The 57,671-nt window shown below is 41.5% G+C and carries 57 protein-coding genes, 3 tRNA genes and 2 pseudogenes (1 of these 62 running past the window's edge); 27 read left to right on the forward strand and 35 right to left on the reverse strand.

Features of this window, described 5'->3' with window-relative positions:
• The 8 genes and pseudogenes from DWW91_RS18950 to DWW91_RS18985 form a co-directional block, all read left to right on the forward strand.
• Window positions 1–216 (forward strand): annotated as a pseudogene (locus DWW91_RS18950) (hypothetical protein); the annotation flags it as partial.
• Window positions 217–236: 20 nt separating this feature from the next.
• Window positions 237–860: a conjugative transposon protein TraK gene (gene traK, locus DWW91_RS18955; protein WP_004309966.1), complete on the forward strand. Its 624-nt coding sequence runs from the start codon at window positions 237–239 to the stop codon at window positions 858–860.
• 4 nt (window positions 861–864) lie between these two features.
• Window positions 865–1,161: a TraL conjugative transposon family protein gene (locus tag DWW91_RS18960; protein ID WP_016276711.1), complete on the forward strand. Its 297-nt coding sequence runs from the start codon at window positions 865–867 to the stop codon at window positions 1,159–1,161.
• Entirely contained in the window at window positions 1,139–2,455 is a 1,317-nt protein-coding gene (gene traM, locus DWW91_RS18965) for a conjugative transposon protein TraM (RefSeq protein WP_120489919.1), read from the forward strand. Before DWW91_RS18960 ends, traM begins: the two co-directional genes overlap by 23 nt.
• A 33-nt stretch (window positions 2,456–2,488) precedes the next feature.
• Window positions 2,489–3,424, forward strand: a complete 936-nt coding sequence (gene traN / locus DWW91_RS18970) for a conjugative transposon protein TraN (protein ID WP_053398660.1) — start codon at window positions 2,489–2,491, stop codon at window positions 3,422–3,424.
• Window positions 3,425–3,427: 3 nt separating this feature from the next.
• A complete protein-coding gene (locus DWW91_RS18975; RefSeq protein WP_007845747.1) occupies window positions 3,428–4,009 on the forward strand; it encodes a conjugal transfer protein TraO in 582 nt (193 codons plus the stop codon).
• Between the two features lie 13 nt (window positions 4,010–4,022).
• Window positions 4,023–4,481: a DUF3872 domain-containing protein gene (locus tag DWW91_RS18980; protein ID WP_004329653.1), complete on the forward strand. Its 459-nt coding sequence runs from the start codon at window positions 4,023–4,025 to the stop codon at window positions 4,479–4,481.
• Window positions 4,482–4,493: 12 nt separating this feature from the next.
• Entirely contained in the window at window positions 4,494–4,814 is a 321-nt protein-coding gene (locus DWW91_RS18985; RefSeq protein ID WP_004308767.1) for a hypothetical protein, read from the forward strand.
• 203 nt (window positions 4,815–5,017) lie between these two features.
• On the opposite strand, the gene DWW91_RS18990 is transcribed toward DWW91_RS18985, so the two are convergent.
• From DWW91_RS18990 to DWW91_RS19005, 4 genes are read right to left on the reverse strand one after another with little or no spacing between them, the layout of a single operon-like run.
• Window positions 5,018–5,500 (reverse strand): hypothetical protein, encoded by a 483-nt coding sequence (locus DWW91_RS18990; RefSeq protein WP_016276717.1) that lies wholly within the window; start codon window positions 5,498–5,500, stop codon window positions 5,018–5,020.
• A gap of 11 nt (window positions 5,501–5,511) precedes the next feature.
• The gene (locus tag DWW91_RS18995; RefSeq protein ID WP_004329651.1) at window positions 5,512–5,733 is read right to left on the reverse strand and encodes a DUF3873 domain-containing protein; all 222 of its coding nucleotides are present in this window, start codon (window positions 5,731–5,733) and stop codon (window positions 5,512–5,514) included.
• Between the two features lie 24 nt (window positions 5,734–5,757).
• Window positions 5,758–5,970: a hypothetical protein gene (locus DWW91_RS19000; protein ID WP_016276718.1), complete on the reverse strand. Its 213-nt coding sequence runs from the start codon at window positions 5,968–5,970 to the stop codon at window positions 5,758–5,760.
• 52 nt (window positions 5,971–6,022) lie between these two features.
• Window positions 6,023–6,556: an antirestriction protein ArdA gene (locus tag DWW91_RS19005; RefSeq protein ID WP_016276719.1), complete on the reverse strand. Its 534-nt coding sequence runs from the start codon at window positions 6,554–6,556 to the stop codon at window positions 6,023–6,025.
• Between the two features lie 286 nt (window positions 6,557–6,842).
• On the opposite strand from DWW91_RS19005, the gene DWW91_RS27875 reads away from it, so the two are divergent.
• On the forward strand, window positions 6,843–7,220 hold the full coding sequence (locus DWW91_RS27875) for a hypothetical protein (protein WP_032941882.1): 378 nt from the start codon (window positions 6,843–6,845) through the stop codon (window positions 7,218–7,220).
• 8 nt (window positions 7,221–7,228) lie between these two features.
• Here the strand turns inward: DWW91_RS27875 and DWW91_RS19020 are convergent, their stop codons facing one another.
• The 3 genes from DWW91_RS19020 to DWW91_RS19030 all read right to left on the reverse strand — a co-directional run bounded on the left by DWW91_RS19020 (window position 7,229) and on the right by DWW91_RS19030 (window position 9,586).
• On the reverse strand, window positions 7,229–8,458 hold the full coding sequence (locus tag DWW91_RS19020; RefSeq protein WP_016276720.1) for a site-specific integrase: 1,230 nt from the start codon (window positions 8,456–8,458) through the stop codon (window positions 7,229–7,231).
• A 273-nt stretch (window positions 8,459–8,731) separates the two neighbouring features.
• Window positions 8,732–8,818, reverse strand: a tRNA-Ser gene (locus DWW91_RS19025).
• Window positions 8,819–9,034: 216 nt separating this feature from the next.
• The gene (locus DWW91_RS19030) at window positions 9,035–9,586 is read right to left on the reverse strand and encodes an NADH peroxidase (protein ID WP_007652517.1); all 552 of its coding nucleotides are present in this window, start codon (window positions 9,584–9,586) and stop codon (window positions 9,035–9,037) included.
• Window positions 9,587–9,771: 185 nt separating this feature from the next.
• On the opposite strand from DWW91_RS19030, the gene DWW91_RS19035 reads away from it, so the two are divergent.
• Both DWW91_RS19035 and DWW91_RS19040 read left to right on the forward strand, forming a co-directional pair.
• Window positions 9,772–10,830 (forward strand): class I fructose-bisphosphate aldolase, encoded by a 1,059-nt coding sequence (locus DWW91_RS19035; RefSeq protein WP_122328627.1) that lies wholly within the window; start codon window positions 9,772–9,774, stop codon window positions 10,828–10,830.
• Window positions 10,831–10,836: 6 nt separating this feature from the next.
• A pseudogene (locus tag DWW91_RS19040) lies at window positions 10,837–10,995 on the forward strand (EamA/RhaT family transporter); the annotation flags it as partial.
• On the opposite strand, the gene DWW91_RS19045 reads toward DWW91_RS19040, so the two are convergent.
• From DWW91_RS19045 to DWW91_RS19060, 4 genes are read right to left on the reverse strand one after another with little or no spacing between them, the layout of a single operon-like run.
• Complete coding sequence (locus DWW91_RS19045; protein ID WP_007652514.1) at window positions 10,981–11,655, reverse strand: RluA family pseudouridine synthase; 675 nt, start codon at window positions 11,653–11,655, stop codon at window positions 10,981–10,983. The pseudogene DWW91_RS19040 and the gene DWW91_RS19045 overlap by 15 nt on opposite strands.
• A gap of 1 nt (window position 11,656) precedes the next feature.
• Window positions 11,657–12,403, reverse strand: a complete 747-nt coding sequence (fabG, locus tag DWW91_RS19050; protein WP_007652512.1) for a 3-oxoacyl-[acyl-carrier-protein] reductase — start codon at window positions 12,401–12,403, stop codon at window positions 11,657–11,659.
• 22 nt (window positions 12,404–12,425) lie between these two features.
• Entirely contained in the window at window positions 12,426–13,370 is a 945-nt protein-coding gene (locus tag DWW91_RS19055; protein ID WP_007652511.1) for a 3-oxoacyl-ACP synthase III family protein, read from the reverse strand.
• A 7-nt stretch (window positions 13,371–13,377) separates the two neighbouring features.
• A complete protein-coding gene (locus tag DWW91_RS19060) occupies window positions 13,378–13,971 on the reverse strand; it encodes a TetR/AcrR family transcriptional regulator (protein ID WP_007652508.1) in 594 nt (197 codons plus the stop codon).
• Between the two features lie 151 nt (window positions 13,972–14,122).
• Between DWW91_RS19060 and DWW91_RS19065 the strand changes: the two genes are divergently transcribed.
• The 4 genes from DWW91_RS19065 (at window position 14,123) to DWW91_RS19080 (ending at window position 15,852) form a co-directional block, all read left to right on the forward strand.
• Window positions 14,123–14,194 (forward strand) — tRNA-Met (locus tag DWW91_RS19065).
• 159 nt (window positions 14,195–14,353) lie between these two features.
• Window positions 14,354–15,277: a DnaJ C-terminal domain-containing protein gene (locus tag DWW91_RS19070; protein ID WP_122328628.1), complete on the forward strand. Its 924-nt coding sequence runs from the start codon at window positions 14,354–14,356 to the stop codon at window positions 15,275–15,277.
• Between the two features lie 12 nt (window positions 15,278–15,289).
• A complete protein-coding gene (locus DWW91_RS19075; RefSeq protein WP_122328629.1) occupies window positions 15,290–15,604 on the forward strand; it encodes a chaperone modulator CbpM in 315 nt (104 codons plus the stop codon).
• A gap of 176 nt (window positions 15,605–15,780) precedes the next feature.
• Window positions 15,781–15,852 (forward strand) — tRNA-Met (locus tag DWW91_RS19080).
• A 193-nt stretch (window positions 15,853–16,045) separates the two neighbouring features.
• On the opposite strand, the gene DWW91_RS19085 is transcribed toward DWW91_RS19080, so the two are convergent.
• The 8 genes from DWW91_RS19085 to DWW91_RS19120 all read right to left on the reverse strand — a co-directional run bounded on the left by DWW91_RS19085 (window position 16,046) and on the right by DWW91_RS19120 (window position 25,743).
• Window positions 16,046–17,161 (reverse strand): GNVR domain-containing protein, encoded by a 1,116-nt coding sequence (locus tag DWW91_RS19085; protein ID WP_122328735.1) that lies wholly within the window; start codon window positions 17,159–17,161, stop codon window positions 16,046–16,048.
• A 42-nt stretch (window positions 17,162–17,203) separates the two neighbouring features.
• Window positions 17,204–19,600, reverse strand: a complete 2,397-nt coding sequence (locus DWW91_RS19090) for an SLBB domain-containing protein (protein WP_122328630.1) — start codon at window positions 19,598–19,600, stop codon at window positions 17,204–17,206.
• Window positions 19,601–20,031: 431 nt separating this feature from the next.
• On the reverse strand, window positions 20,032–20,421 hold the full coding sequence (locus DWW91_RS19095) for a lipocalin-like domain-containing protein (protein ID WP_122328631.1): 390 nt from the start codon (window positions 20,419–20,421) through the stop codon (window positions 20,032–20,034).
• Window positions 20,409–21,872 carry a capsule assembly Wzi family protein gene (locus tag DWW91_RS19100; protein ID WP_122328632.1) on the reverse strand — a complete coding sequence of 488 codons (1,464 nt, stop codon included), beginning with the start codon at window positions 21,870–21,872 and terminating at the stop codon, window positions 20,409–20,411. The genes DWW91_RS19095 and DWW91_RS19100 overlap by 13 nt, the downstream gene beginning before the upstream one ends.
• Window positions 21,873–21,900: 28 nt before the next feature.
• The gene (locus DWW91_RS19105) at window positions 21,901–23,376 is read right to left on the reverse strand and encodes a CHC2 zinc finger domain-containing protein (protein WP_122328633.1); all 1,476 of its coding nucleotides are present in this window, start codon (window positions 23,374–23,376) and stop codon (window positions 21,901–21,903) included.
• The gene (locus DWW91_RS19110; RefSeq protein ID WP_122328634.1) at window positions 23,376–24,722 is read right to left on the reverse strand and encodes a replicative DNA helicase; all 1,347 of its coding nucleotides are present in this window, start codon (window positions 24,720–24,722) and stop codon (window positions 23,376–23,378) included. Before DWW91_RS19110 ends, DWW91_RS19105 begins: the two co-directional genes overlap by 1 nt.
• Window positions 24,703–25,266, reverse strand: coding sequence for a hypothetical protein (locus DWW91_RS28145; RefSeq protein ID WP_233584530.1), 564 nt, complete (start codon window positions 25,264–25,266; stop codon window positions 24,703–24,705). The genes DWW91_RS19110 and DWW91_RS28145 overlap by 20 nt, the downstream gene beginning before the upstream one ends.
• Before the next feature lie 255 nt (window positions 25,267–25,521).
• Window positions 25,522–25,743: a DUF4248 domain-containing protein gene (locus DWW91_RS19120; RefSeq protein WP_122328635.1), complete on the reverse strand. Its 222-nt coding sequence runs from the start codon at window positions 25,741–25,743 to the stop codon at window positions 25,522–25,524.
• Between the two features lie 238 nt (window positions 25,744–25,981).
• Here DWW91_RS19120 and DWW91_RS19125 point away from each other — a divergent pair, with 238 nt between their 5' ends.
• The 3 genes from DWW91_RS19125 to DWW91_RS19135 all read left to right on the forward strand — a co-directional run bounded on the left by DWW91_RS19125 (window position 25,982) and on the right by DWW91_RS19135 (window position 27,335).
• A complete protein-coding gene (locus tag DWW91_RS19125) occupies window positions 25,982–26,431 on the forward strand; it encodes an HU family DNA-binding protein (RefSeq protein WP_122328636.1) in 450 nt (149 codons plus the stop codon).
• Window positions 26,432–26,447: 16 nt separating this feature from the next.
• Window positions 26,448–26,897: a glucosaminidase domain-containing protein gene (locus tag DWW91_RS19130; protein ID WP_122328637.1), complete on the forward strand. Its 450-nt coding sequence runs from the start codon at window positions 26,448–26,450 to the stop codon at window positions 26,895–26,897.
• Between the two features lie 135 nt (window positions 26,898–27,032).
• On the forward strand, window positions 27,033–27,335 hold the full coding sequence (locus DWW91_RS19135; RefSeq protein WP_122328638.1) for a hypothetical protein: 303 nt from the start codon (window positions 27,033–27,035) through the stop codon (window positions 27,333–27,335).
• 72 nt (window positions 27,336–27,407) lie between these two features.
• Here DWW91_RS19135 and DWW91_RS19140 read toward each other — a convergent pair whose 3' ends face one another.
• The 16 genes from DWW91_RS19140 to DWW91_RS19215 form a co-directional block, all read right to left on the reverse strand.
• Complete coding sequence (locus DWW91_RS19140; RefSeq protein WP_122328639.1) at window positions 27,408–28,544, reverse strand: DegT/DnrJ/EryC1/StrS aminotransferase family protein; 1,137 nt, start codon at window positions 28,542–28,544, stop codon at window positions 27,408–27,410.
• 17 nt (window positions 28,545–28,561) lie between these two features.
• Complete coding sequence (locus DWW91_RS19145; RefSeq protein WP_122328640.1) at window positions 28,562–29,146, reverse strand: acetyltransferase; 585 nt, start codon at window positions 29,144–29,146, stop codon at window positions 28,562–28,564.
• A gap of 10 nt (window positions 29,147–29,156) precedes the next feature.
• Complete coding sequence (locus tag DWW91_RS19150) at window positions 29,157–29,765, reverse strand: sugar transferase (RefSeq protein ID WP_122328641.1); 609 nt, start codon at window positions 29,763–29,765, stop codon at window positions 29,157–29,159.
• A gap of 261 nt (window positions 29,766–30,026) precedes the next feature.
• Complete coding sequence (locus tag DWW91_RS19155) at window positions 30,027–31,169, reverse strand: glycosyltransferase family 4 protein (RefSeq protein WP_122328642.1); 1,143 nt, start codon at window positions 31,167–31,169, stop codon at window positions 30,027–30,029.
• A gap of 2 nt (window positions 31,170–31,171) precedes the next feature.
• Window positions 31,172–32,437 carry a nucleotide sugar dehydrogenase gene (locus DWW91_RS19160; RefSeq protein WP_122328643.1) on the reverse strand — a complete coding sequence of 422 codons (1,266 nt, stop codon included), beginning with the start codon at window positions 32,435–32,437 and terminating at the stop codon, window positions 31,172–31,174.
• Window positions 32,438–32,485: 48 nt separating this feature from the next.
• Window positions 32,486–33,454, reverse strand: coding sequence for an SDR family oxidoreductase (locus DWW91_RS19165; protein WP_122328644.1), 969 nt, complete (start codon window positions 33,452–33,454; stop codon window positions 32,486–32,488).
• Window positions 33,451–34,377, reverse strand: a complete 927-nt coding sequence (locus DWW91_RS19170; protein WP_158599470.1) for a glycosyltransferase — start codon at window positions 34,375–34,377, stop codon at window positions 33,451–33,453. The genes DWW91_RS19165 and DWW91_RS19170 overlap by 4 nt, the downstream gene beginning before the upstream one ends.
• A gap of 133 nt (window positions 34,378–34,510) precedes the next feature.
• Entirely contained in the window at window positions 34,511–35,362 is an 852-nt protein-coding gene (locus DWW91_RS19175) for a glycosyltransferase family 2 protein (protein ID WP_122328646.1), read from the reverse strand.
• Between the two features lie 62 nt (window positions 35,363–35,424).
• A complete protein-coding gene (locus DWW91_RS19180) occupies window positions 35,425–36,672 on the reverse strand; it encodes an O-antigen polymerase (RefSeq protein ID WP_122328647.1) in 1,248 nt (415 codons plus the stop codon).
• A 274-nt stretch (window positions 36,673–36,946) separates the two neighbouring features.
• Complete coding sequence (locus DWW91_RS19185; protein ID WP_122328648.1) at window positions 36,947–37,981, reverse strand: glycosyltransferase family 2 protein; 1,035 nt, start codon at window positions 37,979–37,981, stop codon at window positions 36,947–36,949.
• A 4-nt stretch (window positions 37,982–37,985) separates the two neighbouring features.
• The gene (locus DWW91_RS19190) at window positions 37,986–39,005 is read right to left on the reverse strand and encodes a glycosyltransferase family 8 protein (RefSeq protein WP_147426557.1); all 1,020 of its coding nucleotides are present in this window, start codon (window positions 39,003–39,005) and stop codon (window positions 37,986–37,988) included.
• 13 nt (window positions 39,006–39,018) lie between these two features.
• Entirely contained in the window at window positions 39,019–40,260 is a 1,242-nt protein-coding gene (locus DWW91_RS19195) for an NAD(P)/FAD-dependent oxidoreductase (RefSeq protein WP_122328650.1), read from the reverse strand.
• A gap of 25 nt (window positions 40,261–40,285) precedes the next feature.
• Window positions 40,286–41,734, reverse strand: coding sequence for a lipopolysaccharide biosynthesis protein (locus DWW91_RS19200; protein WP_122328651.1), 1,449 nt, complete (start codon window positions 41,732–41,734; stop codon window positions 40,286–40,288).
• Window positions 41,735–41,978: 244 nt separating this feature from the next.
• The gene (locus DWW91_RS19205) at window positions 41,979–42,917 is read right to left on the reverse strand and encodes a UDP-glucuronic acid decarboxylase family protein (RefSeq protein WP_122328652.1); all 939 of its coding nucleotides are present in this window, start codon (window positions 42,915–42,917) and stop codon (window positions 41,979–41,981) included.
• A complete protein-coding gene (locus tag DWW91_RS19210; protein ID WP_122328653.1) occupies window positions 42,914–44,230 on the reverse strand; it encodes a UDP-glucose/GDP-mannose dehydrogenase family protein in 1,317 nt (438 codons plus the stop codon). Before DWW91_RS19210 ends, DWW91_RS19205 begins: the two co-directional genes overlap by 4 nt.
• A 9-nt stretch (window positions 44,231–44,239) precedes the next feature.
• Complete coding sequence (locus DWW91_RS19215; protein WP_122328654.1) at window positions 44,240–46,180, reverse strand: nucleoside-diphosphate sugar epimerase/dehydratase; 1,941 nt, start codon at window positions 46,178–46,180, stop codon at window positions 44,240–44,242.
• Between the two features lie 931 nt (window positions 46,181–47,111).
• On the opposite strand from DWW91_RS19215, the gene DWW91_RS19220 reads away from it, so the two are divergent.
• The 9 genes in view from DWW91_RS19220 to DWW91_RS19260 are tightly spaced (at most 45 nt apart) and all read left to right on the forward strand, a layout consistent with a single transcriptional unit that may run on beyond the window.
• The gene (locus DWW91_RS19220; RefSeq protein WP_122328655.1) at window positions 47,112–48,209 is read left to right on the forward strand and encodes an MraY family glycosyltransferase; all 1,098 of its coding nucleotides are present in this window, start codon (window positions 47,112–47,114) and stop codon (window positions 48,207–48,209) included.
• A 45-nt stretch (window positions 48,210–48,254) separates the two neighbouring features.
• On the forward strand, window positions 48,255–49,460 hold the full coding sequence (gene wecC, locus DWW91_RS19225; RefSeq protein WP_122328656.1) for a UDP-N-acetyl-D-mannosamine dehydrogenase: 1,206 nt from the start codon (window positions 48,255–48,257) through the stop codon (window positions 49,458–49,460).
• Window positions 49,460–51,013: a lipopolysaccharide biosynthesis protein gene (locus DWW91_RS19230; protein WP_122328657.1), complete on the forward strand. Its 1,554-nt coding sequence runs from the start codon at window positions 49,460–49,462 to the stop codon at window positions 51,011–51,013. The genes wecC and DWW91_RS19230 overlap by 1 nt, the downstream gene beginning before the upstream one ends.
• A 2-nt stretch (window positions 51,014–51,015) precedes the next feature.
• Entirely contained in the window at window positions 51,016–52,122 is a 1,107-nt protein-coding gene (locus DWW91_RS19235; protein WP_010800081.1) for an EpsG family protein, read from the forward strand.
• 11 nt (window positions 52,123–52,133) lie between these two features.
• A complete protein-coding gene (locus tag DWW91_RS19240) occupies window positions 52,134–53,297 on the forward strand; it encodes a glycosyltransferase (protein ID WP_122328658.1) in 1,164 nt (387 codons plus the stop codon).
• The gene (locus DWW91_RS19245) at window positions 53,272–54,432 is read left to right on the forward strand and encodes a glycosyltransferase family 4 protein (RefSeq protein WP_122328659.1); all 1,161 of its coding nucleotides are present in this window, start codon (window positions 53,272–53,274) and stop codon (window positions 54,430–54,432) included. The genes DWW91_RS19240 and DWW91_RS19245 overlap by 26 nt, the downstream gene beginning before the upstream one ends.
• The gene (locus DWW91_RS19250) at window positions 54,410–54,898 is read left to right on the forward strand and encodes a serine O-acetyltransferase (RefSeq protein ID WP_122328660.1); all 489 of its coding nucleotides are present in this window, start codon (window positions 54,410–54,412) and stop codon (window positions 54,896–54,898) included. The genes DWW91_RS19245 and DWW91_RS19250 overlap by 23 nt, the downstream gene beginning before the upstream one ends.
• Window positions 54,899–56,497: an alginate lyase family protein gene (locus DWW91_RS19255; protein WP_122328661.1), complete on the forward strand. Its 1,599-nt coding sequence runs from the start codon at window positions 54,899–54,901 to the stop codon at window positions 56,495–56,497.
• 13 nt (window positions 56,498–56,510) lie between these two features.
• A protein-coding gene (locus DWW91_RS19260; RefSeq protein WP_122328662.1) for a glycosyltransferase family 4 protein crosses the window boundary here: on the forward strand, window positions 56,511–57,671 show its 5' portion. The gene runs 51 nt beyond the window's last position; 1,161 of the gene's 1,212 nt are visible here — the first part of the coding sequence; the start codon lies at window positions 56,511–56,513; its stop codon lies beyond the right edge, outside the window.

Genomic DNA, 57,671 nt, shown 5'->3' on the forward strand with positions numbered 1-57,671 from the left:
AAAACCTACCATAGAAATATGGCAAGGCGTTGGGTGCTTAGCCTACTTATGATTATAGGTATCGTGGGCTACTTCACCATTCCTACGGTGGCAAGCTGGATAGTGTCGGCTGGCGGAATGTCTGCCTATAACCGTAACGTGGCACGGGCTGGGTCAGTCGCCGGGGCTGCGGCAGGGGCAATCGGTGGAAAGGTATCGGGGAAACTACTCAAATAAACAACATCAATTTATAAAATATGGAATTTAAGTCATTAACGAACATCGAAACGAGTTTCCGGCAAATCCGGCTCTTCGCACTGGTATTCATCTGCCTGTGCGCACTGGTGACGGGCTTCGCCGTGTGGAACTCGTACAGCTTCGCCGAAAAGCAGCGGCAGAAGATATACGTCCTCGACAACGGGAAAAGCCTGATGCTGGCACTCTCGCAGGACATGGCACAGAACAGACCCGTGGAAGCCAAGTCGCACGTGCGGCGTTTCCACGAACTTTTCTTCACACTCTCACCCGACAAGGGGGCTATCGAAAGCAACATCAAACGCTCGCTGTTCCTTGCCGACAAGACCGCTTTCAACTATTACAAGGACTTGGCGGAAAAAGGGTATTATAACCGGGTGATTTCCGGAAACGTCACGCAGACGGTGGAGATTGACAGCGTGAAGTGCGACTTCGACCAGTACCCCTACAAGGTGAACACGTATGCCCGCCAGTTGATTGTCCGGGAAAGCAGCCTGACGGTGCGAAGCCTTGTGACCTCGTGCCGGTTGCTCAACGCCACACGGAGCGACAACAACCCGCACGGCTTCATCATCGAAGCGTTCACCATTACCGAGAACAAGGATTTGCAAACCGTTAAGAGGTAGCCTTATGGAGAGAAAACGAAACTACATCGAAAAGGTGCGGGACTGGGCGGACGACTGCCTGCGCCGAATGTGCGGACGGATTACGCCGGGCAAAAGGCTGGCGGTTATCCTCGTGATGTTCTTCTTTTTCGGCGGCTTGTCTATCTATATCACCGTTTCATCAATCTACAACATCGGGAAACGGGACGGCAGGCGGCTGCAAATAGAACATATCAAACAACTGCCATTGCAAGGCAATGACACAATCAACAGTATCAACCCCTTAAACAGACCGGAATATGGAAGAAGTACAGAAGAATGAGAACGGCACGACCGTACCGCAGGCGGACGGGAAGCCGAAAAAGGAAGATAAACCCAAACGGGAACTTACCCCGCAGCAGGTGCAGCAGCGCAGGAAAATGATAGTCTTCCCGCTGATGTTCCTTGCCTTTGCCGGGTGCATGTACCTGATATTCGCCCCCTCCGGCAAAGAGGACGTGAACGTGGAGAGCGTGGGCGGCTTCAACGCCGACATACCCCTGCCCGCAGAGGACGGGATTATAGCCGACAAGCAAAAGGCTTACGAGCAGGCGATGATAAGCCGCAAACAGCAGGACAAGATACAATCCTTGCAGGACTTCGGTTTCACGGGGGACGATGAAACGGAAGAACCGCAAGCGGAAATCGACCTGATGCCGGAAGAAGATGCGCAGCCACAAAGGGGCGGCGGTGCTTCTTCGGCATACGCTTACCGGGACATCAACCGCCAGTTAAGCACGTTCTACGAAACGCCCCCTGTGGACGAGGAAAAAGAGGACTTGAAGCGGCAGGTGGCGGAACTGACCGACCGACTGCAACAGCAGCAGAACGCCACACCCACCGCTGACGACCAAATGGCACTCTTGGAAAAGTCCTACGAGCTGGCGGCAAAGTACATGAACGGCGGGCAGGGACAAGTCGCACAAGTCCCGGTAACGGGCGGCATTGACCGCAAGCCGGATGCGGTGGCGGTGCAGGCTATCCGGGAAACGACCGTATCGGGATTGCAGCAGCCCATGAGCGATGCCGACTTCATCCGGGCTTACAGCCAGCCACGAAACTACGGCTTCAACACGGCGGTAGGCACGGGCTACGCTATGGGAAAGAACACGGTAGCCGCCTGCATACACCAAGACCAAACGCTGGTGGACGGGCAGGCGGTGAAACTGCGGCTGCTCGAACCCATGCAGGCGGGAAATATCGTTGTGCCGAAGAATACCCTTGTGGCGGGGACGGCAAAGGTGCAGGGCGAACGGCTCGACATACTGGTGTCCTCGATTGAGTACGCTGGCAACATCATCCCGGTGGAACTCGCCGTGTTCGACACGGACGGGCAAAAGGGGCTTTCCGTCCCGTCCTCTATGGAGCAGGAAGCGTTCAACGAAGCTATGGCGAATATCGGAAGCGGGCTGGGTACAAGCATTTCCTTTGCCCAAAGTGCCGGGCAGCAGGTGGCTATGGACGTGACAAGGGGATTGCTGCAAGGAACGTCCGGCTACCTCGCCAAGAAGTTCCGAACCGTGAAAGTGAAGCTGAAAGCAGGCTATAAAGTCATGCTGTATGCCAAACAACAATAACCATTTTATCAACCGTTAAAATTTCAATTAGCAATGAAACAGATTTTTGGATTGTTCGCCCTCTTGCTGGGCGTGTGTGCGGCAAACGCACAAACCGCTGACACCGTGAAGTATGCGGCTGGCAACGACTTGTACCGGGGGATTACCCGGAAACTCCCGTACCGCCAAATGGTTACGCCCTACGGCGTGGAAGTGACCTTTGCCAAGACGGTGCATATCATCTTCCCCGCCGCCGTCCGCTATGTCGATTTGGGAAGCAACCACATCATAGCGGGCAAGGCGGACGGTGCGGAGAACGTAATCAGGGTGAAAGCCACGACAGAGGGCTTTCCGGGAGAAACGAACTTCTCCGTTATCTGCGAGGACGGCAGTTTCTTTTCGTTCAACGCCAAGTACGCCCGTGAACCGGAAATGCTCAACATCGAAATGAAGGACTTCTTGGAGAATGAAGATACGTCCGACTTCTCGCATACCCGGATGAACATCCATTTCCGGGAACTGGGGAATGAAAGCCCGCTATTAGTGAAGCTGATAATGCAGAGCATCTACAAGAACAATGACCGGAAAGTGCGCCACTTGGGTAGCAAGCGTTTCGGCATACAGTTCTTAATCAAGGGGATTTACACCTATAACGGGATGCTCTACGTGCACACGCAGACAAAGAACAGTTCCAACGTGCCTTTCGACACGGACTTCATCAGGTTTAAGATAACCGATAAGAAAGTGCCCAAACGCACGGCTATTCAGGAAACGGTACTGGATGCGGTACGCAGCTACAACGAGGTGATAGAGATTGCCGGGAAATCGACCGTGCGCACGGTGTACGCCCTGCCGAAGTTCACCATTCCTGACGACAAGCTGCTGGTCGTGGAACTCTACGAGAAGAACGGCGGGCGGCATCAGACCATACGGGTGGAAAACGCCGACATCGTGAACGCAGAAGTGATTGACGAACTAAAAATCAAATAGGGAATGAAAAGACACATCTTTATAATGATGCTCTTTGCGCTGTGCCTGACCTCGTTTCAGGCACACGCACAAAGATACCTGCCGGGCATGAAAGGCTTGCAGGTCACGGCGGGCATGACGGACGGGGTGCATTGGAACGCTGGCAGTGATTTCGCCTACCACATCGGGGCGGCGTACAGCGTTTACACCAAGAACGCCAACCGCTGGGTGATTGGCGGCGAATACCTGCACAAGAAGTATGACTACAAGGATATGCAGATACCCGTAGAACAGTTCACCGCAGAGGGCGGCTATTACCTGAAATTCCTATCGGACAGACGAAAGACCTTTTTCCTTTCATTGGGCTTGTCGGCTCTCGCCGGGTACGAAACAAGCAACCGAAGCGAAAAGCTGCTGCCGGACGGCTCTACCTTGCTGGATAAGGACTGCTTCATTTACGGCGGTGCGCTGACGCTGGAACTGGAAACCTACCTGACCGACCGGGTGGCTCTGCTGTTGAACGCAAGGGAACGGGCGTTGTTCGGCTCGGACATAGGCAAGTTCCACACGCAGGTATCTTTGGGACTGAAATTCATTATCAACTGACCGCTATATAATAATGTATATGAAGAATGTAATGTATAAAATCATCATGGGCTGCTACATCGTGGCCGCCCTCGTGCTTGTCACCGCCTGTAATGACAACTTGGATATTCAGCAGGCGTACCCGTTCAGCATCGAAACACTGCCAGTACCCAAAAGGCTGAAAGTCGGGGAAACCGCCGAAATACGCTGCCGACTGGTGCGTGGCGGCTATTACCAGCCGACTACCTATCAGATACGGTATTTCCAGCCGGACGGCAAAGGAAAGCTGGAAATGGATAACGGCACGGTGTTCCTGCCCAACGACCTTTACCCGCTGGAGAAAGAAACGTTCAGGCTCTACTACACCTCGGCATCGACCGACCAGCAGACGATTGACATTTATATCATCGACAGCTTCGGGCAGATGCAGCAACTTACACTATCATTCAATAATGACAACAGCGAAGAAGGAACGGAAACAATAACCCCCTAATAACAAAACGACATGGTAAAAATAGAATTGGATATAGAAGGCATCTCGTGGTACATAGAAACCACGTTGGAAACAGATACAGTTCCGGCAGTAGGTGACATCATCATTGTGGACAAGGACTGTATTTCCGAACGTGACAGTGCTGAATTATGGAAAACGCCGTCCAATCAGGTTTTCAAATGGGCGGACGAAGAAGATGATGCGCCCGTAATGGTATGGTTCGATTGCGAAACGGAAATGCTTGTCAATAAACGGACATGGAAATATGACATCGAGGAAGAAGAAACCGTGTGCATACTTGGTGTAAAATTTATTCACTATGAGGATTTATAGTTGCGACATCCGTTTTTATCATCCTCTTGGGAAACCGGGTATGGAATGATACGCAAAGCGTAAATATCGGGCAGACAGCCCGCCGGGAAGCATCGGCGGGCTGTTTCCATGATAGGGAAAACGAAAGGCTTCTTTGTTACTTTCTTCACCCGCTGGCAGGCTCACGGAAGAAAGTAACGGCGGCAAGCAGCCGCCGTTTTCTATCAACTGGTTTTAAGGCTCTTTATGGACGTGTATTTCTCTAACCACACCTTTACCTGTTCCATGTTATATTCGCCCGTGATGATTGCCGTATGGTCGTTTATGGCAACAAACCGGACACTCTCGTAGCTGTTTACCCAGCCTTGCAGGGAACAGACACCCCACGTTGCAACATCTTCAAAAACACTGCGGTCTATCCGGCTGATTGGCTCGCCGAAAACTACCGTCATTATCTGAAAGTCCGGTTTGTCCTCTAACAGTTGCAAATGGTGCAGCGTGCCGAACTCGTCAGTTTTGCGCCCCCACGCCCACACATCATTATACAAATCATCGCCCCACTGGTGCGGGTGGTCGAAACGGACTTTGACCGCTATGGAATGCTGGTCGTCTTGGATGCCCTCGATAACGCCCGTTACCATTAAGCCCGTAAAAATGCACTCGCAACGCCTGCCGATAAGCTCCTTGTTTACTTCTGTTGTTTTCATGTCCCTAAAATTTACTTGTTTATTACTCCGTTCTTCTTCGCTACCCATTCGTCACGCCTGCGGCGGCACTCGTCCAGCGTTTTGGCTACCGTGCTGAAAAGTTCGCCGTCCGTGTGGCGGTAGTCATATTGATAATAAATTTGTCCCCTGAAAGCCCCTAAACAGCATTTCACGAACTTTTCTTCTCCCGGTGTTTGGGTTATGCTTACCCCGTTTTTGTTAAGTGACTGCATGATGTTCTATTTTTTTAATGGTCGTTATAATATCAGTAAAGAAAGCAACAGCAGGAAAAGCAGAGCCATGCCCAGCGCATAAAGGGCTGAAAGGCAGACACGGAGCAGGAAACAGGCGGCACGAAATACGATATATGCCGTTATCGCCGTGCCTGCTCCGGCTACGCTGGTGAACCGCCATGCAAGGCAGAGCAGGAACGCCCGCCAAAGGATTTTATAAATGCTTTTCCGTTTCATCGCTTGGTTGTTTTTAGCGGGCAGGGCTTTGACACCCCGCCCGGATTGGTTGTTATGCCGCCCGGAACACAAAGCCGTCATCAAACCAGTAATCGCACATGAACAGGTCACGGGCAAACTTTTCATAATCGAAATAGGTCTTTGCGAACTCCGGCAGGTCGTAACATTCTTCTATAATTTCATAGGCGAAATCTTCTTCATCGTCATATTCCCCCTGATACTCGTCCCGGAAATCACGTACAAGGTCGTCCGCATCTTCCTCGCTCAAATCATGGCTTTTGTAGTTGCACCACACGAAAAAGGCTTCCTGCTCGGTGTCGCTCAAATCCTCCACCGCATCACGCAGGGTGAAGAAGTTTTCAGAAATCCAGCTTTCGCCGATTAAGCCCTCCGGCACGTTCTCCCAGTCCTGAAACATGTATTCCGCATCTTCCTCGTCCTTGTGCAGTTCCCGGCAGGCTTCGTAAAATTCCTCCTTGTCCGAGTAGTCCGAAAGGTCGAGCCATGCCCCAAACAAAGAACCGTTGTTGTACTTGGCATAAGTGCCTACATAAACGCTTGCTGCTGATAATTTCGTTGCTTCCATATTGCTGTAATTTTTAAGTTTTTAATTTTATGCGGATTTGAGAGGTGAGGGAGTTGAAGTTTCACTGAACTTTTTTCCTGTTTCCCGTAAATCCGACTTTTTTTTTATGCGTCTTCCGGTCGGGTCGGTCGTTTTCGTTTCACATAGGCTGGTTTGTGAAGGGGTCTTGCTATGCAAATTTTTCCGACAAAAATTTTTTCCGACCAACGGGAAGCTGTAACAATTTTTTTCGATGAAACCCAATTTGCAGAGCCAAAAGCCCCCGTAGCTACCTTTGCCTATTGAAATGATAAAAACGACTGTCCCGGCTGGGGGACTGCATAATGAGGAAGATTTACAGATAGGGAAACAGGGGAAAAGTGCCTGTTCCCTTTCGTCTTTTAGGGAACACTCCATGCGGGCGGGAAAGGCAAGGGTATGGCAAGTTTATCTTGCGGTACGCTTGTGCGGGTTTCCAACGGCTCTTTTCACGGAATACAGTCAGCCATGCCACGCACGGCTGGCGTTTCGGGGAATGTGCCAGTTGGAAAAGGATATAAAAAATGCGGGTAGTCGGTGGACTGCCCGCAAGGTGAAAGAATGTACTTTATTGGGATATAGGTTGTTAGGTGGAATTTCGTTACCGAAATCGTTACCTGTTTTGTTACCAACGGTATATAGGTAACTGAAAATTTACATGGCGACTTCCTTGTAAATTTTCTCGATGCCGACAAACTTCTTGTCAAGCCCTTGCATATCGCTGCCTATCTTGCTGTTGGTGATGCGGGCGTAAATTTGGGTCGTTTCGATATTGGTGTGTCCCAGCATCTTGGACACTGTTTCAATGGGTACGCCCTTTGACAGCGTGGTGGTCGTTGCGAACGTGTGCCTCGCAAGGTGAAATGTCAAATTCTTTTTAATACCGCATATATCGGCAATCTCTTTCAGGTAGGCGTTTAGTTTCTGATTGCTGATTACGGGAAGTATCTTGCCGTCCGGCAACTTGCCCTTGTACTTCTTCAAAATCATCTTGGGAATATCCAGCAGGGGGACATTCACGTCCGTATTCGTCTTTTGCCGCTTGGTGATTATCCAAAGGTTGCCGTCAAATGACTTTTGGATATTCTCCTGCCGCAAGTTGGCGACATCGCTGTAAGCCAGACCGCAGAAACAGGAAAAGACGAACAAGTCCCTGACGTGTTCCAGCCGCTCGGAAACCATTTTCTTTTTAAGGATGATTTTTATCTCGTCCTCTGTCAGATAACCCCTGTCCACTTTTTCCAGCCGGATTTTGTAGCTGGCGAACGGGTCGCCCACCAGTATGCCGTTGTTGCGGGCGATGATGATGATACGCTTGAAGAACTGCATGAACTTGGCGGTGGTGTTGTAGCCGCACTTGCAGGCGGTACGCAAATACAACTCAAAATCGGTAATGAACATCGGGGTAATCTCCTTTATGGATATGTCCGATACGTTGTACTTGCTTTGGATAAATTCGGCGAGGTGGCGGCGGGTCACTTCATACTTGCGGTAGGTCGCTATCGTCTTGGATATGCCCACAAGCTGCTTCACATCGTCATTGTGCTTTTGGAACAACGAAAGGATTGTTTCGTGGCTCTCGCTATGACCTAAAAACTCGTTCTTCACTTTCTCGGCGGTCACGTAATTGTCACGCCGCTGCATTTCGTGGTAAATGGTGTTCAGGGAAGAACGTATGTCGTCCAAAAGGGCGTTTATCCTCCCGGCATCCCTGCCTTTGGCTTTGCCCGCAGCCGTGTTCCAGTTGTCGGGCTGGATGCTCTGTTTCGTACTGAACTGGCAAAGTTTGCCGTCTATGGTGATGCGTGCCATAATCATAACCTCGCCGTTTTTCTTTTCAGAACCTTTCTTCAAATAAAAAAGAACCTTGAATGTCGATTTCATAACTCACTTTTTTTAGTTGCAAAATTAATTTTCACCTCTCGTTTTCGAGTTATGCAGACTATGGACTAATCAAGTCATTATCAGGTCATTTGTGGACAAATCGTTACCGTTTTTGTCCGGCAGGGAATAGGTAACGATTTAGTAACGAAACTTTGTCTTTTACCGTACTTTTGAAGTCTTGGAAGCAGGACTTTTGGGCAATAAAAAAAGCCACAAATCATTGATTTGTAGCTTTTTGTCCGTTTGCTGACCATTTCTGTCCAGCACGTTCAGCGGAGAGCGAGGGATTCGAACCCCCGGAACAGTTACCCGTTCACCGCATTTCGAGTGCGGCCCATTCGACCACTCTGGCAGCTTTCCTGATCGTTGACGCGACAAATGTATAAAAAATTTGATACCGTTATCCTCCAAAGGTCCTTTTTTTCTGCACACAGCACTACTATGTCAGTCCCAACAACACTATTATGCTAATACCCATAGCACTATAGTATCATACAACACAGCACTATAGTGCTAAAAAAAAGGGAGTAACCTCTCGGCACTCCCAATCCTATCGTGTTAACGAATTGAACGTTATTATTTGAAATAACGGTTATATAATCCTTCGAAACCTTTACCATGGCGGGCTTCGTCTTTACACATTTCGTGTACTGTATCGTGGATAGCATCCAGATTCTGCTGTTTTGCCAATGTAGCGATACGTTTTTTATCTTCGCAGGCACCGGCTTCTGCTTCCATACGTTTTTTCAGGTTAGTCTTTGTATCCCAAACAACATCACCTAACAGCTCTGCAAACTTGGCAGCATGTTCAGCTTCTTCCCATGCGTAACGTTTGAATGCTTCTGCTACTTCAGGATAACCTTCGCGGTCTGCCTGGCGACTCATTGCCAGATACATACCTACCTCAGTACATTCACCCATAAAGTGAGCGTTCAACCCCTCAAGAATAACAGGGTCAACACCTTTTGCAACACCTAATACGTGTTCGTCTACAAACTGCAGAGCGCCTGTTGTTTCTACCAGTTCTTTGAACTTGCTTTTCGGTTGTTTACATTGCGGACAGAATTCAGGAGCTTCGTCACCTTCATGAACATAACCACATACTGTGCAGATCCATTTCTTTTTCATCTTCGTAAAATTTTATTGGTTGTATAACTATTAGTATAATCTTTTGTTATTCGCTGTGACAAAATTAACCAAACAAATCTAAACAGCAAGAGATAAGCCGATAGAAATATTCTATCTGTTAATTGATAAAAACTATGGAACTTATTCAAAGCGGCAAATGTTAGATTATAAAACTTACATATAGTATGGATACATTAAAGATTACAAGCCTCTTAGGCGACAAAGCAGAATATTTACTGGGTCACACCTGTAAAACGATCGACAAATCACTGATTCACATACCATCTCCTTCAACAGTCGATGATATCTGGATCAATACGGACAGAAACATTCAGACATTAAATAATTTACAACGAATGTTGGGAAGCGGACGCCTGGCTAACACCGGTTATCTGTCTATCCTCCCGGTCGACCAGGACATAGAACATACGGCCGGAGCATCATTCGCCCCGAATCCCATTTATTTCGATCCGGAAAATATCGTGAAGCTGGCAATCGAAGGCGGTTGCAACGCTGTCGCTTCCACATTCGGAAACCTGGGAGCTGTGGCACGTAAATATGCACATAAAATACCGTTCCTCGTAAAACTCAATCACAATGAATTGCTTACTTATCCGAACAGCTACAATCAGGTGATGTTTGGCACAGTCAAGGAAGCCTGGAACATGGGGGTCGCAGCAGTCGGTGCCACCATCTATTTCGGTTCTGCGGAAAGCCGTGAGCAACTGGTCGAGATTGCGGATGCATTCGAGTATGCACACGAACTAGGTATGGCAACCGTCCTCTGGTGCTATCTGAGGAACAATGATTTCAAGAAAGATGGCGTAGACTATCATGCAGCAGCCGACCTGACCGGTCAGGCCAACCATCTGGGTGTAACAATCAAAGCAGATATCGTTAAACAAAAACTGCCGTCCAACAACGGTGGCTTCACAGCCATCAACTTCGGTAAGGTAGATAAAAAGATGTACACCGAACTGACGACCGAACATCCGATCGACCTTTGTCGTTACCAGGTAGCCAACGGTTATATGGGCCGTGTCGGCCTAATAAATTCCGGAGGAGAATCACACGGTGCCTCCGACCTGAAAGAAGCCGTCATCACTGCTGTCATCAACAAACGTGCCGGCGGCATGGGCCTGATCAGCGGACGTAAAGCATTCCAGCGTTCCATGAAAGATGGCGTCGAACTGCTTCACACCATCCAGGACGTTTACCTGGATCCGGAGATCACGATTGCATAAACATGTATGTATAATTACGTACAACCAATCGTTGCGTCACTGATTGCCGTACTTTGGGGGATGGATACTTTTGGAGTGATGAAAGGGATTGCCGTAGCATTGGTATTTACCGGCGTTTATATCGTAACACAAAGTAAATCGAGGGCCCAGTTAGAGGCCCTCTGAAATACCTTTCCATAAATTATCGTCAGGGACAGGGGCTACAATCTTTATCAATTCTTTGGATACCGGATGGATAAACTCGGCACTCCGGGAATGGAGACTGATACCACCATCTTTATTCGAACGCTCGGCACCATATTTCAGGTCTCCTTTAATCGGACACCCCATCTTTGCCAACTGGCAGCGTATCTGATGATGCCGGCCGGTTTTCAGGTCTATTTCCAATAAGAAATAATTATCCGAATGCGCAATCACCTTATAATGAAGAATCGCTTTCTTTGAATCCGGACGTTCGGTATCGTAAGCGTAACTCTTGTTTTGTTTCTCGTTACGGACCAGCCAGTTCACCAGTTCGCCTTCTTCAGCCGGCGGACAGTTCTTGACAATGGCCCAATAGGTTTTCTTCACCTCTCCTACCCGGAACATCTCGTTCAGGCGGGGCAAAGCTTTACTGGTCTTGGCAAACAGGACTACACCACTCACCGGACGGTCCAGCCGGTGGGTAACACCGACATACACATTTCCCGGCTTGCAATACTTCTCTTTCAGCCACGCCTTGAGCATTTCCGAAAGAGGAGTATCACCGGTTTTATCTCCTTGTACAATCTCACGGCATGTTTTGTTTACCGCGATGATATGATTGTCTTCGTAGATAACTTCCATATTACATATTCATACCGCCGTCTACCTGAATCACCTGTCCGGATACATAAGCAGACAAATCAGATGCCAGGAATGTAGCTACATTTGCCACATCTTCAGTAGTACCGCCGCGGCGCAAAGGAATCTTCTTGTTCCATTCTTCTCTTACTTCTTCCGGCAATTTCGCAGTCATATCGGTAATGATAAAACCAGGAGCGATTGCATTAGCACGGATACCGCGTGAACCCAGTTCCTGAGCCACCGATTTAGCCAAACCGATCATACCGGCTTTTGAAGCCGAATAGTTGCTCTGACCGGCATTCCCGTGAACACCTACGACAGAAGACATATTGATAATGTTACCTGCACGCTGTTTCATCATGACCGGAGTACAAGCATGAATGAAGTTGAAAGCCGATTTCAGGTTCACATTCAGGACAGCATCCCACTGACCTTCGCTCATACGCATCATCAGGCCGTCTTTCGTGATACCGGCATTGTTAACCAGAATATCGATACGACCGAAGTCTTTCACGATTTCCGCCACTACATTATGAGTCTCTTCAAAGTTGGCTGCATTAGAAGCATATCCTTTTGCTTTAACGCCTAAAGCTTCGATTTCTTTCTGTGTAGCTTCACCGTTCTCGTCGATAACCAGGTCTGTAAATGCGATATTTGCACCTTCAGCGGCAAACTTTAAAGCGATAGCCTTACCGATACCGCGTGCAGCACCGGTTACAATGGCAACTTTTCCTTCTAATAATTTCATAATATTTCTATTTACGTTTATATTAACACTGTATCAGACAAGCACCCGCCGAATATCCGCCGCCGAAGACGGTCAGACAAACCAGGTCGCCTTTCTTGAATGTATGGTCATTCTGCGCATACACCAAAGCCGAACTAACCGAACCGGTATTACCCAGTTCTTCGATATTATGCAGGAACTTTTCTTCCGGCAAATTCAGCTGCTTGGCAATATTCGACATGATACGCATATTTGCCTGGTGACCGATGAAATAAGTCAGGTCATCCAACGCAAATCCGTTCTTCTCCAACAGATAAACTGCATTTTTAGGCATGTAGGTACAAGCCTGGATAAACACGTCGCGACCTTCCGGCATCTGGATACCACCGTCACGAGGACGCAACTGCACACCTTCAGGCCCTTTCCCCAGATGACCCAACCCCTGTGTAAACACTTCAATGATATGCGGATCTTTCTCTGTCACACGTTCCTTTGAAATAAAGAACGCAGCAGCGGCATCTCCCCAGAGGTGACCGGCTTTCGGATCTGTTTCATTATAATAAGCAGAATTTTTATCTGCTGAAAGGATTAAAGCCTTTGTAGCCTTTCCCATGGCAAAATAACCTTCCACAACTTCCAGCGCATTTAAAAAAGAGGAACAGGCAGATGATAAATACAACGCTTTCGCATTTGTAATATTAAACTCACGCTGCGTATAATGGGCTGCGGTAGCAACTGTATCGTACGGAGAATAGGATGCTGAGATAATCAAATCAACTTCCGTAATGTCATACGGCAATTTTGGCAGTGCGTTACGTACGGCGTCCATTCCCATGGTACAAATTGTCTCTTCCGGTTTGGCTTTGGACCGGGTTTTAATACCCGTACGCTGTTCAATCCATTCACTTGTCAACCCGTTTAATTCCAAAAAATGTTGGTTGTGCACCCGCTCTTCAGGCACATAAAACCCTGTTGCATTAATAAACATCTCTGGTTTACTTTATCTTTATTCCGTTGAATATTAAATTCATTACATTATCTCTCCGCTTAATCCGCTGGCTGATATTATCTCCCATAATACCCCTTATATAAGGAACTTCCAATCCCTTTAAGGCATGATGTAGCACCACTGCTGTTATTTCTGTATCAGGCATTGCAAAGATTCCTTCCTTCACTCCGGCATCCAATATTCCCTTCAATAATTCTGTCTCACGTATGTCAAAGTTCTTACGAACCTTCTCCACGCGCCATATATCACGGAAAAAGTTAGCTTTCAGCGTACCATTACGAAATACGAGCGCTTTGATAGCATCCAATCTGGCATAGATGAATGTCATCAACTTCTCATCAGCTGGCAAATCCTTTCCGGCAACATCAAGCAGCATCTTGTATAACTGGTCCAGCTCCGATTCCACCACAGCCAGATAAATCTCATTTTTGCTCTTGAAATACGTATATAACGTACGTCTGCCTTTCCGGGAAGCCTGTGCAATATCGTTCATTGTCGTATTATCAACCCCCATGCGGGCAAACAATTGCCTGGCCACATCCACCAACATTTCGCGTGTTTTAGAAACTGTCATCGGCATTGTATTGCACATTTTGATTAAAACTGTGCGCAAAGTACCTAAAAAAGATTGGTTCTACCAAGTATATTAAAAAAAACTTGCAATAAATTTGTTTTATAAGAGAAAATCCCTACCTTTGCACTCGCAATCACGAAATGATTGTAAACTATATCGCGGAGTGGAGCAGTGGTAGCTCGTTGGGCTCATAACCCAAAGGTCGTAAGTTCGAGTCTTGCCTCCGCAACTATCTAAAGGCTTTCAGTATTCACTGGAGGCCTTTTTCTTTTTTATCTTTCCTAAGCTTTATTAGCCAAATTTAAGCCGTCAATTTCCGCCCCGGCATGTTTATTGTAATGTAGATGTATGGATATCAACCGACAAAAAGACTTAACAATATAATAATATGGCTTATATAGACTATTACAACATTCTAGGGGTGAACAAAGGCGCTTCACAGGACGACATTAAAAAAGCGTACAAGAAGCTGGCCCGTAAATATCATCCGGACCTGAATCCGAACGACCCGGATGCTCACCGGAAATTCCAGGAGATCAACGAAGCCAATGAAGTACTGAGCGACCCGGAAAAACGGAAGAAATACGACCAATACGGTGAAAACTGGAAACATGCCGACCAGTTCGAAGCTCAGCAGAACCAATACGGACAGTATCAGGGCGGCTTCGGTGGTTTTAGCGGCTTTGGAGGCAGCAACGGCGGGGGTGCCCAATGGAGTGCCTCAGACGACGGCAGCGGCTTCTCCGACTTCTTCGAATCCATGTTCGGAGGCGGCGGTCGTGGCAGAGGCAACCATGCTTTCCGCGGCCAGGACTATAATGCAGAACTGCATGTCTCTTTGGCAGATGCAGCCCAAACACACAAACAGGTTATTACCGTCAACGGTAAGAATCTGCGCATAACCGTACCAGCCGGTATCGCAGACGGACAGACCATCAAGCTGAAAGGCCAGGGCGGTCCGGGTGTAAACGGCGGACCTGCCGGCGATCTGTACATCACATTCAGCATAGCAGAAGACAGCCGTTTCAAACGGGTTGGCGACGATTTATATATAACCGCCCCGTTAAACCTCTACACCGCCATACTGGGTGGCGAACAGATAATAGAAACAATGGACGGCAAGGTAAAACTGAAAGTGGCTGCCGGAACGCAGAACAACAGCAAAGTCCGCCTGAAAGGCAAAGGTTTCCCTGTCTATAAAAAAGACGGGCAGTTTGGTGACCTGATCGTCACCTACTCCATCGAGATACCGACTAATCTGACGGATAAACAGAAAGAGTTGTTCCGCGAAATACAGAGTCTTAATCAATAAAACACGAGTACTATGCAAACAGATTTAATTATAGTCAACGAATATTGCCGGATATGTCATATAGAACCTTCTTTCATCTTCAGGCTGGAAGAAGGCGGACTCATTGAAATCCGTATCATCGAAGGCGAAAAGTATTTACAGGCGGAGCAATTACACGATATCGAAAGATATACACGTATGTATTACGACCTCTCAATCAATTTCGAAGGAATCGATGCCATCCACCATCTGCTGAATCGTGTCAAATCCATGCAACAGCAAATCGGACATCTGAAAAAGATGTTGCGGGTATATGAAGCAAAAGATTTTGAAGAAAATGAATTATAAAATCCAATTGACACATCTACCTTACATTCAACCCGGTAGATGTGTCATTTTGTTACTAAAAGAAGCCTTACTCCCCGGCTTTCAACAGAAAAGCAAAAACTTTTTGTAAAATAATTTGGATTGTAAGAAATAATTCATACCTTTGCACTCGCAATCAGGAATGATAGCAACTATATCGCGGAGTGGAGCAGTGGTAGCTCGTTGGGCTCATAACCCAAAGGTCGTAAGTTCGAGTCTTGCCTCCGCAACAATTTGAAGAAGCGACACGAAAAGCGATGTACATTAATTGTGCATCGCTTTTTTATTGAATACCTACTTCGCTAAATATTTCAAATCACACAATAAACGGCAAAAACAAGGGCTTGAACGTAAAAAAGCCAGCAAGGATTACCCTTACCGGCTTATATTTTATACAATTTGAATTATAAGAAATATTCTATTTCATTCCACTGAGAAGCAATCTTCCTCCGCCTGTTTGTTATTCACAAACATATCCTTCACAAATAAATATCCGATACCACCGAACAGAGCTAGAAAAACAAAGCCGATAAGTATCAGTGGCTTTTTAGGTGAAGCTGGCTTTAATGGCACCGTTGCCGGACTGATCACCGTATAGACCGGGGTTTGTTCCTGGACACGGAGTTTGTCCTGCTCCAGTTTCTGGGCCAACGTATTGTAAACATTGAAAGTCAGTGTCATTTCATTTTTCAGACGCTCCTGCTCGGTGCGGTAACTGGCAGAGATGATGTTCTTGTTCGCATCCTCAAAGGCGGCATACGCACGTTGGGCCTTGTAATAAGACTCACGAGCTTCTCCAAACACCTTTTCTGTAAACTCAAGATCCTGCTTGGCCTTCTGTGTACGGTAATTGGTGATGTATCCCTGAAGCTTTTCCACGACTATCTGAGTAAGGCTTGCAGAGATCAAAGGGTCCTGCATCTGGACAGAGACTGTTATTACCAATGTCTTTTTATCCACGGAGGCAGAGATACGTTTCTGCAATCCTTGTATCACGCCATCCTGTTCTCTGGTTAACCGGAAAGATGTTAATTCTCCCTTACCGGAAAGTTCTTCTTCTGAGAATAATCCCCTCACCCAACCAAGTAATTTGAAAGGAGCCTTTATCACATAACTCCACCACGCACTTTTCTGATGATCATCCATATATTCGTACAATGTCGATGAGTAATCACCTTTTTCACTCTCTACCTGTACAGGAAACAACTCCAACAGAAAAGGAATACTTTGTACCACATCCGGATACAAGTCCGGGGAGATGGCGTCCGAACCAGCCGAAGAACCCAGGTTTATACCAGCCATAGCAGCCAGACCACCCAGATTTCCCATCTTTTTGGACGGATCAGACGTTTCAGGTGCCAGCTTTACTGTCGTACTGTATTCTTTCGGTATGCTGAAAGCGACCACCAATCCTACAACTATCGCGACTCCACAGCATTTGAACAAGAACTTGCGTTCCCCCCATAGCCGTTTAGCTAACTCTATTAAATCTATCTCCTGTTCGTTTGTATCCATATCAGGAGCGTTCATTTGAATCATATCCATCTTTTTAATTGAAAATTAAAGATTGAAAATTGATAATTATTTCAGCGTGTTGATGATAGAGGTCACCATGGCTGCCATCGAAGTGGTTGAACTGGCTATGCTCAGAACTTCTGCCAGACTGGTCTTACGATCACGCTGTGTCTTGGTCGGAACGACAATTTCACATCCGGGTTCAACCTTCGGATAACGTTTGAAGAAGATAAAGCTTTTCTTTGTCGTTGCCACCTTTCCGTTCATATAGATCACGATCGGATATTTACGGGCAATATCGTTATAGCCGCCGGCCTGCGACAGGCAATCTCCCACAGACATACCATTAGTATAAGTCACACTGTTCGGATAAGTTACAGCTCCACTTATCTTCACTGTGCTCTGGAATTGTGGAATATAAAGTTCATCCCCGTCACGTAGCACCACATCATGCGCACTTCCCGGATTTGCCAGGGCTTTTTCCAAATCGATACCCACAGAGTAGTCTTTAATGTTTTCCAGTGATAAGGCAACCGAATCACGGCTTTGCTTATTTGCACTCAGTTGCAACAGAGTTTCCAGGCGGCGCATCTCATCTTCTGTCAACTGGCGTTTCAGGCTTGCCCCTTTTACATAGGCATCGGGAGTTATTCCTCCGGCTTTGGCGATAATATCACTCAGACGGGAGTTCTTTTCGGCCAGAACATAATCGCCGGCAAAAGTAATTTCACCATTTACCTTTACCACCTGTTGTTCCTGATAACCCGGTGAAAAACGCACATACACTTCATCGAACGGTTCCAACGTAAAGACCGTATCGCTATTTTTTCCATTAACCGGTATCAGCCCTAAATTGTCATTCAATTCAAAATTGAATACTTCGGCCGTACGGTTAGTATTTTCGTACGTTTTTGTATCCTTAATACGACGGGCTACTTCCACATTCACCGTTGCAGCCGATTCCTTCAAACCGCCAGCCATCATAATGGCATCTTCCACTGTCAGATTGTTCCGGTAAGGAAGAACTGTGTCTATAAAATTCACAGCCCCGCTTACTTTGATCGTATAAGGTTCTCTCAAATCAAAGAAAGAAGGGATATAGAGTTGATCTTCCGGCTTTAGTTCCATATCGGGAGCAGTACCGTTCAGGATACCACGGATATCTACGGCTATGACAGTCGTTGTAAAATCCGGATTCAAACGGGTGATCTGGGCACGACCGGCAAACTCATCTCCTTTCAAACCGGCTGCCTGATCAACCAGTTGACGGACCGTATGAACCGTACCATTCAACTCATATTCTCCCGGACGCCAGACTGCACCTGTCACTGTCAGACGGTTTTCATAGAAGGGGATCACTGAATCCACCAACAAGGAATCGCCGTCCATCATCGCAAAAGTAGGATATTTATCTTCCGTAACAGTAGCGATCTGGTAGCGGCTACCGGCTTTTCGCTTGACACGGACATCTTTCTTGTAGGCATCTCCGGTAAAGCCTCCGGCCATATTCAATAACTGTGAGAGCGTTTCCCCCTTTTTCAACTCAAAAATACGGTTACGTTTTACTTTTCCTTGTACTACAGCCAGCTGGTCATAAGGAGAAACGATCACCATATCATTCTCTTCCAGACGGATATTCGTATTGTATTTGCCATTCAGGAGATAATCATATACATCCAGTTTAGCGACTTCCTTACTGTTACGATAGACTTTTATTCCACGAAGCGAACCGATCTCATTTACACCGCCTGCTGCATACAATGCATTAAACAAAGTGGCAAAGGAGGGTAATGTATAGGTTCCCGGAGCAACAACTTCACCTACAATATTGACTTTGATACTACGTATCTGGCTTAGACTAACGGATACGAACGTATTAGCCCCATCCGTATCTCCCGACAAAGTAGACATGATCCGTCCTAATTCCTGTCGGATACGGTTTTCAGCAGTTTCGATAGTCAGTCCGCTGACAGATACCGGACCCAGGTTAGGGATAAGAATTGTTCCTTCGGGAGAAACCTTCAGTTTCAGATTCAGTTCAGAATCTCCCCATACATTGATCAACAATTCATCTCCGGCAGATAAAACATATCCTTTGGGAGTCGGTACATTCAGATCCGGCTCAAAGGACAGATTCTTATTTGAAAATATTTCGCGACCGAACACGGTTCCGCTTAGATCTCCTGCCGGACGATTGGCTTCCCGCTGGGCATCCAAAGGAGGTATCACCTTTCCATCCGGAATGGCAACCGTACGATCTGTAACCACAGCATCCGATGCTGTACGCGTAGCCTGTTCCGTCCCGGACTGTCCCATCCGTTTATTTATCTCCTGGCGAATCTGGTCATCCGTCATACCCGCGGCTTTCGCCTTATCAATCAAATCCTGGGGCACCTGTGCCGACAATGGAACCGCCAACCACAGTAATCCCCCCAATAATACATTTCTGATTACGATATTCATATTATTATTTGTTTTTGTTGTTATTTCGATTTTAGAAATAATTGAATCATCTGTTTATTGACTGGTTGTAACTGGCTCCCCTCTTGAGAGGGGGTAGGGGGTGTGTTAAAGCCAGTCAATAAAACAAGCCTTGTTACAGGTTTATTTGCCGTCTGCTTCAGCTGACGGATTAGTCAAGGGGTTATCTCATTGGACTTTAGTCCCATTTCTTACAGGTTTCTATCTAGGAGAAATGTGGCTGAAGCCAAAAGAGAGAAACAACTTGTAAACCGTCAGCTGAAGCAAACGGCAAATGAACCTGTAATAGTCAAGTGACTCTGATTATGGTGGTTGTATAGCGGGGATATGACACACCCCCTTCCCCCTCTCCAGAGGGGAGCCAGGTACAACCAGTTGCTATAAAAGATAGCTCAAACCTGATAATTTCTGAATCAAAACTTCCTGAACTCCAATCGGGCATAATCCGATTGCAGAACCAGATGCTTCGATGTTAATTCTTTGACGCCAAAGCGTTGCTCCGTTCCGTTCATGCCAAATGGTAATAAGTCTTCAACTTTGCTGATTGGCATGACTACAAACAAGGAATCTCCGGTATATTCCATATTACCGGTCTGACTGGTTACATCAACCTTCATCAAATTGATCGTATGCAAAGCCACGCTGTAATAAGCACGTTCCGGAACTTCTTCCTCTCCCGATGCATATTCTATCTTCATAATCTGCCAGCGACCATCCAGGTCGCCATTAATCGGCATTTTTCCACAAGCGCCAGCCATCAACAGTAGCAACGCACCTATTATATATCTTTTCATCGTATCCATCCTGTTTTTCTGATTGTTAACATGCCACCGGCACTTTTACCCAACATCGCTCCCCGGTCTATACCCAACGATGCTGTAAAATCCCATCCTTTCAATTGGTGGGGAGTATATTTCAATTCAGCTAAAGCATTTCCGTTCTTTTTGATCTCATAAAATGGTACGCCATAAGTACCCCAATTACGTGTAACGGATAAAAGGACACGATATTGCAAATCGGCACAAGGATTTCCCATAATCCCGAAATGATGTCCCTGTATACGATTACTTTTAAACATTATTTCTCCATCATCATTATAAATAGGAGACATAACCAGCGGATTGCCGATCCCCATCCCCCAATGTTGCCAACCGGTATAAATGCTATGATTATAATAATTATCCGCACCACTCACCTGCTCCGGTATTTCCGGTGTATGATCCCAATAAACAGGACCGGTCTGATCCTTTGTTGAAATATATTCGTAAACAAAACTACTAACGACAGGATTTTTGGGAAGTGTTATTTCTATCCCTGCCAGACAATCTTTCCAGCCATATTCCCCGAACATCTGCGAATGGTCTTCGAAATAATGCTCATAATAAGGACGAACCATCCAATCATTCGGAGCATACCAGGTCAATGAGAAATTCCAGCTGCCTAAATGATTCCCATAAATATTTGTTTGTTCACCCATCGGCGTATCACTACTCCCTCCGCTTGGAATAAACACTTTAAAGAAATCCTTGATTCTGTTCGGCATATCAATTTTTCCATCCCCGATAAACGCATTCCCTCCGAATTGAGCAGCCATCTCCAACCCTCCTTCAAAGATCAAAGGAAACTTCTCCCTATTACCGATCTTCACATATAAATCTTTGGAATGATAAAGCACATGTTCCGTATGTTTACCGCCCGGAACCACAAAGTCCTTCTGCCAGCCGTCATCCGTAAACATACCATAGGCAATATGCCCTTTAAAAGCCAACCAACCTTTTGTTCCCGGAACGAGCGTATATTCAGGAATACCGATACGAACCTGCGGAATCGGACGCGCATTTCCGGAGAATGTCAGTCCACCGCTACTCAGTAACGGATTATTGAACTCGCTATACCGCTCCTTACTTCCGATGCTCAACCCCAGGCAACGATATTTCAGGTCCGCATACAATTGTTGCACCACGAAAGTCGAAGTAAAATTATAGGCGACAGCCAGATCCGCCCCGAAAGCATACGAGAAAGGTTTATCCTTTTCCAACTCCCGGAAAACACCGGCACGCAGATACCCGTTATTCTTTTCAATAGACGAAAGCCCCTGCTTGTTTGCCGTCAGCCAGAAAGGGGTATGTTCGCCTCCGCTGAAGCTGACACCAGTCTCCGCCCGATAACTCAGCCCTTTCGTAAACTGAGCATAAGAGGTTAAAGGAAGCATACACATGCTTCCCAAAAGGATTAAGTTAGATACAATTTTCATTTATTTCAGATATAAAATGAAAAGCAGATCATCTCCTGCCCAGTTCGCGGGAGACGCTGCTTAAATAATTTCGTTGATACTGTAAATCAGATAACAAAAGGACACGCGACTCTTCATCGGCAAAAGTCCGGGATAAACGGTGGAGATTCTGCCGGACACGGTCGACCAGGCGTACCTCCAGATAACTAAGAAAAAGATAGCGGACCAACTCACTTCGACGCACCCGGTCACTATGCGATGAATTGGTATGCAAAGCATAAAGGTTATCCAATTCTTTCGTTTCCGGTTGGTTCTTTTGCGGTCCCGCGTCAAGCGCGGGAACAAGGCTGTCAGTCGGTAACAAATCGTCAGAAGATAGTATTTTCCGGATATTATCCACATAAAGGGCCTCTTCCCCTTCTTCCGTCAGGCATAAAGTATCCGGCCAACGTCGGCAGGCAGTAACCAAGAGCGACTCCGCTTTCCGTCTCGCCGGAGGGATCATCGCCTTTCCTACCCAACGGATAAAGGCTTCGCGCCCCAACGAACGGAACATCTCATCCGCATCCTTATAGCCTTCCGGTAATATATCCACCACCCGAAGACCGGCACTGCGCAGTTTGGGCATTACCCCCGTAACCGTTTCCCGCCCTACCTCGTCGGCATCCAGAAAAAGACAAACCGTAACGGCCTCTTTCCGGATCATAGCGATATGATGCTCCGACAAATTCGTGCCACAAAGGGCAACCGTATTGCTAAAACCAGCCGCATGCATTGCCAACGTATCTTTGTATCCTTCGGTTAAAAAAACGATTCCCGTCTCACGAACCTTCGTCACAGCCCGGTGCCAACCGTAAAGCAATTCATCTTTCTTATAGATCGCACTGGTCGAACTATTTATGTATTTGGGGATTTTCTTAACAGACAGATCCCCCCGGTAACGGGCGGCAAAAGCAACCAACTCGCCCGCCACATTACGAATCGGAAAAACAATCCGGCCACGGGTAAACTTCCAGGCTTCAGGCACGATAGCCGGAGCAATCCCAACCTCAAAAGCAGCATAGGTCTCCCGCAATTCTTCCATTCCCGGATCATATGGAAGCAATGTCTGCCTGTAACGTTCATTCATTTCAACCGTCGGAGCTGGTACCTGTTCCCGCACCTGATGCGGGACTGCAAGGGAACTATCCTTTTCAACCGGTTGCTTATCAGGCCTGTGTTTTTGCGATCCCGCATCGAGTGCGGGAACAGGCAAGTGGCAGATATCCGCACAAAGACGGACCGCCTCACCAAAGCTACATCCCTCCTTCTCCTGTACGAAGCGGAAGACATCCCCTCCGGCTCCGCAACTAAAACAGTGGTATACCCCTTTTGCCGGATCCACCCGCAGCGAAGGATGATGATCGTCATGGAAAGGGCACAAGCCCAGATAAACCGCCCCTTTCCTTTCGAGGGTCGAGTAATGGCCGACCACCTTTACCAGATCGACCCGTTCCTTGAATGATGTGATCTCCAGCCTGTTCATCAGTCCTCAAAATGTAAATTACCACCCGGATTCACAAAAGACGTATAAGTATCATTCCTATATACCTCGGCAATACCTGTCGATCCGTTACGATTTTTCAGGACATACAACTTGAGCAGATGGGAGGCATTCGACCCGCATTGGGCCGTATTCTTCCCGAAACGTTCCGGACAACCGATAATCACCACACAATCCGCCACAAATTCAATGGCACCCGAATCACGCAAATCGCTCATTATCGGGACAAACCCATTCTCGGAACGCTTCAACACCTCACGATTCAACTGCGAAACCACCAACATGGCACAATTAGCCTCTACGGCAATACGTTTCAATACCGTAATCGTATGACGGATCACAGACTCTTGTGTCTCACCCTTTTTCGTCAATGGAGCAAGTGTATGCAAGTAATCGATCACTACAACATCGCATTCACCTTTACGGCTCCGGAGCATAATCTCCGCCCGCAACGCATCCAGGCTCATAGAAGAAACATTCGTAAAATAATAAGGCGTTTTTTCCATACCGGCAGCATACCGTCTCATCCGATCGATATCCCCCTCACGAAGTCCCCCTATACGCAGGCGGGCAGCCTCCACACCGGCATAACCGGCAAAAAAACGGGCAGCAGTCTGTTCGCCCGTCATTTCAAAACTGAAATGAAGCACATGTTTACCCTGGCGAGCCATATTCATTGCCATAAACATCGCCAGCGCCGTCTTACCGTCACTCGGAAGACCGCCCAGCACCAGCACTTCCTTCCGGTAAAGTCCTCCCGTCAGTCCATCCAACCCGTTGATTCCGGTCAGCATACGCACCGAATCATCCTTACGGCTCATCCGGTCGAGATGATCGTCTATAGACAACTTCATCACTTCACTAAGCGGCAGAAGCGAATCCGATTCCGAATTATCCATACGCAAGCGTAGCAAATCGCGCTCGCAGTCTTCTATCACCTTCAGGTAGTCCATACCGTATTGCAGGCATTCCGATGCTTTTTGTACAAACAGTTTATGCATACACCCCAGCAGATAATGATGAAGGATTTCGCGGGCATACTCTACAGCGTTATGTTCCAGGCGAACCGTCTCCATTCCATCCGACAAGTACGCCATGCCTCCCATCTTCACGTAACGCTCCGGATCTTTCTTTTTCATTTCCTCTTCCACCAGGATCAGGTCAGGCCGTTTATTACGGTTAAACAGATCGGTAAACGCTTCGTAAATAAACCCATGATCCGGATCGGAAAACATTTCCGGACGCAACAATCCGACCACCTCAAGAATCGCCACCTGGTCCAGAAACAGCGAACAGAGCAAAGCTCTTTCAATTACATTCTTTTCCATACTCATAGCAACTTTTTAATAGGTCGGTACGGGGTACGTTCCCATGACTTATCTTCAACTCGGCTTCCGCTCTTCGCAAGCCAATCACATCCGGTTCAACCTGTTTTTTAGTCACTCCGGTTCTTTTACCCTCTTTCGGTGTTTCCGCAGGGATCTCCGGAGCCGTAAAACGATCATAACCGCAAACACGAAAGCAGATATGGCCTGCCACCCGTTTCACTTCCACCAAAGATTCACTTTCCAGTGAACTGACATATCTTCTGACCGAGCGACTGTCTACCTCCATAAACCGTGCCAGCTGTTCGTAAGTTATGAAACATTCACCTCTACGGCATAAGACTTGCTTTCCTTTGATCGACACATAGCCGTCGGCATAATTGCACAAACAAAATAACAACCAATGCACTATCCCGATCATACGTTCACTATTATCGGATGCAAACATCCGTTCTATTATTACACGAGGTACTTTCAAATAGGATTTTCCAAAATACATCAAGGCCTTAACATCCGTGTAAATATTCTCATTTTCAGCCATTTCCATAATGCCGTTTGTTTGTCACGCATAAAACGCAGTAAATCAACCCTATACACTACCTCCTGCCGGATGGCTGTCAAATCCCTACATTATATATAAGAATAAAAGAAAAGGTATTCTTTCTTTTTATGCGTTTTGATTATTAAAATTGATTGGTTAAACAAAATACAATTGTATTCAGTTACAAAAACAATTGTATTTGTATGTAAAGACAGTTGTTTTTGAAATCAGAAACAATTGTTTTTTTACATATGCAAAACATCATGGTTCGCCCAGAAAATCCACAATAATTGCAACCTGTAAAGGAGACAAGATACGGGCTCCTTTAATCCATCCTGAACGAATCAGACGATCGTACAATTCTTTGTTTATTATTACCCAACGTGTAAGTCTTCTCGAGGCTGAATGGGGTGTTAATCCTGGAGCATAAAGGATAGCCAATTCCTGCCATCCAAAAGTTTTTTGTTGAAATAGTTCTTCCATAATAAGATGATTTTAAGTTATTTTATTACCCTATAAATATACACATAAATTCGGATATAACAACTATATAATCAAATAAATTCAACAAAAAATGCATCTAAATGCCCGTTCGGTTCCATTCGGATCATTCAGCCTATATCCCCACCGTATCTTTGTAATGAATTCAAGGGAAAACACCGGTTAATCTCCCCCTGAATCCACCAGTAATTTCCAATTATCAATTTTCAATTAAAAATCCATGTCATTAAAGTATCGTGTCGTCCTCAAAAAGGACATGAGCAAGGGAGCTGCCAAAGGCGCTCAATTGTATTACGGTCAGGTCCGTTCGATGGAGAAGACCACTTTCAAAAAATTGTGTAAACTGGTCTCCGGTTACTGCACCGCCAAACCCGGTGAAGTAGAGTTGGTGATCGATGGTCTGATTTATGTTCTCTGCATGCTGCTCGAAAGCGGCAATGTCATCCAAATGGGCGAATTCGGCAACTTCCGCATGATTGCCGGCAGTAAAGGTTCATCCACCCTGAAGGATTACGATCCGATGTTGTTTAAGAAGGCCCGTATTATCTTCACCCCCGGCGCCATGCTGCGTCAACTGGTCTCCGAAGCCAGTTACGACCGCCTGGACCCATTCTCCGACCCGGAAGAAAAGAACGGAGAAGGTGGCGAAGACAGACCGGAAATCGAGTGAAATAATTATTCTTATTATGACCAAAAAGGATTTTATCACCAAGTATCTTCCCCTGGCTCAAAAGGCCGGGGAAGCTTTCCGGATCAATCCGGTTGTTATCCTGGCACAAGCGGCTATCGAAACCGGTTGGGCACAAAGTGATCTTTGCCTGCAACATCATAACTTTTTCGGTATCACCGCTTACGGGAAAAAGAACGTCTGGTGGACCGGGACCTCCGTGCAACTGAGCACCAACTCCCTTTCCTTCCGTACATATCCCGACCCGTTACACTCTTTCATGGACTATGCCCGCCTGCTCCGCCACGCCTACACCGATGCCGCCGACGTCAGCTACAAGCCTGCCGCCTTTGCCCTCAAAATCGGTTACAGCAAATACATCAGCGAAGTAAACGGCGACAACCGCGAAGCCTACCGGCGAATACTGGTCTCGATCAGTCGGACAATCGAAAAAGCGATAGCGAATTAGGTTCATATCTTATCAGATATGAGTGTTTGTTTATAGCAACAGGTTGTAACTGGCTCCCCTCTGGAGAGGGGAGCCAGTTACAACCAGTCAATAAACAGATGATTCAATTATTTCTATAATTTAACTATCAAAACAATGAAGTACCTTGAAACGATCCTCGCCTTCCTCACCCAGCTTGCCCGGATCATCTTTCCCCGCAAGCAAAAACCGGCAGCCGGTGACTGCCCCTGTCCTGATCCTATGCCTGCTCCTCCTGAGCCTTCTCTCCCTTCTGATGCGGGAGACGGAAGTGACCCTGACTTGTATCGGGGCGATACTATCACTCTCACCCAGGGAGACTGGGGAGACAAACACCACGTCGAACCCATAGAGATTGCCGGCTACAGCCTAATGGCTTTCGGAGTGATCGGGAGTCTTTATAAATTGTTGATCGGATGAGCAAAAAAGTCTGTTATTTTCACAAAAGGGTGGAAATAGCAGACTTTCTGTTTATACAAAAATATGGATAGCTTATTTTGCTAAACTCTTTATCTCATCCACCACCCTGCTAATATCATCATCCGTCAGTGTCGGACCAGAAGGCAGACAAAGCCCTTTATCAAACAATCTTTCCGAAGTCCCGTCCCCATAAAAAGGTGATTGCTTAAACACCGGTTGCAGATGCATCGGTTTCCACAAAGGGCGTGTTTCTATATTTTCATCTGCCAAATGTAACCGGACATCCTCACGATTAAACCCAGCCTTTTCCGGATCTACCAAAATACAAGTCAACCAGAAATTCGAATTGAAATCTTCCGAAGGATTCTGTTGTACCTCGATACCCGGCATATCCTTCAGCAACTCCGTATACAGCCGATGTATTGCCCTGCGTCGTGCAATATGTTCATCCAACACAAACATCTGTCCCCTACCGATACCCGCACAAATATTACTCATTCGATAGTTATATCCGATACATTCATGTTGGTAATGCGGAGCATTCTCCCTGGCTTGAGTAGCATAGAACATAGTACGTTTGGCCTGTTCTTCCGTCCGGCAAACCAAAGCGCCGCCTCCGGAAGTCGTAATCATCTTATTTCCATTGAATGATAAGGCGGCAAACTCTCCGAAGGTACCACATTTCTGTCCCTTATACTCCGAACCCAAGGCTTCTGCTGCATCTTCCAAAACGGGTATTCCGTAATGAGAAGCAATAGCCATAATTTCATCCATTTTGGCGGGCATGCCGTATAGATGAACCGGGATAATTGCTTTCGGAAGTTTTCCTGTTTTACGCAAACGGTCTTTGATCGCTTCTTCCAAAAATAAGGGACTCATATTCCAAGTATCCTGTTCGCTATCTACATAGACCGGAGTAGCTGACTGATATGCTATCGGATTAGCAGAAGCGGCAAAAGTAAAGGACTGGCAGATGACTTCGTCACCTGCTTGCGCACCTAGTTCGATAAGACCCAGGTGGAGTGCGGCTGTACCGGCAGACAATGCGACCACGTGTCGGTCTTCTTTAAGATAGTCCGCTAACTCTTTTTCAAATGCATTTACATTGGGGCCTAAGGGGACAACCCAGTTGGTATCGAAAGCTTCTTTTATGAAGTCTTGCTCACGACCACTCATGTGAGCGAGTGAAAGCCATATTTTCTTATCCATATAGTTATGATAAATAATCAGATTTGTTTTATTATTTTACATCTATTGCCGACAGCCAACACACCGTCAGGGATATCTTTGGTAACAACAGATCCTGCACCAATTATACTCCATTTTCCTATTTTTACCCCTGGAATAACAGTGCTACCGGCTCCGATCCACGTTCCCTCACCTACCTTAACATTGCCACAAAGTGTACAATGAGGAGATATATGTACATAATCTTCTATTACACATTCATGATCAACAGAAGCACCTGTATTTATAATACAATGTTTCCCAACATAGACACCAGTTTGTATAATAGCACCTTGCATTACAACCGTCCCCTCATCAATTGTAGTCGTTGCAGAAATTATAGCAGACGGATGAAAAGCCTTTCCAAATCTTACATTAAATTGTTCCGCTATTTTCTTACGAATATTATTATTACCAATACTGATAATCAGAGGTCCCTTAACCTCTACAGAACGTAATACAGGATAGTCAAGAAGCCGGTGAATTGCTTCATTATCATCAAATAAAGCTTCAATAGGCTCATTAATAGCCCGCAAAATATCAACGATCACTTTAGCATGACCACTTGCACCGTATAAATACATTATCTATTTATTAATTATTTCCAGTAAAAGGCTCCATTGTGACAGAAGTATCAGAACTAATCCCCTCCCTGACAAACACCTTTTTTATTGTCAAAAACAGGATTTTCAAATCAAGTAAAAAAGAGCAATGATCCACATACCAAACATCCAGTTCAAACTTCTTTGTCCACGAAATTGCATTACGCCCATTAACCTGCGCCCAACCTGTAATCCCAGGACGAACTTCATGTCGACGTGTCTGCTCTTTTGAATATAGAGGGAGATACTGCACCAACAATGGACGTGGACCAATTAATGCCATATCACCCTTCAACACATTAATAAGTTGCGGTAATTCATCGATCGATGTGGAACGTACAAATCTTCCTATTTTCGTCAATCGCTCTACGTCAGGTAAAAGATTTCCGTCAACACCCCGATCATCCGTCATAGTTTTGAATTTGATTACTTTAAAGATCTTACCGTCTTTACCCGGACGTTCTTGCAGAAAGAAAACACTCGCTCCCTTATTGGTAAAATACAACCAGATAATTACGACAAGCAGTATCGGCCAAAGTATAGCCAATGCTAAAAATGAAAAAATTAAATCAATCAGTCCCTTGAAAAAATATTTATACATAGGATTCTAAATTTCCATAAACAGCACATTTCACATTCATCGTTACCTTTATAAGATATTATTTTCCTGTAAAAAAATTTCCCAACAACTCAAATCTAAAAACCTAAATGTCAGACCTAAGCAATCTCTGAAATGAAGACATTCAACAGAATTATTCCATCAATATAAAATGATAAATCTTTTCACAGCTGTTTTTTTAAAACAGTTTTGTTATCATAACGCTTCCAACATTTCCAATGTTTTCGCAAAAGTAGTCAGATATTATTTATCCAAAGAACAATATTCTTTCAGCAATGCTTCCCATACTTTATGCTGCTCATATCGTTCTATAATCATAGGTCTGGCCCGTTCAGCCATTTTCTTAACTTCATCATTTCGGTGCTCATAAAACCACTTCATCATGTTATACAAAGCACCTTCATCACGTGGTAGAATAATCTTACCATTCACACCGTCTTGAATTATTTCGTTACAACCATTGATATCTGTAACAATTGAAGGGAGTTTCATTGTACCAGCCTGAAGAACAACATTAGGGAACCCCTCTCGATAACTGGGAAATACCAATACATCCGCTGCGGAAAAAAAGGGACGTACATCCGATTGATGACCTACAGTTATAATGGAATTATCTTTATCTATCTTTTCCTCTACATCTTTAGCTAACGGATCTAATTCACGTTCAAATCCACCTACAAGAAGTAATTTAATATTCTCATAAGAACTTTTTAACAGCACAAATGAACGCACCAACTCATTAACTCCTTTATCCTTTACTATCCGCCCAACAAAAACAAATACGAAATCCATAGTGCCAATTCCCCATCTACACCTTAAGTCCTCTTTAGGTAAAGTGTTTTGTACGGAAAAATATGAAGTATCTATGCCATTAGAACTACCTTGAGCAATCACTTTAAGTTTGTTAAACGGAGCCAATTTCAAAGAAACGATAATATCCATCATTACAAAAGAATTTGGATAAACTTTTGTTGCACAAGCATAAGTCAACTTTTCCATAAAGTCCAATAATCGCCTTTTATTACCTGTAGCTACTAACAAAGGCATTCCTGCCACTGTATGCAATCGATTAGGTACCCTCACAATCCATGCGGCAAGCATTCCCAACAATCCAGCTTTAGGGGTATGAGTATGTACAATGTCCGGTTTCTCCTTTAACAATATACAAACAAGCTGAAACAAAGAAATCAAATCTTTAAAAGGAGTAATTTTCCGAGTCATCTCTACAACATATCCTCTTACCCCTTGTTCTTGCAAAACTTCCTGAAATCCCTCTTTTGAAGAAATGGCCACTACATCAAAGTAACGGTTCATATATCTCAATTGTCCTTTTAACAAGATTCTTAAAGAGGTAGATACTGTGGTTATTCTAACTATCTTTTTCATCTTTAAAGTCTGCCATCAACCAAGCGAGGATCTAATATTCCTTTCACGTCATAAAGGACTGCATTTTCTTTCATCAATTTACAGACATCAATATTTACAAAGCTTTTATGTGCAACAGCTAATATTACAGCATCATATTTTTGTTCAGTCAACTCATTTGTAAGCAGAATACTATATTCTTTATTGGCAATTTGAGAATTTGCCCACGGATCATAAATCGTCAAATTCAGATCATACCCTTTCAACGCTTCATAAATATCTATTACTTTCGTATTACGCACATCCGGACAATTCTCTTTAAAGGTAAACCCCAGTATCAATATATTAGAATTCAATACCTGAATACCTTTCTTCAACATCAGTTTCACCACCTGACCAGCCACATACTCTCCCATACCATCGTTCATCCGCCGACCGGCCAATATTATTTCAGGATTATAGCCATAACTCTGTGCGCACTGAGCTAGGTAATAAGGATCTACGCCAATGCAGTGTCCACCAACTAGTCCCGGCTTAAAGGGAAGAAAATTCCATTTGGTACTTGCAGCGTCCAATACATCTTGAGTATCAATACCCATAAGGGCAAAAATTTTGGATAGTTCATTGACAAAAGCTATATTGATATCCCGTTGAGAATTTTCGATAACCTTTGCTGCTTCTGCCACCTTTATCGTAGGAGCCAAATGTGTTCCGGCAATTATTACAGAAGCATACACCTCGTTCACTTTTCTACCGATTTCAGGAGTCGAGCCGGAAGTCACCTTCTTTATCTTCTCCACCGTATGCAACTTGTCACCTGGATTAATACGTTCGGGTGAATAACCGGCAAAGAAATCCATATTGAATCTCAGACCCGAAACTTTTTCTACAACCGGAATACATTCATCTTCCGTTACACCCGGATATACAGTCGATTCATACACAACAATATCACCTTTGGATATCACCTTCCCCACGGTAATGCTTGCACCATACAGCGGGGTAAGGTCGGGATTATGATTATGATCTACCGGCGTAGGGACTGCCACAATATAGAAATTACAATCACGTATATCCTCAATGTTAGTCGTACACCTGAAGCCATTGGCAATAGCAGACTGCAACAATTCATCAGACACTTCAAGGGTAGCATCGTGACCTGCCATTAAGGCCTCCACACGGGCTTTATTCATGTCAAAACCAACTGTTTGGTACTTAGTGGAAAACAAACGGGCTAAAGGAAGCCCTACATAACCGAGACCAATTACGGCAATTTTTACTGTATTCATAAGATTTTCAGTATTTATAAAAATTTATTGGTTAAAAGAGAGAAATAATCAGATATTATGCCAATACCATTTGACAGCTTCTTTCAAACCATCACACATACTGTATTCAGGATTATAACCAAGTAACTTTTTAGCCTTATCAATGCAGGCCAAAGAATGGGGAATATCCCCCAAACGATTCGGCCCATGAATAATCTCCACATTGGCTATTTCTAGATCAAACTCACTCAAATATTCTTTCAAATAATCTACCAACTGGTTCAATGTTGTTCTTTCTCCAAAAGCGGTATTGTAAACCTGGTTGACCGCATCCGGATTAGTTGTTGTCATAGCAAGCATGTTCATCTGGATTACATTGTCGATGTAAGTAAAATCGCGACTGTACTCACCGTCACCGTTAATAACGGGACTCTCGTGTGCCATCAATTTCTTCACAAACAAAGGAATAGCTGCAGCATAAGCACCAAACGGATCTTGGCGACGACCGAATACGTTAAAATAGCGCAGACCAATACACTCCATTCCATAAATACGAGCAAATACATTTGCATAAAGTTCATTCACATATTTGGTAACAGCATAGGGAGATAACGGCTTGCCTATCACATCTTCCACTTTAGGGAGTGATTGGCTGTCTCCATAAGTGGATGAACTTGCCGCATACACAAACCGCTTAACTCCCGCATCACGGGCTGCAATCAGCATATTTAGAAAACCGCTGATATTAACAGCATTAGTGATTGCAGGATCTTTGATGGAACGGGGTACGGAGCCCAATGCCGCCTCATGTAACACATAGTCTACTCCCTCTACTACTTTTTGGCAATCTGAAAGATTACGGATGTCGCCTACTACCAACTTAAATGTACTCGGATATTGATTCAGCAACGGAAGAAGATTCTCGATCTTTCCAGTAGCAAAGTTGTCCAAACATACAACTTCATAATTATGGGCAAGCAAATGCTCGCAAAGGTTGGAACCAATGAAACCGGCTCCGCCGGTAACTAATACACTCATTGCAGATCTACAATTAATTTAAAAAATTCGAGATATTTATTTTGATTCATTTGGATAGAATAATTTCTTTCTACACACAGTCGATTCCTACGGCCTACATTCTCATAAAAAAAACGTTTTGAGCAAACTGTTTCGAGAGAAATAAACCACTCTTCCGATGTAGAAGCAAACAAGTTCCCATTGCCACCATCAATCTTAACGTTAGCAGGAAAAGGAGTAGAAATAGTAGGTTTAGCACAAGCCATATATTGTACCAACTTAAATCCACACTTACCATGCTCAAAAGGCAAATCTATGAGAGGCATCAATCCGACATGAAATTGAAGCATTTCATGAAACTCCGTTTTCGCATTCCACGGAATAAGTAAAACCCGCTCTGCATTTCGAAAGGCTGTTCCATAATAACCGATCAGATGCAACTCAGCTTCTTTATGATATGAAATAAAACGTAATAGTACCTCAGCTATAGTATCTAAATGTTTCGAAGTGGAACGGCTACCTATCCAGCCTATTACATATTTATTTGTAGGCTTCGGTGAATACAGCTTATACTTGTCAAGGTCAATAGAGGTTGGGATCTCAATAATATTTGAATTAAAAGATAACAAGTAGGAAGTTAATTCCGGACTGCCAGTTGTTATACCGGACGCCCAAGAAGCAATATACGGAATCTTCCTGCCCAATAGCCATCGAATAAGACTAAAATTATGACAGACATAGTTAATGTATATAGCATCATCAAAATCAAGAACAAATTTCTTATGGCAAAGATGTAAGATGTATTCCAAAATTGGAGGAAAGTAAGGAATCAATTCTTTCTCAATAACAATCAAGTCATATTTATATGATTGAGAAGCTACTATTACTATCCTCCTCATTATCGAATATATAGCATAAGCAACCTTATACTTCATTTTATTCATCTTCCCTATATATCCGTAAGGAAAAAATGAGCTAACCTTATACTTTATATTAAATCCGGAAAGATATTGATAAGTCCGGTACCTCGAACTTGCTCCATCAATATCATATTTAGGTAGAAACAGAATTCTCATCTCATTTATGAAACAAATAACGTAACCCATCCTTAAAACCCTTGTAGGAATTATTCAAGTATGATCTCTTTTCCGGGAAATAACATAGGCAGAGAAAAAGCCGGATGATATTTGAAACTGGAAATCTAAACTTCCATGAAAAAGGTATATATTTCTTATTGACCAATAAAAAATAATTCCTAAACCTATAATACATTCTCATAGGAGAATGCAAAGGAATTCGCTTACCTCCAAATTGCACTTCCTTTTTACCAAGACTATGCGATAAAAAGCAGTGGGTATCTATATAGAAACTGCAATTTGTTTTATAAACAGCACGCCAACACCATTCCAGATCCACCATATCTATAAACAGAGATTCGTCCATACCTCCCACTTGAACTAAAATATCTTTCGGGATTAAACTACCAGAACTGATTAATGTACCAACTTTCACAATTTTATCTTGACTACTATTTACATTTTGTGTATAATAAACTTTATCGTTTTCCCGATTATATGGCATTGGACCAACAGCGCCAACTAATTCTAATTTAGATTTTTGTTCATAACATGTCATTAATGATTCAACTAAGTTATCCGGTGCTAAACTATCTTGATCCATAAAAAGTACAAAATCGGCACCTTGAGATAAAGCATATTTAATACCTATATTTTGTGCTTTAGCTATCCCCAAATTTTGGTTATTACGAATCATTACTACATTATCGAAATTAGTTGTCAAAAAATTAAAACCACGCGTAGAGTTATCAACTATTATAACTTTATCTGTTTGGGTACACAACTTACAGATAGTTTCAGTAAATATTCCAATTTCCGGACTATAAGACACTAAAACACAATATACTAGCATAACTAGATGTATAATAAATAAAAAAAATACAATATTAATAATATATTATTCATATATTTATTTCAAGTAATCAAGCGTTTTATACACTGTTTTTTTATAAAAACAAATTTATATTTTAGTCTTGAATGATAAATAAAATACGCCCAAAACATCAATTGAAGATTTAGAGAAAGCATTGAAAATATAAAATCATCGAAAAATTGAAGTGATAGTGATGTTGCAAAATATGCATACAAAATCAAAGCCCATGTCTGTTTATTCAGTGCTAACCGATACAAGTATGATGTCAAAAAACCCGTAAAAAAAGCAAAAACAATAATGCCTACAACACCAAAGTCCACATAAAAAACATACAAAACAGTAAAAACATTTGTATAAAATGGTACCATAGCATATCCACCTGTGCCTACAAATGAATCTCCTTCATCAAATATAAAATCAAAACCTAAGACATTCAATAATTTATAAAATGACATAAAAACATGTTCACCCCACAAACCAGATGATACATTTTCCTCCAGTACTTGATCCATAGCTGGAACACCCGCAAAAATATATACCTTAAGCATTTCTACTAGTGCTTCAAATAAAGACAAATCCCGATTTATTCCTTTTCCTTGTTGAATAGAAATTAATATAGTAATAAGTAAGCATACAATTATCATAATTTGCTTCACCTTAATCTGTTTCTTGAAAGACAAAATGATTATTGAAGGTATAATTATAAATATTACACTTACTTTCGCCATTGAAGAAAAAGCAAATAAAAAATTTATAAAAAGTAGAACTAATAACCTAATTCTACTGTCACAAGGCTTCAATCTATAAAGTTCTGCTAAAAATAAAATAATAGCTAAAGGAGAAAAATAATTTAAGAATCCAATCCCTTCTACTTCTATGTCTTTTCCAGTTGCAGCCATCCTTAAAGAAATAAGAGCCTCCCCTCCTAGCATCATTATTCTTACAATTTTATAGATCAAAACCGGTATTATAATTATTAATAATTTGTACAAAACACTAAATAAATACTCATTATAACTAACATTATTAATACAAGACGTATGTTTTATCTTAATCATGTTACTAAAAAGAGAACCTAAAGAAAAAAATATCAGCCACAAACTATAAAGAAAAAGTAACCTATCTGTCACATTATACAGGCCTAAATTCCCCCAAAATAGTCCTATAAAAACAAAACACCAAGAACAATAAACTATAGCTAATGGGGAAAGGATACTTTTTCTTAGTAGAATTATACCACTGAGTATAATTATAAGAGACAAAATAAACAATAAAGCAAAAGGAGTCATTTTTTTATATCCAAATATAGTCCTATGTGATTCTTCCCAATATTACATCTAAGTACTTCTTGTTTTTTCACCCTTATATCTCTTCTCCTAAAACCATCTGAGAAGCACTTAGTAGTAAGGGAATGCACTAACACTTTTAACAAGCGAAACCTTACTAGTAAAGTCATCATGAATTTAGGACAATGAATAGATTTCGTTTGAATAAGTGATGATAAAACTTTTTTATTACGCATTCATTGCTATATTATCTGAGCAAACGTTGAAAAAATACATTTCATCGTTTCAAGATAATATTACGCAATTTATAAAAAGAAGACTGATAGATGTTATATCTATACCTTCTCCATAATTTAATGGGACGCAGTCCTGGAATACCCAAATTCTTTTCAACCTCATTGTACAATTCTGCACTAGCTTTCCTCAAAAAATTATCAAAGTCCAAGAGTAACTTATCTGCTTCCATACGCTCAAGATAGTAGCATAACAAGACTACATAATTCTGACAAATCTTAGCTTTAGCAATTCGTTTCACAATCTCTAGATAAATCTTATCCGTTCCTTCTTGCTTTTGAGCATTAAAATATTCAATTACCCGACGAGTTATCTTTAAATGGTCAGAATAGTGTCTAGTACTACCTTCACGAGACACGCTCTGCCCTGCTCTTCCTATAAAATATCGATAAATCGACAAATCAATAAACATAAAATTTTTAATATACCTAAGAGGCAAATAATCATATTCGATATCTGCATAAAAACATTCAGCAATAATTATATGATTTTTTTGAAGTATCTCCGTACGATAAGTAATAGACGGCAAATCAAACCAGTCTTTCCCCCACCTAAGTTGGACAAGTTGACTATAATCATAAGTTTTATTGAATTCTATATTTTGGAAAAGAATAGGTTTTTTCTTTCCTAACTCTATATATTCTAACACATAAGGAGTCAGTAGCAAATCACATGAAACAGTCGATAAATAGGTCACAAACTCACTAAATGGAATACTTTCATACCAATCATCTGCATCAAGCAACTTAAAATACTTTCCCGTAGCTTCCATTATAGCTAAATTAACCACACTTCCCCATCCTCCATTAGGTTTATCAATTGCTTTTACAGACAACGGATAAAGCGATTCATACTTCTGAGCTATTTGTAATGTTGCATCAACCGAACCATCATTGATTATCAATATCTCTACATCGTCAAGATTGTTGATACAAACCAAAGAGTCTAAACAACGAGAAAGATATTGCTCCATATTATAAGCTGCAATAGCTATCGTCAAAACTTTGCTATTTTTCATTACGTTATTGTCTTCCTAAAAAGTTTTTGGTTTTTACTATATTATTGTAACCTACTACACTCTTAATCAATTTCTTCAAAGGATTTTTTACCCTCTTAAGAATAACAGCTTTCAGCGTTTTACCCTGTTCCTTTTTTTCCGGCCATGGAGTATATTCTCTATATTTCCAATAAAGTTTCTTCACAGCCTCGTCTTCATAATGATACTGCCATGCCTTATAACCTGCAAAATGAATGATAGAAGGAGATTCTTTCGCATGTATCAACTCATCTTCCTTAAAACTTGAAATATATTCATTCAAATTATACACATACGGATGTACATTCCACCACAAAGGTAATACACCATATTTACCATCTAAAACTCCATTAAGTGCATCTTGATCTCCGCAATATACCAATGGATGTTCTTTGAAGAAAGCAATCATTTTATCCAACAACCTCTCCTGTTTCCAAAGATTCAAATTCATAACCAGTACACCAGCATTAAAATAAGAAGATTTCACATCCATTTCCAAATACTTCTTTTTATCATATTGCAATGTCTCCTGACGAAGCGATCTTGCTTCGTCTTCACTCATCGTTGTCTTAGCTCGCAGTTCACCTATTCTATTCGACGGATAATGTTCAGGAACAGCATTGACACTATAAGAGGAATCAGACATCTTCATCAATTGATATATATCATCTAATACCAATAAGTCACAATCCAGATAAATAAGATTGCTTTCATGAGGCAATAAATCAGGAGCCAACAATCGCAAAAATGTATTAACAGTCAAATACTTTGAATACTGAATACTTTCAAATTTTCTTTTATAACTGACATCAACCGAACAAAATTCCAGGCTACCCAGCCTGGATTCAAAATGTGCTTTCAATGTAGCGCGTGTAGATTCACTCAGTTCGTCAGCAAAATACATAATGATAAAGCGAACTTTACTACTTGCATTACGAATTACAGACTCCATCACCACTGCCGCATGTGGGGCATACGTATCATTAAAAGTTAATAAGATTTTCATTTCACCCACGGTATTAACAATTTGAAAGGTGTTCAACTAACTTTTTTGCTTCAAGTATATTGTCTTCAATGGAACAATAAGTCCAACTTCCATACCTGCCTATTGGATAAATATTGTTCTGTGCCAATACTATTTTCTTTTCCTTCACATCCTTAATTGATTTTTTCGTGATGTGTACATAGGCAGGATCCATTATAATGGAATGAGATGCTATCAATTTATGATCAGTAATTATTCCAACTTTCTTTAAATCATCAATGACCTTCTCCTTGTAATACTCCACATCTATCGCAGTAGTATCCTTTCTAAAGCCTAATTCAACATACAGAGACATGTTCTTTGTTGCAAAAATATTGTCGTAATAGCCAATTCTATAAAAACATAAATCCTTTGAAGGGATATAAATCCAATTATTAAGAACATCCTTCCCTTTCTTATCAAATCCCAAATTGAAGACCAACACTTTATTCCAAGAGTAAATATCAGCATCATATCCCATACCACAACATTGCATTAATAGCGGAAATGGCATAGTGGAAATTAGATTGTCATATTTCAATTCCCTTTTATCTGTCTTTATGACTTTTTTCGCTATATCTATGGATTTAACATTCTCATTCAAGTATATATTATTCTGCCCTATATAAGAAGCTAAAGATTTGACATATTCAATAGCTCCACCTTTAGGGTAAGTAAAATGGCTGTTATAAGAATCATTATTCGTCTTTTTAAAATTTCTAATAATTTCTTCCTTGTCTGCATAAGGAAAGAATCTTCCCATTGCATCCACATCCAGATGATTCAGATCACAAGCATATAATTTCTCATTATATGGTATCAGAAATTTTTCCGCTATCGATTTTCCAAACTTAGCATATAACATCTGCTTGAATGTGGAATAATCACTTCCGGTAGTGGTAAATAAATCATATAGACAATCTATAAATTCATCCTTATCTAATTGATGAATATTCTTCTGAAAAGGAAAATCTATATATTTTCCCCCATAAAAAATTTGTGTATGTTTTTCGCAACGCAATATATCGTCCTGTACTATATTCCGACAAATATAATCTTCCAGAAAAGCATTCCTAAAATGAAAAAAATGTCCAGAATAATCCCACACAAAATTTTCCTTCTTTATTGTCTTACAATATCCTCCTATCTCTGTATCTTTTTCCAACAATAAACATTCATTTTCAGAAAAACCTGCATAAGCAAGTCCGGATATTCCTGCTCCTATTATTACATCCATAAAATATACTGATTATATTACTAGCTTACTCTTTGTTAGAAACAAACCGTCCTATACTATTCTTCAAAAACGAGAGTTCTCGAAATCTAAATAAATATGAAAGAAACAAATAAAAGAGTCCACCAAACGATATTCCCCAAAATAACTGAAGATATGGATTTTGGAATAATTGAATAAACAGATGAACACTAATCCCTAAAGATAAGTTAAGCATCATAACAGGAAATAAAGTCTTAATCTCATCGCGATAAGTAACCGAAAGTATTTTCTTTACAAAAAATATCACTATCGCAATATCACATATATTATATACCAACACTCCCCAGCACATGACATTCACTCCAAAAGGAATGGTTGTAAACAATATGCCGAATGCCACAATTTTCTTTATAATCTCAGATTTAAGAGATAAATCACTTCGTCCCCTCACATTCAATATCTGCCAGTTTATATACATCACCGGATTCCACATATTAGCGATACATAATATAGACATATATATTGCAGATTCACTCCATTTGTCTGTAAGAAGCACCAGAATAAAAGGCTTGGACAAAACCGACAACAATACAGCAACAGGAAATATGATATAAGCCACTTGTCGTAAGTAAGACAAGAATACATCTCGCAAATGTTGTTCTTCATCTTGGATTCCACATAATACCGGATACATAGCCCGCGATATTATATCCGTTAAATTTGTGCTGAAAAACGAAGAAAAAGTATGGGCTCGGTTAAAAAGTCCAACCGTTGCCGACTGAAAAAGACGCCCAATTATAACTGTATACATATTTGAATAAATAGTATGAAACAGACTTCCTATCAATAATTTTGAGCCAAATGAAAACAATTCGCCAAAAGAATTCTTTGAGAAAGTCCAATAAATTTTCCAACGAGACACACAAAACAAGGCTATAGAGATTAACAAATTATTCAAAATAGATTGAATAACTAACGCCCATACACCATATCCTCTCCACGCCAATAATATACCTACTACACCACTTATGATTACAGCCAAGAGCGAAACACGAGCTTGTGTCTTAAAATCCAGTGCTATAATCAGTTTCGTTCGATGTACAATAGATAAAGATGATATTATTAAATTTAAACCTACTACCTTAGTCAGTTTTTCTAAAGCAGGAACATTATAAAAAAATGCAATAAAAGAACTGGAAAACCATAATATACCATAAATAAATATTGCAAAAAATATATTGAACAGAAAAACTGTAGAGAAGTCAGTTTCCGTCCGCTCCTTTTTTTGCACCAACGCATTAGAAAATCCTCCATCGATAAAAGCTTGGCCAATGGCCATGAATATTCCTAGCATCGCTATCAGCCCATACTCCGAAGGAGTTACCAGTCGGGCAATGATAATACTTAACACAAACTGTATACCTTGTACGGAAAAGCGTTCCACCGCACTCCATACAACCCCCCTTACAGCTCGGCCCTTTAAAGAGTCAACCACGAAACTTAATAATTATAATAGATTGTTTGCTTTAAGACATCGATAAACACCCAGTATGTGTTTTCGGGCAATAGTCTTGAATTTATTAAAATAATAATAACCTTATCGCTATTGAAAGATATTGTTTAATTAGAAGTATTTACCAAACTATTTCCATCCTATACGTTCTTTTATAGAAGATATCACTTGCTCATGAGATTTTCTAAAAAGGCAAACTAAAACATCGGAAATTCTTAAGGCTTATTTACTTATTTTCCCCCCCAAAATAAGCTATCGTCTTCTTCAACCCCTCTTCTAGATTTACTTTAGGTTCCCAGCCACCCAACTTTTCCTTAGCCAACATTATATCCGGCTTTCGCTGCTTCGGGTCATCACCCGGTAACGGGCAATAAACAATCTTTGATTTCGAATTTGTCAACTCAATCACTTTCTCAGCCAATTCCTGCATGGTGAACTCTCCTGGGTTTCCCGTATTCACCGGACCGATGAAATCATTCCCGGTAGCCATCATTCGGATCATGGCTTCAATCAAATCATCTACGTATTGGAAACTTCGGGTTTGAGTTCCATCTCCATAGATTGTAATATCTTCACCTTTTAGAGCCTGCACAATAAAATTGGAAACGACACGTCCGTCGTTCGGATTCATACGTGGACCATAAGTATTAAAGATACGAATGATTTTAATCCGTACACCATTCTGACGATGATAATCCATAAACAAAGTTTCGGCTGCGCGTTTGCCTTCATCATAACAGCTACGGATACCGATCGGGTTCACATTTCCCCAATAAGACTCAACCTGAGGATGAATGACCGGATCTCCATACACTTCACTGGTTGATGCCTGGAGAATCTTTGCCTTGGTCCGTTTAGCCAATCCCAACATATTCATAGCTCCGTAAATGGAGGTTTTCATTGTCTTGATGGCATTATATTGATAATGGGGAGGCGATGCAGGACAAGCCAGGTTATAGATCTCATCGACCTCGGCGTAATAAGGAGAAGTTACATCGTGACGAACCAACTCAAAGTTGTCATACTGCAACAGGTGACGAATATTATCCTTACTGCCGGTAAAATAATTATCCAGGCAAATCACGTCATTGCCTTCTTTCACCAAACGTTCACATAGATGGGAGCCGAGAAAACCGGCTCCACCCGTTACTAATACACGTTTCATTTTTGTCCGATTCTCGAATAAGTAAAACCTAATTCTTTCAATTCCTCGCCATCGTAGATGTTTCGTCCATCCACTACCACATGATTCTTCATGGCTTTACGGATGATCGCCCAACTGGGCATACGGAATTGTTTCCATTCCGTCATCAAAGCAATAGCATCTGCATCTATCACTGCTTCATACATATCTTTACAATAGGTGACAACATCCCCTATCCTACGCTTTGTTTCATCCATAGCAATAGGATCGAATACATTAATCACAGCACCAGCTTTCAGTAGTTTATCAATCACAACCAACGCCGGGGCTTCGCGCATGTCGTCTGTTTCCGGTTTAAAAGATAATCCCCACAAGGCAATAGTCTTTCCTTTCAGATCACCATTAAAAGCTCTATTCAATTTATCAAATACAATATTCTTTTGCTCTTCATTTACCTCTTCCACAGCTTCTATAACACGCATGTGATATCCGTTTTCTATTCCTGTATGCACCAAAGCTTTCACGTCCTTGGGAAAGCAGGAACCTCCATATCCACAACCGGCATATAAAAAGCGGCTACCGATACGGGAATCCGTTCCCATACCTTTACGCACATAGTCTACATTTGCTCCAACACGTTCGCAAAGATTGGCTATATCGTTCATGAAACTGATACGGGTTGCCAGCATAGCATTGGCAGCATATTTGGTCATTTCAGCAGAAGGAACATCCATGATCAGGATGGGATAGCCATTTAGTGTGAAAGGACGATATAATTTCTCCATCATTTTCTTTGCCCGTTCGCTTTCAACACCTACTACCACACGATCCGGTGTCATGAAATCTTTTATAGCTGCTCCTTCTTTCAGGAACTCCGGATTAGAAGCAACATCAAATTCTATATCAACCCCACGTTTATCCAACTCTTCCTGTATAGCTGCACGAACTTTTTTTGCTGTACCAACAGGTACAGTGCTCTTTGTGACTAATACAACATGTTTTTTTATATGACGTCCAACTGTGCGAGCAACTTCCAACACATACTTCAAGTCTGCACTTCCATCTTCGTCCGGAGGTGTTCCTACCGCACTAAAGACTACTTCTACCTTATCCAAACAGGATGTCAAATCTGTTGTAAAATGAAGGCGATCGGCTTTTACATTACGTGCAACCAAATCATCCAAACCCGGTTCATAGATAGGCATCTCACCATTTAGTAACTTCGCTATTTTGTTTTCATCGATGTCTACACATGTGACATCAATTCCCATCTCTGAAAAACAAGCTCCAGAGACTAGTCCTACATAACCTGTACCTACAATTGCTATATTCATAGATTACTACTATTTATCCAACTTTTCAAACTCCGAATTCTGACTCTTAAACTCAGGAACAAAGCTTTTCATTTCTCTTACCATGTCTACAATTTCTACATTCAGAGAAAGATTTGACAAGAGATTGATACATCTCGTAACATCTTGATAGTTATATTCTCTAACATCAGCAATCCGAATTTTTTCATGGAGAGTCTCTTTGGTATTTTCCTTATGACTCAAAAGTTCCTCATACAATTTCTCACCTGGACGTAATCCTGTATACTCTATCTCAATATCCTTTCCAACCTTCATACCTGAAAGTTCTATCATTCGCTGAGCTAAATCAGCAATCTTCACAGGTTGTCCCATATCAAATACAAAGATCTCTCCTCCATTCCCCATCGTACCTGCTTCCAAAACCAATCGACATGCCTCGGGTATAGTCATGAAATAACGAATTATTTCCGGATGAGTTACCGTTACTGGTCCTCCGTTATTAATCTGTTCACGGAAACGAGGTATGACAGAACCATTACTTCCCAAAACATTGCCGAAACGGGTCGTTATAAATTTTGTGCAACCTTGTACTTCACCTTTTATAATAGCCAAACTCAAGCTCTGTACATAAATTTCAGCCAAACGCTTGCTGCACCCCATAATATTAGTTGGATTCACTGCTTTATCCGTACTAATCATTACAAACTTTTCAACACCGTACTTTACGGCTGCGTCTGCAACCAACCGAGTCCCGTAAACATTCACCCGTACAGCTTCACAAGGATTCTCCTCCATCAATGGCACATGCTTATAAGCTGCTGCATGGAATACAATATGAGGATGCCAAGTACGAAAAACATAATCCAACCGGTCTCCATTTCGAACATCTCCTATCACAGGTACAAAATTCAAGTTAGGAAATTTATCTTCCAACTCCAGACGCAAATTATGCATCGGAGTTTCAGCCGAATCAAAACAAATCAACTTACAAATAGGGAAATGTGCTAACTGTCGACAAATCTCACTGCCAATACTTCCTGCTGCACCTGTAACCAGTATCACCTTATTTTCAAGTAAGCAAGCGATCTCCTGCATGTTGATCTGAATTTCTTCACGTCCTAACAAGTCTTCAATCTTTATATCACGGATAGATCGTTTTATCGCACCGTTATGGACCTCTTCCATCTCAGGAACCACCAAAGTATGCAAAGATATCTGCTCACAAAAACGGATCAACCGATCTTTTTCTTGTTGTATAGTTTTGAGATTGGGAAAAAGTATACCGTCTAAAGAATTTCTGTTTACTAGCCTCAAAAGATCTTCGCGGGAAGCTATCTGATACACAGGCAATTCTGCTATACGGAAATTCCTTTTCTGTTTATTGAAAGTGAGAAAACCGGTAATACTGTAATCTTGCATAAAAATATGCCTTGTTGCTGTTGAAGCAATCATAACACTCTCATCTCCCGTTCCATAAACCAATACTTGTTTCCGCTTTTTCCCAAGCTGCAACAAAGCCATATTATATATGTTTATAATAAAAATACGGAATGTTACCAGCATTAGCATTGTAAGGACACAATCGATAAATAATCCGACCAGATAGACTTTCGGAGTAAACGAGGCTTTCAGAACCAGAAGTAATATACATAAAACCACCGATTTCAATATAGCCACTCCCCAAATTCTCCATAAACCACGTAAAGTAGAATGACGGATCACACCGTGATAGACCTTAAAAGTAAAGAAAGCAATCAAACTTCCGACCAAAGAGGCAAAACCTCCTTTTAAAATATCTTCCTGAGTATAGGAAACCCCTAGAAAGGACAATAGTCCTAATACACCTATTAATGAAACACTTAAAGATATGATCAGGTCAAAGCTGAAAATGATCCATCCATTGATATATCTCATTTTGGTAAAACGAGAGAAAAGGCGCTGTAAGCCCACGTAATGATTATTCATTTCCATTGGAAGAGTATAAATAAAATTAGTTTTGGAATTTTCCGAAAGACATAGGTATAGCTAATAACAGCTTTCGATCAGCCATTACCAGAACCTGCGGATTAACAAGATCAGAGAACAAGGAATAGATCACCAGAAAGGTGATTATCAAAAGATAGGACATTAATACTAGTTTATTTTTTACACAAAAAAGTTCGTCAGTCACATAGCTGCAACGACGACCCTGATAAAAAAATGATCCTTTTTAACCGCCGCAAAAGTATGCATTAATTTTCGAACAAACAAAATACAAAAAAATCATTAACCCTTGCCTAACAAGGTATAATGAAAAACCTAACACTTAAAATTAACACAAAAAAACTACTTTGTAAAGGTGATAAAGAGAATCATTATTAGCAACTTTTTCCAATATTCACACAAAAATTCCAGAACCCGCATATATCATAGTATACAGACTTACAGAGACATACGGTATATAAATCAAATATTAAATCAGCCCCAATAAAAACATGCCATGTCATAAAACAATTCATTTAACCATTCAAGAAGGCAGACCTGATTAGCTAAAACAAATTATTCTCTATTCATTACTTATTTAATATTTTTTACCAATCGGCTGTTATCTTGCGATTTACAGAAAAACACATTTCGGAGAAGAACTGAAAATTATGGCATCAATCACTTAGCTATTTCTTTTTTACGCATTCCAAAGTACTGATATTCAAGATTAAAATAAGGTAAACAGCTTCAAAATCGTGAACGATTCAGGGAGTCTTTTGTTTATTTAGCGAGCTAAACAAAGAACACATACCTCCGCTGAGGTGCAAGAGTAATTACCACCAGCAATAATCCGGTATGTTTTTATGCAAATACATTTTTCGACGGTTACAGTATGTGACTGACGAACATTGTCGTATAACTTAACTTAAAAGAACGCATGATATACCTCTTGATTTTAATAGCCTTTGTAATATCTATTATCTTTTCGATGCTGATTATTCCACGTATTCTTATCGTGGCTTTGACGAAAAGGTTATTCGATATTCCGGATGAAAGAAAAATACATACAGGAGCTGTCCCCCGGTTGGGAGGAATCTCTTTCGCCCCTATTATTCTGTTTACGCTGGCTTTTATCTCAGCCATCTCTTACCTGGGATACCTGCAAGGCCTGCCGATCCCTCCTAATATCATTTCACATGTCACACCTGATTTTTACCTGCTCACATGCGGGTTGATCCTGCTGTATCTGGCTGGCATTAAAGATGATCTGATCGGATTACATTATTCTACCAAATTTATCATACAGATACTGGCGGCTTCGCTATTGCCTCTATCCGGGCTATGGCTCAATAACCTGTACGGATTATTCGGTATGCATGAACTGCCGGCATGGCTGGGTATGCCGCTGACTATCTTCGTCATTGTTTTTATTTGCAATGCGATCAACCTGATCGACGGAATAGACGGGCTGGCTTCCGGTTTAAGCGGTGTCTCCCTGATGGTATTAGGGGTATTGTTCCTGCATAACCAGATGTGGACATATGCCACGCTGGCTTTCTCGACATTGGGAGTGTTGATCCCTTTCTTTTATTATAATGTATTCGGGCAGGTCGAACATGGAAGAAAGATATTTATGGGTGATACCGGCAGCCTGACTTTAGGGTATATCCTGGCTTTCCTCTGCATTCGTTATGCTGTGTATAACCCGGAGGTGACACCCTACTCCACAAGTGCGATCCTGGTTGCTTTCTCTACCCTGATCGTGCCGATGTTCGATGTGATACGGGTGATGTTGATACGGTTCAGGAGCCATAAGGGGTTGTTCTCGCCGGATAAAAATCATATTCATCACAAATTTCTGAAAATGGGATGCAAACCGCATGGAGCTTTATTATATATACTTGGTATCTCTATATTTTTCAGTGGCTTAAATATCATACTCGCCCCTTTTGCCAATATAAATATTTTATTCTTAGCGGATATTATCCTATGGACAGCTCTTAATCTCTGTCTGGACAAACTTAAATGCATATAGAATTTATTTAACGAAAAGAAATTACTTAAAAGGTTTAATTGAATTATGAAAGCATGTTTTATGGGACTTGGCTACATTGGCCTCCCCACAGCAATTATAGCTGCCGAACACGGCATAGAAGTTATTGGTGTAGACATTAACCCGCAGGTTGTCGATATGACCAATCAAGGTTTAATCCATATTGTGGAACCTGGTTTACAGGAATTATGCCGAAAAGTAGTAACGTCCGGCCATCTGAAGGCTTCGGTAAAGCCGGAAACAAGTGATGTATACCTGGTCGTTGTCCCTACCCCGTTCAAAGGAAATCACGAACCGGATATTTCTTATGTGGAAACGGCAACCCGTTCGGTTATCCCCTTGCTGAAGGAAAATGACCTGTTCATCATCGAGTCTACTTCGCCGGTAGGGACAACGGACAAGATGACTGATTTAATTTTCTCCCTCCGTCCGGAGCTGAAAGGGAAAATCTACATTGCTTATTGTCCGGAACGTGTATTACCGGGAAATGTCATTTATGAACTGGTCCATAACGATCGTGTCATCGGTGGGATCAACCCTGAGTCGACAGAGAAAGCGATCGGGTTTTACAGCCGATTCGTCAAAGGAACCCTGCACAAGACAAATGCTAAAACGGCGGAGATGTGCAAACTGACCGAGAACTCCTCCCGTGACGTACAGATCGCTTTCGCCAACGAACTGTCGCTCATTTGCGACAAGGCCGGCATCAATGTTTGGGAACTGATTGAACTGGCCAACAAGCACCCGAGGGTTCATATCCTGCAACCGGGTTCCGGCGTAGGAGGCCATTGTATTGCCGTCGATCCTTATTTCATTACGGCTGAGTTTCCCTATGAATCACAATTGATAGCGAAAGCCCGTGAGATCAATAACTACAAGGCTTTCTGGTGTGCCGAAAAAGTAGAGAATGCCATGCTTAAGTTCGAACTGGAACATAACCGGAAACCAGTCGTTGCCATGATGGGACTGGCTTTCAAACCCGATATCGACGATCTGCGGGAATCACCAGCCAAGTATATCACGACCAAAGTCATGCAGAGCCGTAACAATGCAGATATTCTCGTGGTGGAACCGAATGTTCATGAGCACAAAATATTCAAACTCACCAACTACAAAGAGGCATACGAAAAAGCCGACATAATCGTCTTCCTGGTAGCTCATAAGGAGTTCAAGGAGTTACCCTGGAAAGAGAATAAGGTGATATTGGATTTTTGCGGGATATATAAAAAATGATGGTTAAATCAAGAACACAAAGGAGCATACAAAACGTTCGGATAGCATTGATTTATTATTTTATCAATCTAATAATCAGCTTTATATCCCGTAAGATCTTCATTGAATATCTGGGAACAGAAATTTTAGGGCTGAACACGACTGTCGTCAATCTCCTTCAATTCTTAAATCTTGCGGAACTTGGTATCGGGGCAGCAATATCCTATACCCTCTATCAACCACTAGCAGATAATAATAGAGACAAGATCTGTGAGATAGTTTCAGTACAAGGATACATGTACCGCAAAATTGCAGGATTTGTAATTTTGGGTTCATTTATCCTTATGTGTTTCTTTCCGTTCATTTTTGCCAAGACCCAGCTACCTTTATGGTATGCTTACGGCACATTTTTCGTATTATTAACCAGTTCACTGGCCAGTTACTATTTTAACTATCGTCAGATAGTATTGACTGCCGATCAGAAAGACTACAAAATTACGATCCATGTAAAAAGTATTACCATCATCAAATCCGTTCTACAAATCCTGGCAATAGTTTATTTGTCTGACGGATATGTATGGTGGTTACTTTTGGAATTCATAGCAGTAATTTTTACAACAATCTCCGTAAATCTTCTGCTAAGACGGGAATACCCCTGGTTATCTGCCCGGGTAAAAACAGGTAAAGAGTTAAAAGGAAAATATTCAGAAATCATAAAAAAGACAAAACAACTCTTTTTCCATAAAGTGGGAGGATATGTACTTACCCAAACAAGTCCTTTAATTATATATGCTTACACTTCCCTGACACTGGTAGCCGTTTATGGGAACTATATGTTGATCATCATGGGGATTATGGCATTACTTGCCGCCATATTCAACAGCATAGGAGCCGGAGTAGGGAATCTGGTCGCATCAAGTGATAAAGATCATATTCTGAATGTATTCGAAGAATTATTCTGTTCTCGTTTTTTATTTGTTGGAACAGCATGTTACTGTGTTTATCAATTGGCACCCGCTTTTATTACTTTATGGGTCGGGCCGGAATATCAACTAGATAATTTATCGCTGATACTAATGGTTGCAATCATGTATATAAACCTGATCCGTACAGTTGTCGATTCATTTATCAATGCTTATGGCCTATTCCAAGATATCTGGGCACCAATTGCTGAAGCAATATTAAATATAGGACTATCCGTCCTGTTTGGATATTGGTGGGGAATACCAGGCATACTTTGCGGTGTCTTGATCAGTTTACTTCTGATCGTTTTTACCTGGAAACCTATATTCCTGTTCCGAAAGGGATTCAAGACTTCCATTAGCAATTATATTTACTTATATATCAAATCAATTATATCGTTACTATTTACAACGGTTATAGTACTCTATATTTCCAACTATATCAACCTTAACCCCGCTTCTTCTTATATTAACTTTATATTGTATGCATCATTGACCGGAAGCTTGTATCTCATTCTTTTACTGATACCGCTATATCTTTTTAATAAAGGAACCAGAGATTTTGTAAAAAGAATCACACACATAAAACTGTATCCCTTCGATCGATTTTAACCATGTACCTATATCTGATTTTCATACTATTGCTTGCCGGTAGTTTTCTCGAAATCTTCGACAGCAAAAGACAAGGGACCGCTCAAATTATTTATTATCTTACACTCTCTATCCTATTCCTGTTATCTTTTCTCAGATGGGAAAGAGGCACCGATTGGAGTGGATATTATGACTATTTCAGTAATATATATGACCTTGATTTTTCCAACAATTTCGAAAACGGATTCATATTTCTGAATTATTGTATCCATTACCTGTTCAACAGCTACACTGTTCTATTATTTATTTTAGCTGCTATACAATATTTTTTTATATCGAAAGCTATCCGGTATTTATCCATATATCCTGTATTAAGTCTGCTTTGCTATTTTTCTGTCACAAAAGGAGGGATATTCTTTGTACGACAATATATAGCCCTGGCAATTCTGATGTATTCCATCAGGTATGTAATAGAAAAAAAAATATATATGTTCCTTTTTGCTGTTATTATAGCTTGCATGATCCATCGTACAGCGTTACTATTTCTACCGGTGTATTTCATCTTCGATAAAGACATTAAAATAAAATATTATATAATTATATTGCTGGTACTAATACCGATGGCTTTTTATATATCAACAGTTTTTGATTCTATCAGCACAGGTTTGGTCAACTCGATCATTGAAAATAAGATCAATAACTATATTGATAAAAGCGCTTCCGGAGAAACTTATGGAGTAGAATTATCCAAATCAACTATACTAATCAGGGGAGTAATAAAACGGGGATTTATCATTTTGCTATATTTTCTGTTTATGAGAGAAGAACTATCAAATAATAATATCACACGGGGACTATTCAATATATATATTTTCGGAACCTGCTTATACATATTGCTTACTCCCCTATCAGAACAACTAAGCCGGGTTTGTCTGTATTTTGATATATTCGATATTTTCCTGTTCCCACTATTACTGGAGAAGCAAGAAAGATGGAATAAATTATTATTCTTCAGCCTGATAATAACATTTTCATTCATCAGATTACATAGTTCTATCGAACTTCGAAAAGAATTATTTATTCCTTATAAGTCTATATTCAACAAAGAACAAATCGTAGAAATCGGTTAAAATAACATCTAATGAAAGTATTATATATTTCAAGAGTCAATCCTTTTATCAATGGAGGAGGTCCTTTCGCTTCAAGAGCCTACATTGATGCCTTTATGGAACTATCGGAACATTTCACATTAATGATCGCCGATAACTGTATCGTACCTGATAATTATAAACAATCGGCCGATATTGTATATGTCCCCAAACGTCCTTTCAAGGAAAAGTTATTGTTCCCATTTACTGGCAGGCTACATCGTTTTATTCCTTTTATCTATGATTATTGGCAAAACATAAATGAAGATAGGTTCGATACAGTTGTCTTAAATGGAGGTGTACTGGCAGGAGACATGGTAGATTTTTTCAAAAGTAAAAAGTTAAAAGTGATAACTATTCACCATAATGTAGAACGCCGGTACCACAAAGATAACAAGACTATTGAATCTTTTGGCGGATTGTATGCCGGCTATATAAACAAAAATGAAAAAAAGGCTTTATTAAACAGCGATTTGAACCTATCTATCAGTAATAATGACATTCAGGAGTTCAAAGATATATATGATTTGCCTGAAAATATCCGGGTGAAATACCTCGGATGCTTCGAGAATAAAGAAAGAAGGACAGAAAATATCCTTTTGCAACCGGACAATTGCACATTAGCCATAACCGGGAGTTTGCACGACTATCAGACAGAAGACGGTATAACCCACTTTCTGAAAGAACTTTATACACCGATTATCAGTAAATATCCGGATATCAATATTATAATAGCCGGCAGAAACCCCGGAAAAAAACTAATAGAAAAATGTAAACGCTCTAATATAGAACTGATAGCTAATCCGGAAAATATGGATGCAGTTATAAAAAAATCATCCGTCTATATAGCTCCGGCACGGTTGGGTAGCGGACTTAAACTACGAGTCATGGATGGATTAAGAAACGGCAAAGCCATACTGACTCATCCTACTTCAGCAAAGGGTTACGATCTTTTTCATAACAAAGACTATTTTAAACAATATCATTCCGTAGAAGACTTTATGGAAAAATTGGATTATTTATTAAACAATCAGTTTAATCCTCTCTGTATCAAAACAGACTATGAGAAATATTTTTCATTCCCAAGTGGATTGGAAAGGCTTAAAGTAATATTAAATGAAGAATTGAATAATGAAAGTACTATATATAAATCCTAATATAAATCATCACAAATTACCCTTTTATGATGCATTGAGAAATATCTATGGTCAGGATAATGTTATTTATGCGACTCCTTTGATTCATGAAGAAAATCGAATAAAAATGGGATTTGACAGTTACCAGCAAGAAAATTGGCTTTATCACATACAGCCTTCTAATTTTACTGAATTTTCAAACCTTTTTTACGAAGCGGATATAGTCCTATGCAGTATAAGAGATTATTATCGGTTAATGGAGAAACGTTTACAAAGCGGTAAACTGACATTCTATTTTTCAGAACGATGGTTTAAGGAAGGGATTGGGAAATTTCGTTTACTGCATCCTAAAATTCTCAATCTTGTATACCAATTTAGAAAATTATCTACTTATCCGAATTTCTTCTATTTGGCACAAGGAGAGTATGCCGCATATGATTTTAATTATCTGGGTATTTGTAAGAATCGCATTTTCAGTTTCGGATATTTTACATCTATCAATCAAACAGTTAGAGGTAACCATTTACTTCCAAAAGAGAAAATTAACCTATTATGGTGCGGAAGGATGCTAAAATTGAAAAGGGTCGATTTATTAATCAAAGCATTCTGTGATCTGCAAAAGAAAAATAACAACATTCATTTAACCCTCGTTGGCAATGGTCCTGCTTCTAAATGTTTAATAAAATATTTACATAAACATGCCCTCCCTTCAAATTATACGCTATATGATTTCCTTCCGGTTACCGAAGTTCGATATTTGATGCAGCAGGCTGATATATATGTACTACCGAGTAACGGACATGAAGGATGGGGGGCCGTCATCAATGAAGCAATGGCAGAATCATGTGCAATAGTAGGAAGCAACAAGATTGGCGCCGTCAAAAGCATGTTGTCTCATGGCATAAATGCGATGATTTTTCCGTCAGGGAATCTACAGGCACTAAAAGAATGTATATCATCCCTAACAGGTGATCCTATACTATTGGCTAAGTTAAAAAAAGAGTCCAACGCATTAGTTAACAATCTTTGGTCTGCTTCTACCGCTGCTTTCAGATTCTCTATGGTCGTTGATGCCATATTGAATAAGGAGGATTATAATATATATCGAGAAGGTGTAATGAAATTATTAAAGTATGATAGTAATAAGATTATATAGGATCGGAAATTTACTGCATAGAAAATCATGGTTCAGATTAGCTAAGCTGGTATCTTACTTAAATCGGTTTTTGTTTGCTGTATGGCTACCTTCTTCCGCAAAGATTGGCCGTAATTTCAAGCTTGGATATGGCGGGCTAGGCGTTGTTATTCATAAAGACGCTATAATCGGAGATAATGTTTTAATTGCCCAGAATGTAACAATAGGGAGAAATTTTGGTGATAAAAAAGTACCTGTCATAGGTAATGATGTTTATGTAGGTACAGGCTCTGTTATTTTTGGAGAGATAACCATTGGAAATAATGTCATTATTGGTTCCAATACATTAGTCAATAAAAGCATACCTGATAATACGACAGTTGTAGGTAACCCGATGAAGATTATTCAAAGTAACCGTATCAAAAAATATTATGAATTAGACACCAAAACAGATTCATGTAAAAAAACAGTTTTGAAGAATCATTAAATGAGACATCTTATATTATACTATAATACAATACGTTTTCTAAAGTTCAAACAACTATTCTTTCAGCTTTGGTACAGAGGTAAACGATTGGTATGGAAAACATTCCGATTTCGATATTCTTTTGATCATACTAAAGAAGGATTTCCTTTACATATTATAGATTTCATACATAAATATATTAGTGCAGAAGGGATAAATTCTTTTCACTTTTTAAACAAAACCTCTGAATTTACAATTTGGGATGACGAACGACATGGAAAATTATGGTCATACAATTTGAATTATATGGATTTTCTTCTTCAAGACAATTTATCTTTACAGAAGAAATTTTATTGGATCAATAAATTTATAATTGATTTAAAATCTAACAAGAATGGATTAGAACCGTATCCTATAGCCCTGCGTGGTGTAAACTGGATAAAGTTTTTTTCCAAATATTATCTATTAATTCCTCCCGAAAACACAAAAAATTGGAATACATCGTTATATAACCAATATAGAATTTTATCTGATAACCTTGAATATCACTTATTAGGCAACCATTTATTAGAAGATGCATTTTCTTTGTTGTGGGCCGCACTTTATTTTAAAGACAACTTTTTTTATGAACAGGCCACACAATTATTATATAGTGAATTGGAAGAACAAATACTTCCTGATGGTGCACATTATGAACTAGCTCCGATGTACCATGAAATATTGCTGGACCGTTTACTTGATTGCATCAATGCCGCTAAATATAATATGCGGTTCGATCAACAGAAATACATTGTAAAATATATGGAATCAAAAGCTATAAAAATGCTCGGATGGCTAGAAGCTATCATCTATACTGATGGTTCCATGCCTTTATTCAATGACAGCACCTATGGTGTAGCTCCAATAGCCAGGGATTTGTTTCTGTATGCTAAACGACTGGGATTAACCTGGTCAAAAGAAAATTTGAAGGAATCCGGTTATCGAAAATTTGAATCTTCCGGATTTGAAATGGTACTGGATGTCGGTAATATCGGTCCGGACTACATTCCCGGACATGCTCATGCCGACACTTTCAACTATGAATTACGGATTGATGGGAAACCTTTCATCATCGACTCTGGTATCTCGACCTACGAGAAAAATGTACGGCGACAATATGAACGTGAGACACAGGCGCATAATACGGTTCGGGTTGCAGGTCAAAGCTCCAGCAATGTCTGGGGAGGTTTCCGGGTTGCCCAACGGGCTAAAATCACTTACCTGAAAGAAGAGCGTAACAGTATCACTGCCCGCCATAACGGATTCAGGCAACTGGGTGTCGAACACCAACGACGATTTAATATGAAAAACCGGGAGATTACGATTGAAGACCAGCTTATACCCGCCAAAGGAGCAAAAGGGATCAACTATATACATCTACATCCCGATGTCACGATTCTATCGGTCAATACGGATTCAGTAAAGACAGACCGTGGAACCATCTCCTTCTCCGGGGCGGACAAAGTATGGATTGAATCCTGCGAGATCGCCTTTGAATATAATAAACTGATTCCGACAAAAAAAATATGCCTGGCTTTTACCAACCAAATGCAATATACAATCAGGCATAACATCCAATAAACATTTATCACTAATGAAAATCTTATTTTTAACTGATAATTTTCCGCCGGAAGTGAATGCGCCGGCTACCCGGACTTACGAACATTGTAAAGAATGGGTAAAACAAGGGGAAGAAGTCACCGTCATCACCTGTACTCCTAATTTTCCTCAGGGAAAAGTATATACAGGATACCGTAACCGCCTCTATCAAAAAGAAATAATGGATGGTATCAGTGTAATACGGATATGGAGTTACATCACGGCAAACGAAGGTTTTCTGAAACGGACACTCGACTATATCAGTTTCTCCGTTACTTCTTTCTTTGCCGGGTTATTTCAACAGGCTGATATAATCATTGCCACCTCTCCCCAATTTTTCACAGCCTTGTCGGGACGTACCCTTTCTTTCTGGAAAAGAAAACCCTGGATCATGGAAGTCCGCGATCTATGGCCCGAATCCATCAAAACAGTCGGTGCCATGAAAGAAAATCCTATAATCCGCTTTCTGGAATGGGAGGAAAAAAGATGTTACCGCTCTGCCCAAAAAATCGTCGTTGTAACGGACTCATTCAAAAAGAGGTTAAGCGAAAAAGGAATACCTCTCCAAAAGATAGAAGTTATAAAAAACGGGGTAAACAGGGAATTGTTCACTCCCATGTCTAAAGATCAAGTATTACTTGAACAGCTGAATTTAAAAGATAAAAAAATCATCGGTTATATCGGCACTCACGGAATGGCTCACAAACTGGATTTTATCCTTGAATGTGCGGCTGGGATGGAGGGGAAAAACAACTATCACTTCCTGTTCCTGGGAGCCGGAGCCGAGAAGAATAAACTGCTGAAACTAAAGGATGACTTAGGAATCAAAAATGTTACGATGCTCGATCCGGTATCCAAGCAGGATGTAAAAAGATACATTTCCATCCTTGATGTTGCATTGATCAATTTGCGTAAATCAAATTTATTCACGACTGTCATTCCTTCAAAAATCTTTGAAAATGCAGGCATGGAAATACCGATCCTGATGGGAGTGGACGGAGAGGCACGTCAGATAGTCGAGTCGTACAAAGCCGGATTATGCTTCGAACCCGAATCAAAAGAAGACTTCGAGCGTCAACTCGACAGACTCCTCTCCGATCCTATCCTATATAAACAATGTAAAGCCGGATGCAGAAAACTTGCACACGATTTTGAC

Origin of the sequence: Parabacteroides sp. AF17-3 (assembly GCF_003635445.1) — a bacterium.
Classification (GTDB): Bacteria; Bacteroidota; Bacteroidia; order Bacteroidales; family Tannerellaceae; genus Parabacteroides; species Parabacteroides goldsteinii.

What these genes read in the sequence shown, in the direction of transcription:
- traK (WP_004309966.1), top strand. Translation starts at nt 237, where the DNA reads ATGGAATTTAAGTCATTAACGAACATCGAAACGAGTTTCCGGCAAATC.
- DWW91_RS18960 (WP_016276711.1), top strand. Translation starts at nt 865, where the DNA reads ATGGAGAGAAAACGAAACTACATCGAAAAGGTGCGGGACTGGGCGGAC.
- traM (WP_120489919.1), top strand. Translation starts at nt 1,139, where the DNA reads ATGGAAGAAGTACAGAAGAATGAGAACGGCACGACCGTACCGCAGGCG.
- traN (WP_053398660.1), top strand. Translation starts at nt 2,489, where the DNA reads ATGAAACAGATTTTTGGATTGTTCGCCCTCTTGCTGGGCGTGTGTGCG.
- DWW91_RS18975 (WP_007845747.1), top strand. Translation starts at nt 3,428, where the DNA reads ATGAAAAGACACATCTTTATAATGATGCTCTTTGCGCTGTGCCTGACC.
- DWW91_RS18980 (WP_004329653.1), top strand. Translation starts at nt 4,023, where the DNA reads ATGTATATGAAGAATGTAATGTATAAAATCATCATGGGCTGCTACATC.
- DWW91_RS18985 (WP_004308767.1), top strand. Translation starts at nt 4,494, where the DNA reads ATGGTAAAAATAGAATTGGATATAGAAGGCATCTCGTGGTACATAGAA.
- DWW91_RS18990 (WP_016276717.1), bottom strand. Translation starts at nt 5,500, where the DNA reads ATGAAAACAACAGAAGTAAACAAGGAGCTTATCGGCAGGCGTTGCGAG.
- DWW91_RS18995 (WP_004329651.1), bottom strand. Translation starts at nt 5,733, where the DNA reads ATGCAGTCACTTAACAAAAACGGGGTAAGCATAACCCAAACACCGGGA.
- DWW91_RS19000 (WP_016276718.1), bottom strand. Translation starts at nt 5,970, where the DNA reads ATGAAACGGAAAAGCATTTATAAAATCCTTTGGCGGGCGTTCCTGCTC.
- DWW91_RS19005 (WP_016276719.1), bottom strand. Translation starts at nt 6,556, where the DNA reads ATGGAAGCAACGAAATTATCAGCAGCAAGCGTTTATGTAGGCACTTAT.
- DWW91_RS27875 (WP_032941882.1), top strand. Translation starts at nt 6,843, where the DNA reads ATGATAAAAACGACTGTCCCGGCTGGGGGACTGCATAATGAGGAAGAT.
- DWW91_RS19020 (WP_016276720.1), bottom strand. Translation starts at nt 8,458, where the DNA reads ATGAAATCGACATTCAAGGTTCTTTTTTATTTGAAGAAAGGTTCTGAA.
- DWW91_RS19030 (WP_007652517.1), bottom strand. Translation starts at nt 9,586, where the DNA reads ATGAAAAAGAAATGGATCTGCACAGTATGTGGTTATGTTCATGAAGGT.
- DWW91_RS19035 (WP_122328627.1), top strand. Translation starts at nt 9,772, where the DNA reads ATGGATACATTAAAGATTACAAGCCTCTTAGGCGACAAAGCAGAATAT.
- DWW91_RS19045 (WP_007652514.1), bottom strand. Translation starts at nt 11,655, where the DNA reads ATGGAAGTTATCTACGAAGACAATCATATCATCGCGGTAAACAAAACA.
- fabG (WP_007652512.1), bottom strand. Translation starts at nt 12,403, where the DNA reads ATGAAATTATTAGAAGGAAAAGTTGCCATTGTAACCGGTGCTGCACGC.
- DWW91_RS19055 (WP_007652511.1), bottom strand. Translation starts at nt 13,370, where the DNA reads ATGTTTATTAATGCAACAGGGTTTTATGTGCCTGAAGAGCGGGTGCAC.
- DWW91_RS19060 (WP_007652508.1), bottom strand. Translation starts at nt 13,971, where the DNA reads ATGCCGATGACAGTTTCTAAAACACGCGAAATGTTGGTGGATGTGGCC.
- DWW91_RS19070 (WP_122328628.1), top strand. Translation starts at nt 14,354, where the DNA reads ATGGCTTATATAGACTATTACAACATTCTAGGGGTGAACAAAGGCGCT.
- DWW91_RS19075 (WP_122328629.1), top strand. Translation starts at nt 15,290, where the DNA reads ATGCAAACAGATTTAATTATAGTCAACGAATATTGCCGGATATGTCAT.
- DWW91_RS19085 (WP_122328735.1), bottom strand. Translation starts at nt 17,161, where the DNA reads ATGATTCAAATGAACGCTCCTGATATGGATACAAACGAACAGGAGATA.
- DWW91_RS19090 (WP_122328630.1), bottom strand. Translation starts at nt 19,600, where the DNA reads ATGAATATCGTAATCAGAAATGTATTATTGGGGGGATTACTGTGGTTG.
- DWW91_RS19095 (WP_122328631.1), bottom strand. Translation starts at nt 20,421, where the DNA reads ATGGATACGATGAAAAGATATATAATAGGTGCGTTGCTACTGTTGATG.
- DWW91_RS19100 (WP_122328632.1), bottom strand. Translation starts at nt 21,872, where the DNA reads ATGAAAATTGTATCTAACTTAATCCTTTTGGGAAGCATGTGTATGCTT.
- DWW91_RS19105 (WP_122328633.1), bottom strand. Translation starts at nt 23,376, where the DNA reads ATGAACAGGCTGGAGATCACATCATTCAAGGAACGGGTCGATCTGGTA.
- DWW91_RS19110 (WP_122328634.1), bottom strand. Translation starts at nt 24,722, where the DNA reads ATGGAAAAGAATGTAATTGAAAGAGCTTTGCTCTGTTCGCTGTTTCTG.
- DWW91_RS28145 (WP_233584530.1), bottom strand. Translation starts at nt 25,266, where the DNA reads ATGGAAATGGCTGAAAATGAGAATATTTACACGGATGTTAAGGCCTTG.
- DWW91_RS19120 (WP_122328635.1), bottom strand. Translation starts at nt 25,743, where the DNA reads ATGGAAGAACTATTTCAACAAAAAACTTTTGGATGGCAGGAATTGGCT.
- DWW91_RS19125 (WP_122328636.1), top strand. Translation starts at nt 25,982, where the DNA reads ATGTCATTAAAGTATCGTGTCGTCCTCAAAAAGGACATGAGCAAGGGA.
- DWW91_RS19130 (WP_122328637.1), top strand. Translation starts at nt 26,448, where the DNA reads ATGACCAAAAAGGATTTTATCACCAAGTATCTTCCCCTGGCTCAAAAG.
- DWW91_RS19135 (WP_122328638.1), top strand. Translation starts at nt 27,033, where the DNA reads ATGAAGTACCTTGAAACGATCCTCGCCTTCCTCACCCAGCTTGCCCGG.
- DWW91_RS19140 (WP_122328639.1), bottom strand. Translation starts at nt 28,544, where the DNA reads ATGGATAAGAAAATATGGCTTTCACTCGCTCACATGAGTGGTCGTGAG.
- DWW91_RS19145 (WP_122328640.1), bottom strand. Translation starts at nt 29,146, where the DNA reads ATGTATTTATACGGTGCAAGTGGTCATGCTAAAGTGATCGTTGATATT.
- DWW91_RS19150 (WP_122328641.1), bottom strand. Translation starts at nt 29,765, where the DNA reads ATGTATAAATATTTTTTCAAGGGACTGATTGATTTAATTTTTTCATTT.
- DWW91_RS19155 (WP_122328642.1), bottom strand. Translation starts at nt 31,169, where the DNA reads ATGAAAAAGATAGTTAGAATAACCACAGTATCTACCTCTTTAAGAATC.
- DWW91_RS19160 (WP_122328643.1), bottom strand. Translation starts at nt 32,437, where the DNA reads ATGAATACAGTAAAAATTGCCGTAATTGGTCTCGGTTATGTAGGGCTT.
- DWW91_RS19165 (WP_122328644.1), bottom strand. Translation starts at nt 33,454, where the DNA reads ATGAGTGTATTAGTTACCGGCGGAGCCGGTTTCATTGGTTCCAACCTT.
- DWW91_RS19170 (WP_158599470.1), bottom strand. Translation starts at nt 34,377, where the DNA reads ATGAATAAAATGAAGTATAAGGTTGCTTATGCTATATATTCGATAATG.
- DWW91_RS19175 (WP_122328646.1), bottom strand. Translation starts at nt 35,362, where the DNA reads ATGCTAGTATATTGTGTTTTAGTGTCTTATAGTCCGGAAATTGGAATA.
- DWW91_RS19180 (WP_122328647.1), bottom strand. Translation starts at nt 36,672, where the DNA reads ATGACTCCTTTTGCTTTATTGTTTATTTTGTCTCTTATAATTATACTC.
- DWW91_RS19185 (WP_122328648.1), bottom strand. Translation starts at nt 37,981, where the DNA reads ATGAAAAATAGCAAAGTTTTGACGATAGCTATTGCAGCTTATAATATG.
- DWW91_RS19190 (WP_147426557.1), bottom strand. Translation starts at nt 39,005, where the DNA reads ATGAAAATCTTATTAACTTTTAATGATACGTATGCCCCACATGCGGCA.
- DWW91_RS19195 (WP_122328650.1), bottom strand. Translation starts at nt 40,260, where the DNA reads ATGGATGTAATAATAGGAGCAGGAATATCCGGACTTGCTTATGCAGGT.
- DWW91_RS19205 (WP_122328652.1), bottom strand. Translation starts at nt 42,917, where the DNA reads ATGAAACGTGTATTAGTAACGGGTGGAGCCGGTTTTCTCGGCTCCCAT.
- DWW91_RS19210 (WP_122328653.1), bottom strand. Translation starts at nt 44,230, where the DNA reads ATGAATATAGCAATTGTAGGTACAGGTTATGTAGGACTAGTCTCTGGA.
- DWW91_RS19215 (WP_122328654.1), bottom strand. Translation starts at nt 46,180, where the DNA reads ATGGAAATGAATAATCATTACGTGGGCTTACAGCGCCTTTTCTCTCGT.
- DWW91_RS19220 (WP_122328655.1), top strand. Translation starts at nt 47,112, where the DNA reads ATGATATACCTCTTGATTTTAATAGCCTTTGTAATATCTATTATCTTT.
- wecC (WP_122328656.1), top strand. Translation starts at nt 48,255, where the DNA reads ATGAAAGCATGTTTTATGGGACTTGGCTACATTGGCCTCCCCACAGCA.
- DWW91_RS19230 (WP_122328657.1), top strand. Translation starts at nt 49,460, where the DNA reads ATGGTTAAATCAAGAACACAAAGGAGCATACAAAACGTTCGGATAGCA.
- DWW91_RS19235 (WP_010800081.1), top strand. Translation starts at nt 51,016, where the DNA reads ATGTACCTATATCTGATTTTCATACTATTGCTTGCCGGTAGTTTTCTC.
- DWW91_RS19240 (WP_122328658.1), top strand. Translation starts at nt 52,134, where the DNA reads ATGAAAGTATTATATATTTCAAGAGTCAATCCTTTTATCAATGGAGGA.
- DWW91_RS19245 (WP_122328659.1), top strand. Translation starts at nt 53,272, where the DNA reads ATGAAAGTACTATATATAAATCCTAATATAAATCATCACAAATTACCC.
- DWW91_RS19250 (WP_122328660.1), top strand. Translation starts at nt 54,410, where the DNA reads ATGATAGTAATAAGATTATATAGGATCGGAAATTTACTGCATAGAAAA.
- DWW91_RS19255 (WP_122328661.1), top strand. Translation starts at nt 54,899, where the DNA reads ATGAGACATCTTATATTATACTATAATACAATACGTTTTCTAAAGTTC.